Source organism: Idiomarina sp. 28-8 (assembly GCF_000320945.2).
Taxonomy (GTDB): domain Bacteria; phylum Pseudomonadota; class Gammaproteobacteria; order Enterobacterales; family Alteromonadaceae; genus Idiomarina; species Idiomarina loihiensis.
Genome location: NZ_DF266790.1, coordinates 1 through 57671, shown reverse-complemented (window position 1 = coordinate 57671; position 57671 = coordinate 1). Strand labels below are relative to the sequence as shown.

Here is a 57671-nt window from a genome sequence, read left to right as displayed (position 1 = left end):
AACAAAGGTTATACCTTTTAAATAATCAGGATCGTTGAGTACATTAACAATATTATAAGAGTTTTTATGTTGCTCTACTTCGGCATGAAAGTCGGGCTGTATCCCGTTTGCCCATAAAGCTTTCAATGTTGTACCACACGACATGACGAGTACTTGGTCGCGAACTTGCTTAATCGCTTCAATATCATTATCTAGGGATGGACCATTACCAATAATAAATAAGGGCACATCCAAACCATTGTCTAGACAGCTATTGCGTTTTTCTTCAGTTAATATGCGAACACCGTTTTTAAGGTTCTGACGGAAGTGCGAGAGACCAAATAACGCATGGTCATAATTTTCACTGAGACTCAATATCCGTTGTATATCCTCAAGTACCCGCGCTACTGCCTTCTTAACATTTGACGAAAGGAAAGGCGTATAGTAGTAGCCATTAATTGCGTAATTACCCGCTGTACTATTTACCCGATCCATTAGATCGTTAGCTAGTTTTTTTCCGTCATCACCGATATGTAAGAAAAAAAAGCTTCCATCCTCTTCAAGCTTTGTCAAAACTCTCGCCCAATCCATTGTATGAAGTGACCAGTAAAAGAAGTCAATATTCGGTTCTACCCAGAATCCCGATCGCACATTTCTATTCAGTAGTATTTTTTCAACACTTAAACCTAGTGTCGGACAAAATGTCATTAGGGCAGGAATTTTCTGTGGCAACACCATATTTTTAAAACCAAGTTCCTTGCGCAATGCCACAAATTTTCTTACAAACTGATAGTGGATATAATCTTTTAGTATCCCACCATGACTACCCAAAGCAGGTTTAATATTTCCTGGATTATTTTCAAACTGCTCTAAATACGCCTGCTCGTCTTGTTCGGCTGACTCGTTGTACCAAAATGCCTGGCGTTCCTTATGATATAGGTTTACGCCTCCACAAGAGGTTTTTACTAGCTCCCACTTGCTCGGTTGGTAATCTTTTATCTCTTCATAAAGGTTGCCATAGCGCGTGCTTAGCGCCTTCAGGTTTTTCTTAAATCGCTTGTTATCACTGGGGGCGTTACCTTCGTCAACAATTTGTGCTTTCCACAAGGAAAATAACGGAACTTGATCAACAGCATTCGAGTATGCATCTGGCAAGATTTTTACATCTGAAAATGGTGTTTTATCAACGATTAATTGTTTATAAATCCCATCCAGGAACGAGTAACTTAGGTGCCGATATATATAAAAGGTTTGTTCCCCAGTCGCGTCTAATAAACCATTAACGTCGTCGCTAAAGTGCTCACATTCATCTCCTACTTGTAGGTACAGTTGAATACCTTGCTCAGCGCAATAATCAAGAATAGCGACCCAGTCCACAGTAATAAACGAACTAAAAAGTATGTCTTTTTCTGGTTCACAGACTACTACATGCTTGAAGTTTGACTTTTGCAATAATGGTAATAGCCAGTCGCCAAGCCCCAGTCCAAAAGTGACCAAAATACTAGAGCTTTGTTCAGATAAGTGTTCATCTCGAGACGCTAAAAAATCAGATTTATTCCTCAAAAAGTAATCGACATGCCCAAGCTGCTGTTGTTTAGCATTTAGACCATAAAGCGTAGTAGCATCGGCGAAATTGAGGATATTAACTTCGTCAGATCGGTTAATAAACACCGAATACTTTTCGAGTGTATAGCCGAAAAAAAGTTGGTACAAATCAGGGTAGTTTCGCCGTAGCGCTTCGGCATTTTTTGCTTTCTGTTTTATAATATGCGTACTGAGCTTTTCGTCTTTCTTACCTTGGGTGTTCTCATCGGAGTGAAATTGAAACGCTATGTTCTTCTGCATGATTGTAAGCCGTCAAATTTTCGTTATTTACGGCTACGTTAGCACAAACTATGCCAAGGATTGTAGCGTTTAATAAGCGCTTGTTGCCTTTCTCCCTTTCATCAAAGCCAGTAAAGCCTCTTTCCTGTCGGTCTTCAAATCATCCAAAGCTGCGATGACATGCCGAGTAAACAGGAGTTCTTTTTGCAGATTATCTTCCACATCCTGCGGCGACAGGTGATGACGGAGTTCGTCACTGTAATCCGGTAATAAAGAGCAGTAAATCTTTATCGTTTTTTCCAGAACTTCGACATCAACCTCACTTGAAGTTAGCTGTTCTGTGAGCTCTTCCCTAAACTTTATCAACTTTGCTTCAAAGACTTTAGTCATCAACCACCAGCCAATGCTGCGGGCGTTGAGTTTAATGTTGACTCTCTCACATCTCTTGGAATTGCATCCCAGCCTTCTTTAATTGTAACCAATATCTGTTGACAGTCATTCACTTTGTTTGACGAATTCTCAACGGACGCCTCTGACAAGCTTTCAATAATGAAGTCATACAGACTGCCCAAGTTATTGGTAATCTCCTCACCATTTTCAACAGGCCTTAGAGAGTCACTTAAAGCATTCACTATCGCTATGGCCCGACTAATATGCTCTGATTTTGCCGAATAGTCCTGATGCTCTATCGCACTCTTTGCCATGACCATACGATCAATACCACCTTGCATCAGCATTTGAATCACTTCATAAGGGTCAGCTGTTCCTAATTGATCGCGAATGCCGACCTGTTTATACGCGTTTAAGCCTTTTTTTCTCATTAACTATTCCCCCCAAATCCAGGCAGACTTCCGAGCTGTCCCTGCAATGATGACATTGTCTGATTCATACGAGCTATCATCGAATCTAACGCTTGATATTCTTCGCGCAAGTTTTGTTCATAACCTTCCATATACTGGTTAAAATCCTCAAGCTCATTCTTTATATCTTTCTTCTGTGTATCAAACACATCGGTTTTCGTCTCAAAAAGCCCGCCCGTTTGTGTGTATTGTTTGATATAAGAATCTAATTTCGCCCCAAGACCATCGTCGTTAGAAAATAACTTAGATACTTTGTCAAAGTCTTCCTCTAATGCTTGATCGAGCTTTTCTTCACCGCCACTCACAAAACCTATTTTTCCGTCTTCTTCAAAAGTTAACCCGATAGAATACATTGTATTCGCCCCAACTTCTGCCGATGCTACAGAGCCCCCTAAAATATTATTCAGGCCTGAACGCAGCCCACGCAGCATGGAGTCGCCTACTAACGCCCCATTCTGCCCTTCGACATTAACGTTGGTCAATGCATTAGCCACATCCATAAATCCATTATATGACTCAACAAAGCTATTAATTGTATCTTTTACGCCTTGTTTATCCGTTGTCACCTCAACCTTTTGCGTATCTCCTGCTGACACTTCTTTTGCTGTCAATTCAACCCCGCCAATAGCATCCGAAAACGTATTGGTTGAACTGAATACTTCAATCCCGTCAACAATCAACTTAGCATCAGAAGCTTGGTCCTCCGCCGCAATCGTCATCCCCGCCGTGCCACCACTGGCAACCGTGGATAAAGCATCTAATTCCGCGTTATCGTTGGTAACTACCAGCTCGTTATCCGCCCCGGTGATGCTAGAACTAAATACAAGTCGACTTTCTGGATTAGTGCCACCTGTATTAACGATAGAAGCACTGACACCATAGTTATCATTGTTCGAGTTAATTGTATTCGCGATGTCTTGCAAGGTCGCTCCCGCTTCAACGGCTACATCAAAACTGTTTTCACCATTTTCTGTCGCAAAGGTGAGTGTTCCCGCTGATGATGAGATCACCTCTGAAGCCGAAGTGAAAGCGCCCGACTTGGCTTTACTCCCCTGAGCGAGAGCTTCTACTGAAATATTATAGCTGGCTGCTGGTGCATTACTGTTAGCCGTTGCTGACAAATAGGCATTGGTAGTCGTCGTTTCACCATCCTCAGTAGTTGATGCACTACCGGGCGCCCCATTAATAAGAGCAGTCCGACTGTTCATTTCTCGAGGGTTACTCAGCAACTCCAGGCTATCTTCAACCTTCGACAATGCTGACTTAAGTTTACTGTATCCTGACAAAGACACATCAACGGTATTTTGTCGTTGTTGTAGAGCCTCTAATTTAGGTGTGCGCTCAGCTTGTACCAGCTGAGTCACTAAATCTTCCAATGCTAAACCGGAACCAACCCCTAACGATGAAATGCCCATGTCTGCCTCCTAGGCTATCAGTAAACTTAAATCTACTGTTCTTAAATAATACTATCAATTAAGTACCCAACAGAGCTTTCTGACTCCTGGGTTTGTTCCTCAATACGCTCCGCTAACTCCAACAGTTCCTCTGATGGTATTTGCCGAATCAGCTCACCAGTTTCAGAGTCCACGACTTTAACAATGGTTCGCCCCAACTCCTCATTAACATTAAATTCCAAATTGTGTTGTCGAATGCTATCGTTCACATTCAGTGCTTCAATCATATTCTGAAATTTCTGGCTGGCACTGCTTATTCCCTTTTTGGAACGCTCAGTGGTTTGAGAGTCTTCGGATGTTACGGTTGTCGAATTCGCTGTTTTATCAGCGTTCTCAACAAAACGTGTCGAGCTACTCTGCTCGGAATCATTGGGAATCCCGGCAAAGGACACTCCCGAATGGATTTCAATACCCATGGTATTTGCCTCGAATTAAAAAACAAGTGCTGCCTGACAATTGTACTATAGCCAAGCAGCACGCAATTTTCTATCCAAGAAGCGACAGCGCTGCCTGAGGACGTTGGTTAGCTTGTGCCAAAATCGTCGTACTAGCTTGCTGTTGGATCTGGAATTTAGTCAGATTCGCTGTTTCTGCAGCAAAATCGGTATCTCTAATACGCGAGCGTGCAGAGGTTACGTTCTCAGAAATGTTGCTGAGGTTACTAATAGTTGACTGGAAGCGGTTCTGTACCGCACCCAAGTCGGCACGCTGAGCATTCACAGTTGACAATGCACCATCAATTACAGAAATCGCACTAGACGCGCCACCTGCACTCGAAACAGCCAATGCATCGATACCTAACCCTGCTGCATCAAACCCTTGAGTAATACTGACACCAATATTTTGACCCGCATTGGCACCAACAAGGAACTGCTCACCAAAGTTGCCATCTAATAGCTTCTTACCCGCAAACTCAGTTGTACTTGCAACACGAGATATCTCAGCTGTCAGTGCATCGACTTCTTTTTGCAGTGCAATTCGATCTTCGTCGCTGTTAACACCGTTCTGAGATTGAATCGCCAATTGACGAATACGTTGCAGAGAGTCAGTTGTTTCCTGCAGTGCACCTTCAGCTGTTTGCGCAACAGAAATACCATCGTTCGCGTTACGAACTGCTTGATCAAGACCTTGAACCTGTGAAGTCATACGACTTGAGATTTGAAGGCCAGCCGCATCATCTGCAGCACTGTTGATACGAAAACCTGAAGATAAACGCTCGAAAGCAGTGTCCAGGCCGTTACCTGAGTTCATCAATTGACGCTGAGCATTCAGTGATGACACGTTTGTATTTACATAAAGTCCCATAGTACATTCTCCAAATTAAAGCGAAAGGTTTGTACGCTCATAAAGGTTATCGGCTGCCATTCAGGGGACTTTAGACTTTCTTGAAAAAAAGTGGCAATTTTTTTCCGGCTCTGTTATTCAACCCTCTAATTTTTGTGCAGCCTCTTGATAGTAGTCATTGATAGAAAGGCACTCTTTCTCTGTCAGGTTCAAGTAGACCACGCCGGGAAAAGGAAAAGTAAAGTCATCTTTTTTTAAATAAATCATATTTTTTTCGCCATCGTCTTCAATCAACCAGGCACCACCGTACTGTTTTATGAAGCACTCACCACAATAAGCCCCCAGTATATTCGACAATGTATACACCACCTTTTCCTGCGCTATATCCGACTGAAATTGATTGCGAAGTTTCTTTATAACGTCATCAACTTGTAAAACACTCTCACGCGAGAAGTCTAAAACCATGCCAAACTCTGATTCCACAAAGGTAACTGCGTCATTAGCCAAGTCTTCCATAAGCGCCTGCTCTTCACTCGCTTTCATTCTAAAACCTTCTTATTTTTTATCATTGCACTATTTAAAGATAGTCAAACAGACTCAAACGGCTGACGCGACTGAAAACTTGCTGTGATGCCGAATAAATAGTTTCATTCTTAATCAGATCTGTTATCGCTGTTGAGTAATCCACGTCAGCGATGTCTGCTCTTGCTTTTTCGTTAACTATTTCTATATCAGTATTACTCAATCGAGAGCTTTCTAACACATTCAAGCGAGCCCCTACTTTTGCCTGCGTATTGGTCAAGCTCGTAATCGCATCATCGAAAGAAGAGAGTGAAGAGTCAATCTCATCAGTGAAGAACCCTTTCCCTTCAGGCCCTGAATTCTCAAGTGCAGATGCTAAATCACCTATCTGAGTCAAAATATTCCGAGATACCGGTTCACCGATGTCGAAGTCTATGGCATCACCATTAGCAACATTCTCGGATGTCTCAATTTCAAGACCTTGATAGGTAATAGTATCGCCTGGATTATACGCATTAGGCCCTTGCACAATATTATTTCCGCCATCACGAATTTGATAGTCTCCGCCAACAAATTCAATAGTTGCCGACTGCGTATCTGCGTTACCCGCATCCCAATAACCTTTTAAAGTTTGACGGTCTGGAGCCTTTAAACCTTTTACTAAGTTATCACCATTCGTAAAATCAATATCCGCACGAGTCGACAAGTTATTAAACACCTTGCTACCCGGGTCGCCTGCTGGTAAATGCAAACTTGGTGACAATTGAATTTCACGCTGACCATCGTCACTTCTATAAGCGTACGATTGAGTTGCCTGATCATACTCCATCGGCTGAATACGATTTTGATAACCCGCGAAAATATACTCGCCCGCTTCATCTTGAGCGTTCGTGAAATCAAATAACGCCTGCTCTATATTTCGAAGCTCAAGCGCTATAGATTCACGGTTCTCTGCGGACAAACTCCCGTTACCCGCATTTACAGCCAAGCTACGTGCTTTTTGTACATAGTCAACCATATTAGAAAGAACGCTCTCTTCTCGGCCGAGATTATTCTCCAACGTGATAGAGTTGCGATCAAATTGAGCATTCTGCGCAAGTTTTTCATCCAACGCCAACACTTGCGAATTACCAATAGGATCATCTGCCGGACTCAAAATCCGGGTCTGCTTTGTCAACATTAACTGAACTTTATCCATTCGAGACTGGGACGTTGTCAGGGTGTCCTGGGCTCGCTGATAAAACAAACTGGTACTTAATCTCATCTTATCTCACCTTCTAACCTAAAGAACGCAGCAGCGTATCGAAAATTGTTTGCGACGTAGTAATAATTCTTGCTGACGCTGTATAAGCCTGCTGGTATTGAATAAGATTAGCAGCCTCCTCTTCTATATTCACACCGGATTGTGATTCATAAAGCGCTTCTGTTTGTGCTTTCACGGCCTCCGCAGAGTCTCTGAGCACACGGTTTTGGCTCACTTTACTGCCCACGTCAGAAACCAAGCGTCCATAACTCTCATTAAACGTCATGGTCGGTTCAGAGTCCTCGGCACCATCTCGGCGAACAAGTTGCTGACGCTGCAAATCAGAGAGCCTTTGTCCGTTGCTATTATCGTCAAAACCATTCAGGTTGTATTCCATATTGTAGCTATCGCCTGCCTGCGGTTCTCCGACAATATTGATATCGTAATCCGCATCAATACCGATGCCATCAGCGTCATATATTTGCTGAATCACATTTTTCAGATCTTGCGTTGTGCGGTTAGTTCCTATCTGATTGCCGTTTTGATCCAACATACGCAATTCATAATTATTTCCCGTTACAGAGACCACTTCTATCTCTGCTGGAGCCGTCCCGATAAGCCCATCACCCGTTGCATTATAAAAGTCATCCGGCGTATTTATTTGGCTTAGCTCTACTTCCGCAGCCCCTTGGTTATCGGGATTATCACTCACGCGAACGGGACTCGCCAACGCTATATCTTCTGGTCGGCGAACTGATAGACTAATTTCAGATGCGGCACTCTCGGATGGTTTAACTAAAAATTTATCACCAGCGTTGGCGGTATTGGCTACATTCAAAGAAACGCCATAGCGCACTATATCGGCATTACCAGCACCGTCCAATGTTCCGGTAACCACATCGGCTCCATCCAGTGGCTTACCCGTTGAGTCAACCGCAACCACTTCGTAATCTGTGGCACTGGTCATAGTCACCTGCAGATTTTCCGAGGGAAACGACTCGCTATTACCTTCAAGAACATTCATGGTAACTGTTGCGTTACCTGTGTTCTCATCGTAGCCAAGCCCTTGGGCTGACGTTTGTGTTAAATCAAATAACTTACGCCCGAGCTGGTTATCTAAATCCATGCCTTTTTGGTTTTGAGCATTCATGCTGTCGGCAATACGAACCGCCAACTGACCTAAGCGGCGCTCTGTTGGCATCAGAATCTCATCACGGTATTCTAAATAACCGCCAACTTCCCCTCCAATCTCTCCCACAGGCACTAAGAACTCACTCTTCTTCCCACCGCCATGTTCTTTTTCTAGCACAAACTCTAAACGCTCGGTGTTCGGATTATTTTTAGCCGCAACCGAGTTAAAGCGGCCATCTTCAAGTACCAGTGGTTGTCCGCTTTGCAAGTTAACACTCAATGCGCCGCTTTCATGTTCAACGACATTAAACTCAACAAGCTCCGCAAGCTGTCTCAGCTCTTCATCTCGTTGATTCATCAGCGCATTGGTATCGCCGTTCGCTTCACTGCCACCTTGCGATGCAAAAATTCGCTCATTCAGACTACCGATATTTTCCGCAATTGAGTTAATACGGTCGGTCGATAGATTAACACGTTCGTTAATAATGCTTTTTTGTTCGTCAAGGTAACCCGAAAAGTCATTAAACTTTGTTACCATAGCGTCCGCCTCGGCCAAAATAAGCTGACGGGCTGTCACTGAACCAGGATCATTATTGGCGTCTTGTAGTGTATTGAAAAAACTTTCAATACTAGAAGAAACATTAGTCGTGCTGTCACCCAGTAAAGTATCTAATTGCTCAGCCTGCTGCAGGTTCGCTTCGTAATAGCTGACTTTTGAAATATCCGTACGTAACTGACGATTGGAGAATTCATCGATCATGCGTTGTACGCGGACACGCTCAAGCCCTCCATAAGAAGACTCAAAGTATTCGGTGCGCTCGCGAACGTAACTGTCCGTGTTCGTATTATTAATGTTCTTACCGGTGGTTTGCAGGCTTTGCTGATGCGCTAATATGCCGTTCTTACCGATATTTAATAAGTCAAAACTCATCAATGACTCTCCAGTTACTCTGTGACCGTTATCGGCACCTAGCGAATATTATTTAGTTTGAACGGCAATTTTTTGCCGCCTGCGGCACCACTAAATTTCTTTATCAACAAAAGCCGGATTGTTTAATACCGACTGAATCTTCTGTGCATACTGAGGATCTGTCGCGTAACCCGCATTTTGCAAAGCTTCCGCGTACTGCGCCGGATCATCAGCTACTTGTAAAGCCTGCTGGTAGCGCGGATGCTCTTTAATAAAGTCCACATAGTCTTGCAAGCTCTGTTCCACATTGGCATAAGAGCGAAACGCTGCACGCTCTTTACGAGCAACTTCCCCGTCAAACTCCAGCGTACTCACATGAGACTTATCGCCGCTCCAACGCGTGTCGGCTTTTATATTGAATAAATTATTGCTGGAACCACCGTGTCGTCCGGGCACTAAGCGTTTCCCCCAGCCGGTTTCCAACGCAGCCTGCGCCATTAAAACATCAGGGTTCAAACCGGCTTCTTTCGCAATTCGTTCGGCATGAGGTTTTAAAGCCGCAATAAAGCTCTGCGGTGAATCAAAAGTTGCGTTCCCGTCGCTTAGTTTCGCGGTATTAACGCGCTGATTCCCATAATATAAACCGGCGTCAATACCTCCTTGATCACTCAGTTGAGTGCTCATATCGGTGCGGTTTTTCATGCGCGGGTCATCAAGATTCGCTCCGCTACGATTCATAGATGACGGAACGTAGCTATCGTCGCCACCCAGTTGTTTTACCATCAACTCAGCCAGCCCAAGGCTTCCCTGATTTGAAAGCTCTGAGGTCAACTGCTGGTCATACATATCGCGATACATATTCGTATAGCGATTATCCAGCATGTTGTCTTCCTCAAACACCGCATTGGCTTTGCGCATACTGCCCATGACCATGTTCAGGAATATGGCTTCAAACTGCTGCGCGGCTTCCATCAGCGCTTCTTTGTCATCGGGTTTAAACGCACGCTTCCGCAGCCCGTCCAGGCTGTGGGTATCCATAGCGTGTTGCGCTTGTTTTAGATGAGAGTCTGAAACCGTCATATTATTAACTGCCGTTAAATAACGATGAGTTCACCGGATAACGCACCGGCCTGTTTCAATGCTTCCAGCACAGCGATCATGTCACCCGGGGCTGCACCAATTTGATTCACCGCTCGCACTAAATCATTCAATGTTGTACCCGGTTGGAATACAAACATCCGTGCATCTTCCTGGTTTACGTCAATAATGCTCTGAGGAGTAATCGCTGTTTCGCCATCGGCGAATGGATTCGGCTGATCGACATTGACATTTTCGGCTATGGTCACCTGCATATTACCGTGCGCTACGGCTGCTGGTCTCAATTCAACATTCTGACCAACAACAATAGTTCCGGTGCGCGAATTCACAATAATTTTCGCGGCCGCAGAAGCCTGCTGCACTTCCAGGTTCTCCAGTGTGGACATATAGCTCACCCGCTGACTTAAGTCGCGGGGAGCCCTTACCCGTACTGAAGTTGCATCTACCGCCTGAGCAGCACCGTCACCAACTAAATTATTGATGGTCTCGGCCATGCGCTTAGCAGTTGTAAAGTCGGACTGATGCAAATTAAAAGTGAAATAATCGGACGAACCAAAACCAGAGCGAACTTCGCGCTCAACCACACCGCCGCCGGGAATACGGCCTACCGTCGGCGTATTAATAACAATACGAGAGCCGTCGTTACCCTCCGCCCCCAGACCACCTACAATTAAACTGCCCTGTGCAACCGCGTAAACTTCACCATTAGCCCCTTTCAAAAAAGTTTGCAGTAAAGTACCGCCGGTCAGGCTGTCGGCACTACCGACGGAAGACACCGTCACATCAATTTTCTGTCCGGGTTTCGCAAAGGCTGGTAAATCGGCGTGTACAGCAACCGCTGCAACGTTATCAATTTTAGGACGCTCATTCGCCGGAATATTAATGCCGAAGTTGCCCAACATGGTGCGGAAGGTCTGATCAGTAAATGGCGTTTGTTCACCCGTGCCGGGCAAACCAACCACTAAACCATAACCAATTAATTGGTTGGAGCGAATACCCTGCACCGAGGCAATGTCTTTTATCCGTGAAGCCTGAACAGGAGCCGCCAGCATAGAAATTAAACTTACCGCCAGCGCAAATATTTTAAGCGTTCTCATGCCTTACTCCTCAGAATGGCCATATTGGGCTGTTAAAGAAGCGGGTTAACCAACCCTGCTCCTGCACCTGCGCCAGGCTGCCGGTACCCGAGTACTCAATGCGCGCATTGGCGACACGAGTTGACGGGATTTGGTTAGCGGCAGTGATATCCTGCGGGCGGATCATACCGGTTAAACGAATGTATTCATCACCGGTATTAATGCGCATCCACTTTTCACCGCGAACAATCAAGTTGCCGTTCGGCAGCACTTTTATAACCGTTACAGTAATTTCACCGTTTAACTGATTACTTTGATCAGAGCTGCCATCGCCATTAAACTCACGAGTTCCGTTTATACCCGCAGACAGCGGATTGCCGCCTACGGTAATGTCACGTCCAAACGCCGTCGGCGCTGCTAATTCTGCAGTGCTCTCTTTTGACGTTTCCGTCGTAGCCGTTTTACTGGCGGTAGTCTGCTCCTGCAACGTCACGGTAATAATGTCGCCCAGTCTGCGGGCTTTAATATCCGAATACAGATTATCCGCGTAAGCATCCTGAAATAAAGAGCCTGTTGGCACGACCGGCTGCGCACGCTCTTCCGGCAATACGGGTGCGTAATATGGGTCATCCGGCATAGGTTTATGCGGCGTTTGTACACAACCGGCTAAAACCACTGCGGCTAAAGAAAAAAGTAAAAAACGCATAGACTCACCCGCTATTATTTAATGACGACAACAATTAAAGCTGCTGGTTAATGTAACTCAACATCTGATCCACAGACGAAATCACTTTAGAGTTCATCTCGTAACCACGCTGACTCTCAATTAAGTTCACCAGCTCCTCGGTCACGTTCACGTTTGAGGTTTCCAATGCGCCCTGAATCGTATTACCCATTCCGTCAACGCCCGGAACCGCTTCTAAGGGAGCACCACTTACTGCGGTTTCTTTGTATAGGTTCTGACCCATAGGCTGTAGGCCGGCCGGGTTAATAAAGTTAACCAAATTAAGCTGCCCAACCACTACGTTATCGGGGTTGCCCGGCTGCGTGACAGTAACCTCACCTTCTTGTGAAATACTGACCGACATCGCGTCTTCCGGTATCTGAATAGCAGGCTCAATGGTGTAGCCATTACCCGACGTCACCATTTCGCCTTCTTCATTTAAAGAAAACTGACCGTTACGGGTGTAAGAAATGTTGCCATCCGGCATCAACACCTGAAAGAAACCTTTACCGTCAATCATCACGTCAAGTGAGTTATCGGTTGTCTGCACGTTACCCTGAGTGTGGGACTTCTGCGTTGCGACAACTTTGGTACCGGCACCCAGCATTAAACCGTTAGGTAGCTCGGTGTCCTGCGCAGACTGACCGCCCGGCTGGTTAATGTTCTGGTACAACAAGTCCTCGAATACCGCCCGGCTCTTTTTAAAGCCAACCGTACTAGAGTTAGCCAGGTTGTTAGAAATAACTGAAATATCGCGCTGCTGCGCGTCCAATCCGGTTTTACTTATCCATAATGCTGGGTTCATGGTCTTTCTCCTGGGCTACGCTTAGCTGATTCTCATCAGCGACTCAGAACGCTGGGCGTTCTCATCGGCCGTTTTCATTAATTTGACGTTCATTTCGTACTGACGCTGCAGAGCGATCATGTGCGTCATTTCTTCGACGCTATTCACATTACTGCCTTCCAAAGCGCCAATTTCCAGTTTTACGTTGGCATCGGCAATGGCCTGTTGATCGTCTTTTAACTTGAACAGACCATCGTTACCTTTTTTCATATTACCGTTTGGCGGGTTGACTAGTTTAATACGGTCAATGACTTCCATCGCATTGGCCGGAGCCCCCATAGGTCGTATAGAGATATTCCCGTTGGCACCAATAGCCAAGTTATCTATCGGCATTGGCACAAATATCGGTCCATTGTCTCCCAGCACTGTTTTTCCAGTGGAGTTTTTCAACAGGCCATCGGTACCCACTTCCAGGCTACCATTTCGGGTATAACGCTCATTGCCATTGCCGTCATCGACAGCAATCCAGCCTTGATCCTGAATGGCAACATCAAGATTCCGTCCGGTGGTCTGCATTGCTCCACTGGCAAAGTTTTGCCCGGGGCTTTCTGTCATAGAGAAAACGCGCGTTGGCATACCTTCACCAAAGGCCTGCATTGCCCGAGCTTGTTGCAGGTCGCCTTTAAAGCCTGTGGTGTTGGCATTTGCTAAATTATTGGCACGGACAGCGACAGCGTTCATGTTCTCTTTCGCGCCGCTCATCGCTACCCAAAGCATCTTGTCCATAGCTGACCTCCAGCCAAAATTTTGTCGTCTGCGGTTTATTATTAAGACAATGCAGATTTCGTGCCAAAAACAAAAAAGACGCCCGAAGGCGTCTTTTGTTAGTCAGTAACCAGAAGTTATTATCGAATCTGAAGAATAGTCTGGTTAATGGTGTTATTCACTTCGAGTGAACGTGAGTTCGCCTGGAAGTTACGCTGAGCTGAAATCAAGTCAACCAGCTCTTTGGTCAAGTTGACGTTTGAGTTTTCAAGTGCAGATGACTCGATTGCACCAAAGGTACCTGAATTGGCTTGGCCTGCCAGCGCCTCGCCTGATGCACTGCTTTGTTTCCATGATGTACCGCCAACCTGAGTCAGACCTTGCTCATTCGCGAAGCGCACTAGTGCAACTTGGCCTAAGTAACGAGTATCACCGTTGGAGTATGTCGCTGAAATAAGCCCATCCTCTGCCGTTTCCACCTTAGTTAATCGGCCTAACGTACTGCCATCTTGCTCAAGAAAGTTAACTTCAAATTCCGAAGCATACTGAGTAGGCAGCCTGTCTCCTTGCGGGTCTTGAAACTTAATAGCCAACTCTTGGTTTGCATTTGCGCCATTGCTATATGTGCTACCCACTGCCACCGTCGCATCACGAAAAGTTTCGTCAGTGAAACCAGGAGAGTCAGAATTCGGTTTCCCGTCGGACCCAAAAGACACACGAATCCCCTGGTAAGGACCGCCACCTGAAAACGCCGCAGTTGGCTCAGCTTCCGTACCCTCAATTACTGTTCCTTCGCTATCTTGCTGTTTAGCGTCAACCCCCTGTCCATCGACAGTAGTATAAATGTCCCAGTAAGTATTATCATCCTCAGGAATTTTTTTACCCGGATCGTTTTCTCCACCCTGTCCTTCGGCTCGACGAACATAGTAGGTTGTCATTACATGAGACTCACCAAGGGAGTCGTATATAGTTGTGGATGTTGAAGTGTTATAACTACCAGTATCCTCAGGATTAAATGGTCGTCCCTCAACATAACCGGTCTTAGTGGGATCGTCTCCTGTCTTCATGGGAACCGCATTACTCCTCGAGTCGACATTAAACGACAGGTTCACGTTTTCAGTTAAGCTTGGCGCCCCAGCCGTGTCAGGAATACGAAGAGGCTGGGCAGTAGCTAAACTGGAGGACTGACTTGTTCCGGTCGTTTCATTAACAGGAAAACCGACCAAGTAATTCCCATTATTGTCAACCATATAGCTCTCGTTATTTAACTTAAACGCACCTGAGCGAGTAAAGTTGTAATCTTGATCGCCTATCTGGGATGCGGTTGCAAAGAAGCCATTTCCGCTAATGGCCATATCCAAAGAGTTTTCAGTAAAATCGAGCGTACCTTGACTAAATTGCTGTGCAACTGATGACGTTAACACGCCATCCCCCACCTTAGCTCGTCCCGAACTAAAGATACTACTGGCATAAACATCCGCGAACTCAGCACGTGATTGCTTGAAGCCGGTTGTTTTGACGTTTGAAATGTTATTTGCGGTTACATCTAAGTCTTTTTGTGATGCATTGATACCGCCGAGTGCAATATTAAATGACATAAGTCACCTCACTTGTTAGCTAATTTCAGTCACATCAGAAAGCTTGATGCCACCTAATCCTTTAAGATTCAAAACCACACCGCGGTCACCGCCGGTGCTGACACTTTGCACACGAGCGTGCATTTGCAATGGAAGCTCTTCAGTCTGACCACCTACTTGGGCATTCACAGAGAACGAATAATTTCCGGCGGGCGCTTCTTCGCCGTTAGACATAACGCCGTCCCACTCAAACTCTTTTGTTCCCTGCTCCACATCACCTAAATCAATGGTTTTAACCGTTGCACCCGTGGAGTCTTTAATACTAATTTTTACATTCTGAGCCGTCTGCGGTGTCGCAATCATGCCCGTTACGCCAGCCCCTGATTCCAGGTTAGCCTGATCAGTCGGCACCAGAACTTTACGCCCAACCATAGTTGAAGCCTGAAGTGCCTGATTCGAGGTCATGTCTGTCGCAAATTGGTCAAATCGGTCTGACAGACCGCTAATACCTTCCGCCATTGTGAAACTGGTCATTTGAGCGATCATCTGATCGTTCTCGACCGGCTTAGACGGGTCCTGCATACTGAGTTGCTCTGTTAACAGCTTGAAGAAGTCTTCTTGCTCCAGCTTTCCCTGCTCATCTGGATCAGCATATCTGGCATCGTCTTCTTTCTTCCATTTCAAGTCGTCAATGTAGGAATTATTGCTTACGCCTTCCATTACTTATCTCCTGCTTACCCTTGACCCAGACGCAATAAACGTTGTGTCATTGTTTTGGCAGTGTCCGCTACCTGAACGTTTGTCTGGTAGGAACGCGAAGCCGAAATCATATTGGCCATTTCTTCCATGGTGTTGACGTTTGGACGGTAGATATAACCGCTTTCGTCAGCCATAGGATGATTTGGAGCATATTCAATTTGCAGCGGATCCTGACTTTCCACAATACCCAGTACTTTGACGCCGGCTTCCTGACCCGCCTGAGTCTGATTCGTCAGACTATTACCGCGATAGTCACCTTTAGCGTCGGCTAAAGCGGTCGCAAAAACCGGGTTTCTGGCCCGATAGGTTTCATCAATACTGCTGCTAATTGAGTTAGCGTTTGCGAGGTTACTGGCTGTTGTATTCAGTCGTACTGACTGAGCACTCATGGCCGAACCCGACACATTAAAAATGTTAAAAAGACTCATGACTTATTATCTCCCTTGTCCGCCCAGGGCTTTCTTCACACCGCTGATACGGCCGTCAAGAAAGTTCATGGTCATTTCATACTCCAACGCATTTTGTGCATACAAGTTTTGTTCCAACTGCACATCAACGGTGTTGCCATCGCCGGTATCCGGTTGCGTGGGTACGCGGAACTTTTCAGTTCCCTGAGGTTTAATTTCAACGCTGAAATGTTTTTCGTGAGTACGCGCCATTTTATGATTTTCCATACCGCGCTGCGCTTGCTGCAACGCCTGCTGAAAATCCAGGCCTTTCGCTTTGTAGCCGGGGGTATCAGCATTGGCAATGTTATTGGCAATAAGCTCCGCGCGCTGAGTTCGTACCCCCAGCGTGTGTTGCTGTATTCCCAAAAGCTTGTCCATGGAAAGTGCCATATTTTTGTCTCCACAGTGTTCGATGGTGGAGACGATGCAGGAAGTGTGCCAGTTCAGACAGGGTGATTAGTTTTTCAGGCGAGCATTTTCTGCAGGCACTATTTTCTTCTGTAGATAATGCCCGGCTGGCAGCGGATCATCTCAAAATCCTCAGTAAGTCCTGAAATTGATTCGGATGCACCGAGAAAAAGATAACCGCCGGGGTTCAGCGATTGCCGGAATTGGGCAATAATTTTCCGCTTTACTTCAGGGGCAAAGTAAATAAGAACATTGCGGCAAAAAATAACATCGAATTTGCCCAACAAAGAATAGCTGTCCAGCAAGTTTAAGTGACGGAAATGAATAAACTGCTTAAGCTCGTCTTTTACTCTCATGGAGCCGGCTTTACTTTCGGCGTCAGTAAAAAACTTCTTTCTACGCTCAGCCGACAAACCACGCGCAAGAGCCAGGCTATCGTACTCACCAATTGCACACTGCTCGAGCACCTTATTAGAAATATCGGTCGCCGTAACTTTTATACCGGCTCTTAACCCACCCGGATTCTTCGCCTTATACTCTAAGTAGGTCATGGCAATGGAATAAGGTTCCTGCCCCGAGGAACAGGCTGCAGACCAAATTTTTAAAGGCCCGGTGTGATTTTTATATTCCGGAAGAATACGGTCATTCAGAATTTCAAACGGGTAAGTGTCACGAAACCACAAGGTTTCGTTGGTTGTCATGGCATCAATAACCGCTGCCCGCAGCGCGCGCTCACTTAGCTTCATTGAGCGTTTGACAAGCTCTGCGAGCGAATCGACATTAAACCGGCCCATTAAAGGGCTCAGCCGACTCTTCACCAGATACAGTTTACTCTCACCCAATACGATACCGCATTGATGTTCAAGGAACTGACGAAATTCCTGATATTCCGATAAACTTAATTCGCGATCTATCACGTTATATAAACAACTTCCGTTTCAGTTTCATTCGTTTCGTAGCCTGACGTTTAACGTCAGGTTCAATATTCTTACCCGGCACCTAAGTTTGCTACGAGACCGCAGCCTGACGTTCAACGGCAGGTCGAATATCGCACCTGATGCAATAGCATCAGGCTACGCAATAACTTCTGTGTTCAGCCATTTTTGTACGGCGGTCGCCAGCTCATCCGGATGAAATTTTGCAATAAAATCATCGGCACCGACTTTCTTCACCATAGCCTGATTAAACACACCACTCAATGATGTATGTAAAATAACATGAATATCGCGTAAATTTGGATCAGCCTTCAATTCAGCGGTAAGCGTGTAACCGTCCATAACTGGCATTTCTACATCGGAAACCAAAACGGGCACATGAGGATGAACTAAGCCCCCCACTTCCTTAGCTTTATCTTTTAAGTAATCTAAAGCTTCTTTACCGTTCTTTTTAACTTCGAGCGTAATACCCAAAGACTGCAATGCACGTTTTATCTGGTTACGGGCAACCGAAGAGTCATCCGTAATCAAAATGGTTAAATCTTCTTTTGCAACATTGATAGGTGCATTCGCGACTTCTTCGCTGACATCCATATTAGCCGGCATAATATCAGCTAAAATGCGTTCCACATCAATAATTTCAATTAATTCATCTTCCACTTTGGTCACCGCGGTAAGATACGCATCTCTTCCGGTACCTTTGGGCGGCGGCATCACATCTTCCCAGTTGATGTTAATGATGCGATCAACCCCTTCAACCAAAAAGCCCTGAATGGTTCGGTTGTACTCAGCAATAATGACGAAACGATTCTGAATATCGGTTAGCGCCCGACCACCGGTCGCCATACTCAAGTCAATAATGGATATAGCCTGACCACGGATATGCGCAACGCCACGAACCAGAGGGTTACGATTAGGCATTGCGGTAAGTTTAGGGCATGGCAATACTTCGCGTACTTTAAATACGTTGATGCCAAAGCGCTGCCTACCGTTTAGATGAAACATTAATAGTTCCAGTCGGTTTTGACCGACCATTTGTGTGCGTTGATTCACTGAATCGAGAATGCTAGCCATTGTTCACTCCTGTTATGTGGCAGGCTACTTCTACTTCGGCACGGTATTTGCTTGTATCCACATTAACCATACTGAAACCATCGAACTGCCGATCTTTTGACGTTATACCGTTTTTTTCGGCACTCGACCAGATAACCTTAACGGATAACATCAGGAATTTTTATGATAGTACGTAAATCGCTGCTGATCAGTTCGATTTTTTTTATAGCTTGTAGCTTTAATTCCGTTAACGCAGAAACCAGAGGCTCGGAAGACAGTCAGCGTTTTAATTACAAAGCGTTACAGGAGCTGGCTCATAATTATGTAGAACAGCGGGTTTCAGCGCCGGATAATGGTCGTGTGGAAGTGGTTGCCAATAACCTCGACCCACGCATGGCTCCCAAAATTTGCTCGCAGCCACCAAAAGTTGGCCTGGCCACTAACGCCAACCTCGACAGCTACACCACCATTGAAATTGAGTGTGTGGCCTCAGCCAACTGGCGAACTTATGTACCCGTACGCATCTACCGCTACAAAAATGTTGTTACCGCGGCCTCACCTATGGCTCCGGGGCAAATGATAAGCGAAAGTGATTTAGTTTTTTCCGAAGTCGACCTTAACCGGGTTCGCTCCAATGTATTTACTGACATGACGGCTTTGGTTGGAGCGCGTATTAAAAAGCGCGTTGCCGCAGGTCAGGCAATAAGTGCCAGCGAGACATGTCTTGTATGTGAGGGGCAAAGCGTTACAATAGTTGCGCAAGATAAAACTTTGCGAATTACTGCAGCCGGAAGAGCCCTGGCTGATGGTCTCAAAGGTGAATCGGTTGTTGTTGAGAACGCGCGTTCGAACAAATCAATACAAGCGGTTGTCACAGGACTAAATGAAGTGACTGTTAATTTATAAAATGCTTAACAAGAACCTGACGTGAACGTCAGGCTACGTGCTAAAATTTTTATTAAAGTATTTTTAAGTGTGGTCGATAAGTAACCGAGACATATTATCTAGCGAGGCTAAAAACCATGTCAATTAACATTAACAATGCCGGGCTGAAAAATGCCAACATTGATAGCAAATCCAGCAGTCGTCAAATACAGAGCGATGCTCCGGCGAAGCCTGCTGCGGTTTCGCAAAAAGGTGGTGAGGCCGTTTCGTTAACCAGCGAAGCGCAGCAACTGAATGGCTTACAGGAAAAAGCAATGAACAGCAGCGGCATTGACCAGGCCAAAGTTGATAAAATTAAAGCCGACATTGAAAGCGGCTCATACAAAATTAACGTTGAACAGCTGGCCAATAAACTGGCTCAGTTTGAGTCTGACCTGTTCAGTAACGGCAGCAACGAATAATGACCGTGTTGGCGCCTGTTAACGAGATATTACAGGATATGGCAGACTCGCTGGAAAACCTTGCGTTGTTACAACAACGTGAGCTTAATGCCATTGTCGAGCGCCAACACGCTGATGTTAATGCTATTGCCGACGCCAAAGAAAAAACGCTTATCCATATTAGCGAACTCGACCAGCAATTGGCTCAACACCCTGACAACGAACAGTTAAAAGACGACGCGGACTTAGCTGAAGCGGTTGCTGCTATTAAGGCCACCCTCTCTGACGTTCAGCATCAAAGTCAGGTTAATGAACGCGTGGTGCAGTCAACGCTAAACAGTATTGAGCAGTTAAAACAGTCCATTTTACAGTCCGCACGAAAAGATACCCTTACCTACAATAGTAAAGGTAAAATCCGTTAAAGATTTTGCCAGTCCAGCCGTTATAACCATAAGTACTTTGTTCAATCAGAGGTCGTTATGGCTAAGCATTTACTCTCTTTAGCTCTACTTGCATCTGCGCTGTTATTAAGCGGCTGTAGTGCTTACAACAAAATTGTGTACGATCAAAAGCACGTTGAATGGGAAACCCAAACCCCAAGTGAATTTCCGGTGCTGAATGCGGTTGGCTACGCCCCTATTGAAACTCAGCAAGGCGAAAATGCACAGCTAAAAGACTTAAACGCCATGCGCGCCTCTAAGTTAGCCGCTTACCGCGAGCTTGCTGAACAAGTCTATGGCCAACGCATCGCCGGTAGTAGCTCGGTGGAAGACTGGGCCTTAAACCGCGACAGTTTTCAGGCCTCTGTAGACGGAGTGATTCGTGGTGCAGAAGTGGTTAAGACCTATACTGTTGGAGACTACTACGCGACTGAGTTGCGTCTTGATTTCGAAAAGGTTCACCGCCTGTATCAAAGCACCAACCGTCAGCAGAAAGTGAAACGCGTTGTCTATTATTAAGCGCCACTTTTATTGAGTTAAACATGGCAGGGTTTTTGCAGTTAATTCCGATAGTAAAGTAACGACTAAAAACTGACACTTGGGATGCATTAACACCATGAACTGGAAAACCCTGCTACTTATCATCTCTGTTTTCTTTATTGCTATGCCAAGCGAAGCGCGTTGGGTGGAAGCTCAGGGCACTGCCCGCATTATTAATGGTGACACCAATGCCGCACGCGAAAAAGCCATCGAAAACGCCCTTCAGCAGGCATTGTTAACCTCTGGTGGTAACATCTCCAGTATTCAGCAAGTGGTTGACGGCGTTTTACAAAACACCGAAACCCAGTGGAATAGCCAGGGCAATGTTGACCAGGTGACCATAGTTCGCGAAGAAGTTCGCGACGACCGCGTTATTGTTCTGCTTCGTGCGGACATCTGGAACCGCGAAGGCGACTGCACCCGCAGCAGCTACAAAAACTCCGTGACCGTTGTTCCTTTTGAACTACGCGACCGCGCCCATGGTACCTGGGGACAAATTTGGGAAATAGGCAAAGTAGCGGCCGAGCGTTTAGCCCGTGAATTAGGCGGTGTTGGCAGCCAGTTGCAGATTGCCCACACCCTGCACCGTCACGCCGGTTTAGACCGGGCTCTCAGCGGCCTGAACCTGGAAGAATTAGGTCGTATGTCCCGCAGCATTGGTTTAGCCAACGACAGTCAGTTTGTTATTTTCGGCATGTTCGACGACCTGGCCATGATGGATACTAAATCTAGCTGGTTTTGGTCCAGCGACCCCGATCGCCATTACGCATTAACACTTTACCTTCTCGATGCCACCACCGGGCAGCTAGTAACCCGTGCACGAGTTGAGAACACCCAACCCTGGACCTTTGATCGCACCACCAATGTGGATGTTGCTACTGCACAATTCTGGAATGAACCTTTTGGTGCAGCACTGGATAGCGGCCTGCGCGACTTAGCTTCCGGCGTAAAAGAACAGGTGGTTTGTAAGCCGGTGCGCGCCAGAATTATTGCCGTTGATGAAAACACCGTTCAATTCAACTTAGGTGAAAAGCACGGCGTACACACCGGCGATAAGCTAAAAATTGTGCAACCCAGCCATTTTACCGATGATCAGGGACGTTATCGTCAGAAGTGGCAGGTGAGTGAATTTGAAGTTGAGGTGTCCCAGGTGCAGCAGTCCACCGCCGTCGCTAAGTTGACGAAAGGGAACATGCTGCACAACGTTCAGGTGAACGACTGGGTGGTGCCGGTTAACTGAGGGTGAAACCCGCGACAGCTTCTGGCATAATTCGCGGCACGTCCCCGTAGCTCAGCAGGATAGAGCAGCCGCCTCCTAAGCGGCAGGTCGCAGGTTCGACTCCTGCCGGGGACGCCATGTCTATTAATTCCGGGTAAAGGGGATCTTCAATAACCCCCAAAGTTTAGTGGTGAGTTTTGCGTCGCGGTATTCTTGCAGACCAATATCTACATTGTCGGAACCGGCCTTTGGCTTTGCGGTGAAGCTGCGAAAGAGGTGATCCCACCAACTGACACTAAAGCCGTAGTTACTGTTGGTTTCTTCTTTTTCCGTACTGTGGTGAATGCGATGCAGCTCCTGGGTAATGAGCACTTTGCGCACGAGCTTTTCCACAGGTTTGGGCAGTGCCACATTGCCATGATTAAACAAGGAGCAGGCGTTAAGAATAATCTCAAATACAATAACGGCTAACGCCGGAGCGCCCAGAGCAAGAATGGCGGCCGCCTTTATGAAAAAACTCAGCACTATTTCGGCCGGGTGAAAGCGCAACCCGGTGGTGACGTCAAAATCCGGATCGGCATGGTGCACCCGGTGCATTCGCCATAATAAAGGGATACGGTGGAATAGCCTATGCTGCCAGTAAATAACGATATCCAGTGCGACAATGCTGACTACCATAACCAACCAAAAGGGTATTTCCGTACCCGCCTTGCTTAAGTAATTAAGAAGCCCCCAGCCATTTTCTGATGCAACAAGCGCCACTCCGGTCAGGCCAACGGGCGCAATAATTCTCAGCAATACCGTATCGACGGCTACTATGGCGAGGTTTGCCGGCCAGCGCTGTTTACGTCTATAGCGGGGCTTGCGCTTAGGCGAGGCAACTTCCCACAACACCATAATAAGCAATACGCCAAGAAAAATGCTTAAGCGCCAGGCAGTTTCAGACATCGGTGCCCTCCGGCTTTGCCCCTGGCTGTTTCAGTGTGCGGTAACCGGCAACAATGCGGGTTATTGCGGTAAGCCAGCAGGCAGCGGCGAATATATAGGCCAGTACCGGAAAGTGCTGTGGCCACAAGCAAAACGCCACAAAAGCTACAATGGTTTCAAAGCCTTCGGTTAGACCGCCCATATAATGCAGTGACTTATTCGGATATTCCGGGTTTTCAATACCACGCTTTCCGGCAACGCTGGCAAAGGCCAGAAAAGTAGAGCCAGTACCCATAAAAGTGACTAACAACAAGCCTGCGGCAATGGCGTTCTGTTCGGGCGAGGCCAATAAAAAACCAAATACCACAGCACTGTAAAAAATGAAATCCAGCACAATATCAAGAAAGCCACCGGCGTCGGTTAGTTGAGTGCGCCTTGCTACTGCCCCGTCCAGACCGTCGCACAGGCGGTTGAGTAGAATTGCCACTAACGCGAATTCATAAAGCTCAAAGGCTAAAAATGGCACAGCCAGCAAACCGATAATAAAACCTGTTATGGTGACCTGATCAGCACTGACACCAACACGGACGAGTATGCGCGCAGGGAGGTCGAGAATTTTTCGGGTTGCCGGAAGTAGCTTAGGGTCAAACATTAGCGACGTCTCCTTTTACCTCAGTTCCTTGTATTTCAAGCACACGGCCACAGGCATCTGCGCTGTCATGAGTAACTAATAAGGTCGGCATTTGTTTGTCTTTGAGTTGTGCAAAAGTCCACTGTCTGACCTCTTCACGCAGGCTGGCGTCTAATGCCGAAAACGGTTCGTCCAGTAACATGGCCTGCGGCTCTGCTAATAACGAACAGATTAAAGCGATGCGAGCGTATTGCCCGCCGCTTAAGCTGTCAGGGTAAACCGTCCGTTTATCCGTTAGCCCCAGATTATTCAGCATGGCCAGAGCTTTGTCTTTTTGCTGCTGGTGGGTTAGTGCTGAACGAGGCTTTTGCGCAAAATAGCAGTTCTCTTCAACCGTTAAGTGCGGAAACAAACCGCCCTTTTGAAACATCATGCCAAGTTGGCGCGCGGCAATTGAGCGCTCGCCGATATCTTCGCCGTTTAACCTTAATTCGCCCTGAATATGAAAGTTAGGCAAGTGCTCACCAAGCACCCAGCGCAGCAAGGTCGACTTCCCTACGCCACTCGGACCCATCAGCGTGACAATTTCACCTTTTTCAACCGTCAGTTCATTCAGGCTGAATAAAGGCTCAGAGCCATTTTTTGTGCGCCTTTTTATTTCAAGGTTACGAATGTTCAGCATAACTTTTTGTCCTGATGAGTCCGACAGCAATAAACACCACCAGTGGCAGTAGCATTTGTAACAGCGCATAAAGGCTGCCAATACGCCAGTCCCCGCCGCTGGCAACGCTAACGGCTTCGGTGGTTAAAGTGGGCGTTAAGCCTTTCCCCAGCCATTGCGTTGGCAGGTACTGAGCAATACTAACCGAAAAGGCGACCGCAAAAGCAACGGCTATGGGCTGCTTTAGCATGGGTAGCATAATTCGCCACCAGGCGGCCCGATAGCTATAACCCAAACTTTGAGTCCGGGTTAGCCACTGCTCGTTAAAGCGGGTGTAAGCCCCATGCAAAACCAGGTAGGCGTAAGGCAGAGTATATACGGCATGAGACCAGAGCACCCACCAGGCTTGCCAGCCACTACTCAGTTGCCCACCAACTAGCCGTTGCCAACCAAGTACCAAAGGCACCTGCGGAATAAACAACGCTACAAGCACAGGCCAGTAAAACGATGCGACGGCTTTCTGTCGTTGCCGTTGTAGCAGAGCAATTGCGGCTACAGTACCAAATAACGCACTGAGCAGCGCCAGCCATAGGCTATTCACTGTTGGCTCAGCTAAGTAAGCCCACTCGGTTTGCCAGCGTTCAAGGTTTAAGTCCGCAGGCCATAACTCAGGATAAAACCAATGTGTCGCTAAGCTCTGCAAGGCTAAAACAACAATAACCCCCAACGACAGTACCCCCAGAAGAATCCAGGCATAACGGCTAGCTTTATGTGTGTTGAGTTTTACGGGTTGGGTTACTTTTTTACCGAGCACTAAGCGGCGATACAAAGCATAATGCCGGGCATTTATTAATAGCAGTATTAAAGCCATAGCCAGTAAAACCCATGCTCCAGTTATTGCCTTAATCTGGCTGCTGGAAGAGAACTGAAAGCTCCATTCATACACGCGCTGCGCCAGCACACCCGGCGTGTTACTGCCCACTAACAGCGGAATATCGACCACTGACAGCGAGTAAATAATGACAGCCGCCATAGGCAGCGTTAAACGTCTTAAAAGTTCCGGCGTAACAATGCGCCACCAGGCTTGCCGTTCGCTGTAACCATAGCTCTGTGCCTGGGTCATCCACGAATTGACGGGCAATTGTTTTAACTGAGCCGATATCATTAGTAGTAAAAATGGCAGCTCTTTTAAAACCAGAACCACTATAACCGTCACTAACGACTTTTCGGATAATGGCCAGCTTGCCGGTGGTGCCGGGAACACTCCGCTGACGCTTTCCACTAAACGTATCAGCCAGCCGGACGGGCTCATTAACAACATAAGGCCGACCGCAAAGGCCACATGCGGAATGGACAAAAGTGGAGACAGGAGTTGCAGCAGGCGAGCGTTTTTTAATAATACCGGAGCCATCCACAGCGCTAAATAGCAAGCAACTAGTGGCGCGGCTACGGCGAGTATAAGGCTTGAAGCTATTGAATCGTAATCTGCCAGCAGCTCAGTTAAGGCTACTAAGTTGACGCCGGTTTCAGGGTCAAATGACCTAATCAGCAGAAAAAGCACACCACTGCCAACCGGCAGAATAATGAGCAATAACCAGACAACTACTGATAACGTGCGGACCATTCCCGCTCCAGATACTCCTGCCAACTGGCATGAAAGTCGTCGGTGGGTTCCAGCAGCGAAGAGCCTTGCGCACTTTTAAGAACGGAAGGATCACCCCAGCGATTGATATCGGCTTTTCGTTGCTGCGCTTTTTCAGACAATAAAAACTCGATAACCGCTTTCGCAGCTTCAGTGCTCTTAGAGCTTTTCGACACCGCCAAATAATGGTTATTGGTTATGGCTTTGTCTGACAACGTGTGACGCTCAACGCCCGCAGGCAACTGCCCCTGATTCACCAGGGTTTTATAATCATTGGGATTAAAGCTGACCGCCATCAGTAGCTGCCCATTTGCCAGGTATGAAATCTGCTCACCAGCCGAGGAAGGGAAATTTTTGCCCTGCTGCCATAACAGCGGGTGCAGTTTGTCTAAATAGCTCCATAAAGGCTCTGTCAGCTCATTTGCATTAACACTGTTTGCGGGCTGCTGAAATACCTCGCGTTGTTGCGGATGTATCGATAACAACAGCGACTTTAAAAAAGTGGTGCCATGAAAGTCCGGTGGTTTAGGGTAGCTGATGCGACCTTTATTTTCCCGGGCGGCGTTGAGCAGGCTTTCTGCAGTCACTGTTTTTTGAGTGAAAAGCCCGGGTCGGCTAATCAGGTTAAATTGCCCTACTCCCCAGGGCACTTCCAGCCCATCCACCGATTCACCGAAATCGGTTTGCCAGTTAAGGTCCTGGTTAATGTTGTTCATTGCCTTAATTTCATCGGCAATGGAACGCAGAGCACCAGCCTCTTTCAGTGCATGGAAGTTTTCACCGTTTATCCAGATAATATCCGCATTGGAATGACCGTCTATAATTTGCTTAACCACCTCGGAGGCATCCGCCACTTTATTATGGCGAAACTGAATGCCCTGCCCTTGCAGTTCCTTTTGCGCCCAGCGTAAGTAACTGTTTACTTCCGGCGAGCCACCCCAGGCATAAAAGTTAACCACTTCGGCCTTTAAAGGTAAGGCGGCAAAAAGTGTCACTAGCAATAAACTGATGGCAGCAGTAAAACGCATTTTAACTCCGGCGCCAGCGATGAAATTTCTCAACCCATGTTAGCAGCTTCTGCGGCGCATTGGCTCGTTTCCATTCACCGGCCACGTATTTATTCGCCTCTGCCAGAGTCGGATAACTGTGTATGGTGCCCAGTATTTTATTCAGGCCAATGCCGTGTTTCATGGCCAGCACATATTCTGCCAGTAGTTCGCCGGCCTGCGGGCCAACAATATTCACACCCAGCAATTCGTCTTTACCCGGTTTGGTCAGCACTTTCACCCTCCCATAGGCGCTGTCATCGGCAATGGCACGATCCAGTTCACCAATGTCGTACTCGGTTACTTCGTACGGTTTATCGGCTTTTTTCGCCTGCTGCTCGGTTAAACCCACATTTGCTACCTGCGGCGAGGTATAAGTGACCCAGGGAATAACAGAGTAGTCCGCCCGGAAGGTTTTGAAAGGATCAAACAAGGCATTCACCGAGGCATACCAGGCCTGATGCGAGGCCACATGAGTCAACTGATAAGGCCCGGCAGCATCACCACAGGCGTAAATGTTCGGAAAGTTGGTTTGCAAAAACTCATTGGTACTTACCGTTTTGTTGGTTTGCACGCCAAGCTCTTCCAGACCAAAGCCCGATATATTGGGTTGCCGCCCCAGCGCAATTAACACCTTGTCGAAGGGTATCTCAACTTCTTTGCTTTGGTCGACATTCTGGTTATCAACACTTTCGTTATCAACCGTCTGCTCAGCAATAAGCACGGACTCGCCATTGTGTTGCTCGAAGCGCAAGGCCTTGTGGCTCAGTTTAATATCAATGCCTTCTGCCGTTAAACGCTGCGTTAGCAGTTCTACTGTGTCGGCGTCTTCCGGGCCCATAAGCCGCTCGGCCATTTCCACCTGAGTAACTTGTGAACCTAAACGCTGAAACGCCTGAGATAACTCACAACCAATAGGCCCGCCGCCCAATACCAATAAGCGTTTAGGCAGCTCTTCTAACTCCCAGAGGGTGTCTGAGGTTACGTAGTCGACCTTATCCAGCCCTTCAAAGTCTGGCACTAACGGCTTCGCCCCGGTCGCGATAATAATACTGCGAGTGGTTATGCGTTTGGTTTCGCTCTTACCTTCAACATTGCTGGTCACTTCAACTTCCCAGGGTGAAACAATGCGCGCATCGCCTTGCTCAACGTCTACTCCCAATTTGGTGTAGCGCTCAACCGAGTCGTGCGGCTCAATGTCTTTTATAACTGACTTCACCTGTTGCATAACCTGCTTGAAATCAACCGAGACCTCACCAACGTGAACCCCCGCACTTGAGGCGTTACGCGCATTATGAGCAAGTTCGGCCACATGAAGTAAAGCTTTTGAAGGTACACAACCGGTATTCAGGCAGTCACCACCCATTTTGTGCTTTTCAATTAAGGTAACCTTTGCTTTTACTGTGGCCGCTATGTAAGCACTGACTAACCCTGCTGAACCGGCGCCAATAACCACCAAATTATTGTCAAAAGACTTAGGCTTTTTATAGCCTTTAAAGGCTTTACGACGTTTCACAAAGGCCAGTACCGCTTTGGCAATTAACGGGAATATGCCCAGTAAAACAAAAGCACCAATTAAATCTGCTGAAACCACATCACCTAAGCTGGATATCTGTGCTAACTGGGTTCCTGCGTTAACGTATACAGCGGTGCCCAGCAGCATGCCTAGCTGGCTTACCCAGTAAAAGGTCCAGACCTTTATTTTAGTCAGACCCATAACCAGGTTAATAACAAAGAACGGGAACAGCGGAACCAACCGTAGGCTGAGCAAGTAAAACGCGCCGTCACGCTCCATTCCGCGATTAATGGCGGTTAAGCGCTCACCGAACTTTTCCTGCACCCAGTCGTGCAGAATAAAACGGGCACTTAAAAAAGCGAGGAATGCGCCAAATGAGCTGGCAAAACTGGCCAGCAGCAAGCCCCAGCCCAGCCCGAATATAGCGCCGGTGCCCAGCGTCAGAATCGTTGCACCGGGTAGTGACAACGCCGTGCTCGCCACATAAACAACAGAATAGATGGCGAAGACCTGAAATGGGTAATCAATAAAAAGCTGGTTAAGCTGTTGCTGCTTTTCTTTTAGTACATCCAGAGACAGATACTGCGTTAAATCAAACACAAAAGCGCTGATAAATAACGCGACAATAACCAACAGCAACAACAGCTTTTTTAATGACATAAAGATTAATCCAATCTCTTGTGAGCGCTAATATACACTCTGTTTTTGTCTCGTTTCCCCACAGCTACAACAGTAACCACAAGCTCTGAATCTCTTACTTGATAAACCAATCTATAACCCAGTTTTCGCAATTTCACTTTGTAACAGTTATCCATTCCCTTTAAGCGAGACGCCGGGACATGAGGTGATTCAAGCCTTTGCTTGAGCCTGGCTTTAAATTGCGCCTGAACATCCTTGTTCAACTTTTTCCATTCTTTATAAGCTGAACGTTTAAACGTCAGCTTATAAATCATCGATGTTCACCTCGACTTCATCTTCATGCTGGCGTTTTTTAACTAGCTCCAGTAAATCCCTGTCTTCCAGCTCTTCCATCAACGCTTCATAGGTTGCTGCCGGAATGCAATAAAATGCGGGCTGATTCCGGTTCAATACAGCCACCGGCTCACCGTGACTCTCTTCAACAACCGCCATTGGATTCTTTTTCAACTCACTAATGCTAGTTGAGTTGCGTGCATAAATGGGTCTAACTGATTTCACATGACCTCCAAAAAGACTTTTAACAGGTCTTATTATAGGTCATTTAATCTGCTTTTCCAGTTTTAAAACTTGTAATCAACACTCAAACGCGCGTGTCTTGGCTGCGACGGAAAGGCCAGGGTTGCACCAAAGTAACCGCCTTCAAATACCGGTGACCAGTTGTCCTGATCGGTAGCATTGAACACATCAATACGGGCACTTAACTGCTCGTCAAAGCGATAACGTGCGTTCAGGTTTAGCGTGTGCTGGTCACGTATAAACACCGTTTGCAGATAATCTAGCGGGTAGTGCTTGGTATAACTTAAATCACCACCGACCGACCATTCAGGGGTTATCTGCCAACCAGCAACCGCTGACGCCTGTACTTCGGGAATGCCCTGTAATTGTTGGTTTGACGTAGGAAACGCGGTGAAATTCGGCGAGCCAATACCTGTACCTTCAATAATATCGGGGCTTGAATCATCAAACACATCGGCCACCTGACCTGTACCCTGCGACGCTGTTGAGTTGTCATAGTGCGCATCAATATAGCTGGCTGCAAGAGTTAGCCAGTAACCGGCTTCATGGCTGTAGTGCCACTGAGTTTCAAAACCCTCGGTGCGAATACCGCTGTTAGAGCCATCACGGTTGCGTAAGCTTCGCTTCTGGTCAAAGACCACAGCGTCTGCATACCAGCGGGCATCACTTGGCGCGTATTTCACGCCCAGTTCATAAAGCGAGTTCTCTGTGGCAAAGTTTTGCGAATCAATTTCACCGGCGGCATTTAATACCGTACCACCCGCCATCGCGTTCGACGTAGAGTCGCTCTCATAGGCGGTTGCATAGAATGTCAGATCGGGCGTCCAGTTGTACTGAGTTGATAAACTTACCGCGGTTAGCCAGTCACTGTAGGTATCACTCGCTGCTTGAACATCTTGAGGTGGAATAGGGTCTTTTGCGTCCACGTCGTAATAGTCGGCTCTTACGCCACCGGTGACTCGCCATTTGTCCGTAATATCCAGCTCGTGTTGAGCGAAAACACCCCACTGATAACTTTTTGAGTCGGTGGTGTCTGACGTAATAAAATCGCCCGCGCCATCGCCGTCAATGTCGTACTGGCTACCCGGCGAGACCCAGAGATCAGGACGCAACTCAATTAAGCTGGCTTTCTGATCATTAGTTAATGGAATGCGGCGGTTACTGAGTGGACCCGTCAAGTCAATAGGATTATCCGCCTCGGTTGAGAACTGGCTGTAACCCAGTACATCGTTAATTCGTAAGTTAACTCCTACGACCGTTTTCTTGTTTATGTGCAGTTCGGTGCGGTTTTCAAAGGTGTGAGCGCCATCAATAATTTCAACAAAACTGTTCTGGTTAATGCCTTCGCGGGTTAAATACTGATAATACGTGCGGTTAACCAACACCATGTCATCGTTCAGCCAATGCTGAAGTTTTGCGTGCAACAAAGTGGTTTCAGCGGTATTGGTGTCGAGCGGGTCAGTTAACGTGGTACTGCGGTCAATTCGAACCTCTCCGGTTGGGCTAACAACAGCCCCAGCCCCCGGAACCCTCGAACCATTTGGCTGAACACCCTGACCGGTAATGTACAAATTATGGTCTATCAGGTTTTGCGTTGGCCGGTTAATGCCTGCGTTGTCTGTCCAGTCAACGTCATAATACTCTAAGGAAATATCCAACAGCGTGTCGTCGTTAGGCGCAAACTTATACGCCAGCAAAAGGTCATTACTCCGGTGCTGATGAAAGTCGTAAAAGCTATCTTCATCCACATATTCGGCGCTTACCCGCAGGCCTTGCTCATTCTCTTTTAACACCCAGTTATGATCAAGCTGCAAACGATACTGCTCCCACTCGCCAAATTGGGCTTTTAAGGTGGAGTCCGATTCACTCAGACGGGCGGTTTTGGGCTGCAAATTGACAAAACCACCCACGCGTTGTGTGGTGCCCAGCATGACCGGCGGCGCGCCTTTAACAACAGCGATACCTTCAATGGCGTTAAACGACATGGGAATACCAAGCCCATTGTTACCGGCCTGACGGCGCATGCCCGCTTCAAATAACTCGCCCAGTTGGCCGCGAATGGTAGGTAATGATGGGTTACCAAACCCCGCCGCGGCAAAGCTGTTAGGCGCAAAACGCGCAATGTCATGTAAGTCATTAATGGCGGCTTCTTCCATTAACGACGAACTAATAGCTGTGGCGGCGCGGGGAATTTCCTGCAAGCTTTCCGCTAAACCAAACAGACCTTCGGTTGTTTCTTCCGATGGCAGTACAACACTTCCGTCGTCGCGACCAATAACCTCAATAACTTCCATTGGTTTTTCTTGTGCCATCGCCGTTAACGGCAAGAACCCTAGCCACCACCACTTTTTCATTCTTATTTTCCCTTTGCTTTTTATTGACTGTGGTTATACGCAGTTTTTGTATTTTTCGATTACGCAGAATCGCTTCAAGATTGATGATCTGTTTTTAAATTAATGCCCTACAATCAAAGAGTAGAAAACATAGTAACCCGAAGACAGGAACATGTAATGCGAGCGATACTCTTTATTTTAGGCTTAGTTTTTCAGATGGCGGCATCCGCACAGTCATTTGACCCGTCTCATACCGCTTTTACAAATGTTCTGAACGATCATGTTGAGGTCTATGATGAAGGTTTAAAGTCTGCGGTTAATTACCCTGAGTTAGCTCAAAACAGAAAGCCTCTGGACAAGTATCTCGCATCGCTGTCTGCAGTTGAGCCCCGACAGTATGAAAGCTGGACGCATGAGCAGCAACTGGCTTTTTTAATCAATGCATACAACGGTTTTACCCTGCAGCTTATTATCGACAATATCGATAAATTTGAGTCCGGCGAGGCTGATTCGATTCGCGACTTAGGCGGGCTATTTTCCAGCCCATGGGAGAAGTCGTTTTTTACGCTACTAGGTGAAAAACGTACTTTGGATTGGGTTGAGCACGAAAAAATTCGGGGCGACTTTGACGAGCCCCGCATACATGCCGCTTTAGTCTGCGCAGCAGCAAGCTGCCCTAAGCTGCGCGCGGAAGCCTTTACCGGTAAACTCCTGGAAACTCAATTAGAAAACCAGATGATCACTTTTTTGAGCGACCGCGATAGGAATGGTATTGATGATAAAGGCATTTATCTGTCAAAGATTTTTGACTGGTACCGGGAGGATTTTGACGGGCTTCGAGACTATCTGAGAACCTATTCTGGAGCTCTTTCCGATGGTTCAGGTAACGGTGATAATAAGAACTTCCAGTCTTTAGATATTCGTTTTGTTGACTATAACTGGAAGTTAAATAACTTAGAAAACCGCTAAAGCTGACAAGAGCTCAAAGTTCACCGGTGACTGAGAACAAACACTTTGTTTTGCCTTTGTATTTTACAAAGCTTTTATAATTCTGTAATGGCCTGATTAAAAATGTTTTTTAGAAGAGTAAGATCCAGATTAACCCCCGCTATATTAGCCTCAATCCATTCCTGTCGAGAGATAAGGGGCCAAGTCACGTCATATCCCAATGCAAACAACATTTCTTCAAAAAAGAATCTCTGTACGCGACCATTTCCTTCTCTAAAGGGGTGCAATAGATTTATCTCACAAAATAAATCCGCAATTTGCTCGATAAATAATTCGTGGCTTTGGGCATTTTCTAATTGAGAAATATTTTTGAATAGCTTTTTAGCCTCAGGTTCTATGCGCGTACAAGTGCAAAATCGTGTTTCACCTTTGGATATATCAACATCTCTAACTTCACCCGCCCATTCGTATACATCCTGAAATAAATGGTGGTGGAGCGTTTTTAAGTGTTCAAACGTGAACTGTTGAATAGTCGCTTGAGGGGATTGATAGAGCCGGTAACGCTCTGCAGTAAACTCAATTTCGGCTTCGGCCAGTTTATCCGCATTCCGGATATCCAGCAGATTAATGAGAACATCCGTTCCAGGGTAGCAATACTTATCTTGTGCTACCCCGTATTTATCGCGCATACTTGCGTTTTAGTGCCGCAATAGACTGATTTTCGTCTATATTTTTCAACGTTAGCCCTTCGTACATTAGGCTGGTTCTAAAGTTTTCCATTTTGGGGATAAACTTTGCTTTCTTTTTTTCTGCCGTAGCCGTAGAAGAAATTGTATTAGTCATAATGCCTCCTATATAAGCCAAATTATACCGTAAAAGCGGTTATATGTCATGGCGCCGTTTGACCAAATAATCCACATAAAACACGGTTAAAGCATTCAAACTTCACAGCTAATATTATGAATTGCCGGAAATATAACGACACTACAAACCTGCCGCTTTAAATTTCAAATCTATGATGCTGGCCGTCTGGTAGCTCAATATCCAAACGCACTTTACCGCCGCCAGCTTCAATATAACGCTTTAGACTTGAGAGCTTTACGTCACGGCCCGACTTTTCCATTTTAGCTATAGTGGGCTGTTTAACGCCCAGCGCTTTAGCCATATCATTTTGCGTTTTTTTCATAAGCATACGAACTTCAGCTAAATGGATATCAAGCAGCATAGCCTCTGCTTTAGCTTCTGCATTGACTACAATATCCTCATTTTCTGTTTCAAGTATTTGCTCTAATGTTCTCGCCATTTCAATTACCTCTCATTAAATCGTCCAGGTGCTTTGAAAACTCTTTGTCAGCTACCGGTATCATTTCTTTATAAAATCGTTTTTCGTTACCTGTCTTTTCACCTGCACATAGCAAAACGGCATCTCGGACAGGATCAAATGCAAAAAACACTCTTATCGGATTACCTTTGCTCTGAACTCGAAGCTCTTTCATATTATGGTGGCAAGAGCCTTTCACCTTATCAGCATAAGGGCGGTTAAGCATTGGTCCCTTTGTTCTCAGCAATATCATGTATGCCAGTACATTTTCCCGATCAATACTATCTAAAGCGTCATACCAATTGTCGAACACATCCGTTGTTCTGACTTGCCACATATATTTTCTCATTTAAGCTTCCATGTTTATAGCCTTAAAGGTATATAGCATTTAGGCTATTGTCAAGTTTTCTACGTTATTGTCCTCTAATGTGAGAGTTGATAATAAAATTCCCGTTGACCCAAGCCCAATGTAGTGACGTAATAGCAGGCAACATTACTTTAAGGTGTCTTTATGAAAGCGTTACACGGTTTATTTATTCTTCTGGGTTTATTATCTGTCGTGCTGCTTGCTATATCCGGGCCTTTATACAAAAGCGGCACCGCGGAGCTTGGCACGGCATTTTTACTACTACGCTGGGCCGCCTATATTGGCGCGGCCACCTTTGTTCTGAATATTATCTGGTACTTTATTAGTCGGCCGAAAGGTCTTGTTGCGGGGCTTAGTGGTTTAGCCATTATTGCCGGAGGTTTTGCTTTTTACATGCCTTTCAGTCAGTACCTGAAAGCGCAGAATGTGCCTGCCATTCACGACATAACAACAGATACCCAGAACCCACCCGAGTTCGTTGCCATTGCTCCGCTACGCGCAGATGCCCCTAACCCGGCTGAATACGCCGGAGAAGAGACAGCGAAACAACAGCAGGAAGCGTATGCTGAGCTGAAAACCTACCAGTCGCTGGAGTCACCCAGTGAGCTTTTTTCGGCTGCATTATTAGCCGTTGATAAGATGCGCTGGGAGCTAGTGGAAAGTTCAGAAGCCGAAGGCCGGATAGAAGCGACAGCCACCACTACCTGGTTCGGTTTTAAAGACGACGTTGTTATACGCATACGCGAAACTGCTGGTGGCAGTGAGCTGGATATTCGCAGTAAGTCACGCGTGGGTCGTAGCGATGTGGGAAAAAATGCTGAACGTATTCGTGAGTTTATGAGTGAATTGACAGTACAGTTTAAATAACACTTTTATGCGCACAAAAGCGTACAATATCTCACTTTTATGCGCATAAAAAAGTTAAAACTTGCACTTTTACGCGCAATGAAGTGTAATGGCGGCTGTTAATGTCTACATCAAGGGTCGCTATATGCAACGAGTACTTCTTGAGAAACTACTTGCATGGAAGAACAAGCCGCAACGAAAGCCTTTACTTATAGACGGCGCTCGCCAGACAGGTAAAACCTATTTGCTGAAAGAGCTTTTGGGGCAACACTTTAAAAATGTCGTCCGTATCGACTTTTTAGAAACCCCTGAACTGGCTGATGCATTTGAGGACTCTTTAACGCCAGAAGATGTTCTATCAAACATCGAACTCATTACTGGCAAAGAGTTTAACGCTCATTCCGATTTGCTTATTTTAGACGAAATTGGTGAGTGCCCCCGAGCGGTCACTTCGCTAAAGTACTTTGCTGAAAAAGCCCCCAACATGTTCGTCACTGCCAGCGGATCAAATATCGGGTTATTAACTTCCTTTCCTGTAGGTAAAGTCGAACAGCACAACCTGCAATCTTTGACCTTCCAGGAGTTTCTCTGGGCATCAGGGGAGGCCCCCTTAATTAAAGCCTTTGAAAAACAATTAGACTCAACAGCCGCGCACAAACAGCTGTTTCACAAGTTAACTGACTATTACTTCACAGGCGGTATGCCCGAAGCCGTGTCTCGCTGGTTTGCAAACTCAGAAGAAAGCATCATTAGTAAAACAGAAGCGATTTCTGAGCTACATGAAAACCTCATTAATGGTTACTTACGCGATTTTGGCAAATATTCAGGAAAAACCAATGCTCAACTTATTGAGTCTGTGTTTAGTAGCATTCCGGCACAACTTTCAGCCGTTCGGGATGATTCGGTAAAGCGATTTAAATTTAAAGACGTTTTCGACAAAAAATCTCGTTACTCTGACTTTGAGAGTGCTATAAGCTGGTTGCACAAATGCCGGTTGGTATTAAAAAATTTTCCGATAGAAGGACAAGCCAAGTCACCGCTAGCAGCTTATCAGAAAGAGAACCGGGTAAAACTGTTCTTGTTCGATGTTGGTTTACTCAACCACATGCTAAATACAGGCTACAAAGAGATAAAGCAACAAAGCTACCAATACAAGGGGTATATCGCTGAAAACTTTGTTGCACAGGAACTTTCAGCTTTAGGTATTGAGCCGAGCTTTTCGTGGAACGACGCTCGCTCAGAAATTGAGTTTTTGCTGAGCGACAGCCTTGGCAACATCATTCCTGTCGAAGTTAAAAGCGGCCGCCGAACAAAAGCACGCTCTCTTCAGTCATACATTAACAAGTGCCAACCAGAAAAAACGATAAAGCTGACAGGAACTCAAGGTTCACCCGCTACTGAAAAAAAGCACTTTGTTCTGCCTTTATATTTTACTCAATATGTTACAAAGCTTTTATAATTTCATTAGCCTAACTCGGGAGTCTAATTACTTACGGAGCTTTGCGCAGTATCGGCTCCCCGTAACTTTCGTCTAACTGTCGAGCCACTGCTTCCGGAATAAAAATCTGGGCCACACTCACCACCACCTTCGTATTGATATCAACTAACCGAGTGTTAACCATTACACCGTCACGATGATGCGACAATGTACCGACTAATACATGAGTTATTGGCATAACTTCGTCCAGCTCCAGATAATCGCGAGTCAACGCAAAGTCACCTTTCGGCGTTACACGAATGAAATCAGTTGCTTTGAAATCCAGCACGCTAAGTTCGCGACGATGCAGCTCAAGCAGCAGTTGTTCAGACAATACCTGACTTAACGCTGAACTTTCATCATACTGACTGGTTACGCCAACCAAGTTAGTGATGCCGACCTTCGCTGTATTCAAGCGAATACTTGCATTATCCACTAACTGCTCAGCCAGTTGCGCGCTAAATTTAGCACTATCAGGCTGTGCGTAGTCCGCTTCTTCGCTCACTGGAGTTTTCGCGACTTCTTGTTTAGCAGGTAACACCGTGCAGGCACTTAATGAAAAAGCTGCAATTACTGTAAAAACGAATAACTTCATGACAGTGCCTCTTTTAATGACGTTGTAAACGGCCATTGACCAACTCAGCTTGCTTATTTGGCCAGTACAGGTGTTTAGGGACATAGCGATTAGCCGCTGCCAAAACTTCCTGATTGCGACGATCAATAATACGCAAATTAACCATAGTACCGGCGTCTTTGCGGGAGAGAGTTCCTACCAAGACCCAGTCAACTTCAGGGTGTTGCTCAAGGGTTTCGACATCACGAGAAAGTATGGTTGAACCTTCTTCTCCAATAGAAATATAGTTCTGGGCTCGAAACTCTACTAAGCTTAAGTTGCGCTCTTTAAAGTGCGCATAAATGCTTTCGCTCAACTGATGGCTTAGTTTGTTTAACGAGTCACCTTGTTCCGGCTGTTTTAGCGTTTCCGATAGCACCCAACGAGTTATGCCAATATTCGACTGATTGTCTGACTGACTTGATTGCGCAAGTTGCGCAGCTAATTGCTCTGCCAGATCATCGGCGATAGCTTCGTGCGGGTTATTACTGCTTGCCGCTGCCTCAACTGAAAGCAAGAAAAGTGGAAGAGAAAAAAACAGAAATAGTATTCGATAAAACATAGATTAACCTTATACGAATAGTAGCTTATGTTTTGTTATCGGCTGGGCGGGAGGAAGGTTTAGGGAAATTTGGAAAGTCGACTACGCAACGGCTCGATGAGCCATAAAAAAATCCGTAGTCAAAAAGCTTCGACTACGGATTTAAGACCTTTAAAAGATAGAACAACCGATCAACTAACTTTCTTAACTAACCGGAATAGCCTATAAATAAAGGAAATTCAATTATTTAACTCTAATTGATTACATTTCTAACGTTCCAGAAAAAATATATAAATTAGAAATTAAATGACGCACGCAAGTATGCAAAACGACCTATATTGTCGTAAATCGCAGAACCAGCTCCAGTGCCGGTTGTTGTCCCTGGCAAACCACGGTTGAAGAAGTTATCTATCCCCAAAGTCAAGCCCAGACCATTGTCAAACTCATAACCAGCCGTTACATCAGTTACGGCATAGCTTCCATACTCCATATAGTTACTTGGGTTTGGATTGTTTTCTAAAGATGTTGGCGTATAAAGGTCAACCCCATCTAAGAAACGAGTACGAGTACCAAAAGCCCAGTCATCGATCATATAGTTGACACTCAACTGCATTTGTAGCTCTTGATCACCTGTCACACCAGCATAGTCCGTATAGTTTTCCGGTTCATCTGCAAAAGGATAATCTTTTGCTTCAATAACATAAGTACCAATTAAATTAGTACGAAATTGGCCACCTAATGCATCAAAATCATAACCCAATTCAAAGTCAACACCTGAGTTTAATGAGCGTGCAATGTTAAGAGCAAAACCGCGCATCAATGTGATTTCACCTGTTGCAGAATCACGATCTACCAAATCACAAAATTGATTATTGATAGATCCAGCATCCACACAGCGGTTCAGAACAGTCTGAAATCCTATACTACTAATTGTATCTTCTATATCGATTTCCCAGTAATCAACGGTTGCACTGAACCCCTTAAACCAAGATGGCGAATAAACGATACCTGCCGTTATCGATTCTGATGTTTCTTCCAGTAAATCCGGGTTACCGCCAACTAATGTTTCTAAAGTTGCACTATCATAATTAGAGTCAAAATCAGCAGGAACACCTAATGCAGCACAGTTCGCTTCACGTTGAGCTCTACTTTCTTCGGTTTGATTAGCCAAGTTTGACACTTTACACGGATCGGCGACTCCGGCGAACGATTGGCTTTGGCCTGAGAACAGTTCATCAATATTAGGAGCACGAATGGCCTCTGAATATGTGAACCGAGAACGTAACTCATCATTGATAGTCCAGTCTAAGCCTAATTTCCAGGCTGTTGCACCGCCTATGGTGGAATAGTCTGCATAACGGACTGCAGCATCTAGATTCAATTGTTGCACTAATGGTGCGTCAGCCAATAAAGGTACTGTCACCTCTCCAAATACTTCTGAAACATCGTACGAACCGTCAGTTTCCCCCAAGGCATTAAAGAAGGTTGCACCTGTTTTTGTAAATTCATCCTCAATCGTTACACTCGATTCATCACGGTACTCGACACCACCGGCAAAACCAATAAAACCAGCAGGCAATTCATACAAAAAAGAATTACTGAATGTCGCATTGAAAACCACTTGTTCAATTTCTGAGGTACCTACTGATGTTGTTGTTACATAGTCAACTGCATCTTGGCTCGGCTGACCATCCCCAAACAGATTAATTGGAACACACCCATCAGCTTGTGCTTCTTCACTACGACAAACAATATTCCCACTACCGTCATCAACAGCATCTCTTGCCCAATCCATATTCTGCAAGATAACATTAGCACCGTTCACACGTTCAATCTCTGATTTCCCCCAAACCACTGACACGTCATAAGACCAGTCTTGATTTAACATACCCTCGAGCCCAGCTACGGCACGAGTTGTTTCACGAGTATTTTGCTCAATACGGCGACCAACGTCGTTATACATTCTGCTCATCGCAAGGGTAGATACGCCACGCTCATCCATTGTCTGTGCCAAACCTTCAGGTAAGAAGGCATTATCCCGGGAAAAATAATGAGAGCCAAAATACGGTTGACCAATATTTTCACCCTCACTCTTCACGTACTTAGCGTCATAATAGAAATTCATGTCATTCGTAATCTCGTAATTACCTTTTAAATTGTAATTAGCACGAGAAAATTCCGGCTGCACTTCCAGATACTGATTAAGGTTTATAAAATCACAGTCTTGGCAATATTCCCCACTGGGATTGACAACGTTGCCAGTATAAATATCGCGATAACTGCCATTCGGATTAAATGTACCCATTACCTCGTAAATTCCAGACTCACTACCGTCGTCCCAAACCGTACCCGGATTAGAAATCCAATAATACCCGGCATTCGGCAACGTAAAATTATCCGGATACGCAGGATCATTCATCTGCGCTTGCGTGCGAGGCTCATAAAGATCATCATGACGGAAAGTTCCGTATGAAGTTGCCGTCCAAGGATTGTCTAACGCATTCAGGGATTCCTGAGCGTTATATTCTGCTGAAAACGCAATGTTTCCTCGCCCATCAGCAAAGTTTGTGCCATACGAAAATGTGTACTTTTCATTACTGTAATCACTGTTCTCTGCGTAGCCTCGAGTTGCAGTTACATCAAGGCCTTCAACATTTTTCTTAAGAATAAAGTTTACAACACCGGTTACCGCATCCGCACCGTAAACAGCTGACGCACCACCGGTAATAATCTCAACACGTTCAACCCACGCACTTGGAATCGTATTAGTATCCACAGCACTTGAACCTGGCGTAGAGGCTACATGTCGCTTGCCATCGACTAAGACCAAAGTGCGGTCGGTCCCCATATTTCTAAGGTTCAGTGAACTTATACCTGCCGTACCAATAAAACGACCAGAGTTCGCAAGGGTGTAAGTAGTAGCTAATGCCGGTAAACGACTCAGCACTTCGCCAATGTTCATAGCCCCCGTTTGAACCAAATCATCCCCGCTAATAACAGTAACCGGTGATGGCGCACTTGCACCAATACGCGCAATGCGCGAACCTGTTACCTGGATTTTTTCAACATCCTGATTTTCGGCTTGACGTTGCTCTGATACAGAGTTAACAACTTCTTCTTCTGAACTCGAGGTTACATCTGCTTGCTGAGCGATGGCAGGCGCTGCCAAACCCATAGCAGCAGTTACTGCCGCTGCTGTAAGCGTACGTTTAAAAAGTGTATTCTTCATGAGTAAAACTCCCTGGAACATTTTTATTATGTTGCTTCTTATATGAAGTATAAAAGAATCTAGCAGGAAGTTAAAAGATTGTAAACTTTTAGTATTTATTTTGTTTCAAATAGAATGAGTCTACGAGATAGCTTCTCTCCGAGTTCCCTCTAATTTTCAAGTTTTAGTAGACCTTGATAGTGGTTTCGCGAGTATAACCGGGAAACGAAGTCCAAGTGACTGTATATGAGAGCGGCTCTAACATAGGTTATCACAGTTTTCCTGTGACCGATCTCTTAAAGCCCCAAGATGGTCATTCAGGCCGGTATTTGCAGGTTCTGAAAATAATTCTGCAAACGGGTTATCGTTACTGACTCTTGGTCTGCTGTACGATGTGGTGACACCAAGTTCATACGCTTTAATCCTCATTGTTTGTGACTTCTCGGCGCACAGTTATCAGAGTACAATACAACGCCGGTATGTAAGCTATTTTCTCTTACCAAGGTACGCTGCAGTAATTGCGCCGCAAGCTCCCCTACTCCTGCTTGTAGACTTCACTGCCAACAATTTTTCGGCTGAAGATATCTTCGATCATGTATAAGTAATAAAACTGACCACGCACATTACTCGATAAATAGGTGATGTCCCAACAGAAAACCTGACAGAAGCCATCAGATGTAAACGTGGCCGGGCGTGTTACTGCCTTTGGGAGCAACATTGCTGCCTCGATGGTGGAGCTGACCATGGTGCTTCAGTAAACGATAAAACGTCGATTCTGAAGCATAATACACACCGTTACCCAGCAGGGCCGGTACGATTTTTGTCAGCAGTAAACTGGCAAACCACTTTTCATTACACACTGCAAGTATCGTTTCCTGCTCAGTGTTTGACAACCTGTTCACTGGTTGAGGCCATATTGCCTCTGGGCATTTATCGGCAGTGATCTCGCCGTTTTTATACCAGCGTTTGCAAGTACGCAAGCTGATACCAACTTCACTGCAGGCCATACGCAACCGAGGTTAATTGTCCTCGTCGTCGTTTTCCCAAAGCGCATTTAATTTTTTTCGCAGCACCAATAATGCCGCAGTCTCCTCCAGTGCTTTTTCTTTTTCACGAAGCTCGCGCTTTAATTTTTTTATTTCCTAATGATCAGCTTTACGCTGCTGCCTGGTTTCCTGCTCTCGATTTTTTAAGCTGACAAATCCTTTCAGTGATTCCGTTTTCCAGGCTTTCACCTGATCAATGTAAAGCCCCTTAGTGCCGCAATATTCACTAAGCTCAGCTTCGCTCATTGAGCCGTTTTCTATCACAATAGCGAGCTTGGTTTCGGCTCGGGTGTTGGTTTCTTTCCTTGCACGGGACGACCTCGCTGTTTGGCTTTATCCCGCCAATTATACAGAGTCTGGACACCAATACCTTCCCGACGGGAAATTTCTGCAATCGTTAAATTCAATGGCGGCAGCATCCTACTCAGCACTGCCTCTTTCCATTCTTCAGAAGAACGAGGCACAATCAAGCCTTACCGGCCTCAAACTAGTTAAATTTTAAGGGGGGGTCAACTATCCTACCAGAGGAGGTTAGGTGGTGGAATTTAGTTTAGCCACTACGCCTTCTATATTTCATCTACCTAACAGCATGTTAATAAAAATGCTAGCGAAAAGAGCTATAAGGGGAAGTATGAAAAAATATACTGCTGTCAAAGGCGCTTCTGAAACAATTCCTTTGCTAGCCACCATCCAAAATAAAGTGCCTAAAATACTAAAGTATGATAGCCATTTTTTAATAGAATGGACGCTTATAGAGGAATTATAGTGACACGCTATATACATAAAAATATATACAAGACCAAAACTCAGAAGCATAGGCGAACCAAGCCCCCCTTGGGTCAACATAATAACTCCCCAAAGCACGCCCGCAAAATATATTCTCGCATAGTTTTCATCTTTATAATTAAACGCTGGAATAAGGAGGGGTGTGGTGGTCAACAAAACCAGTCTGATGCATCAACAATGACATGAGAGCGGACATTCATTAGTGCCACACACCGTAACATCGGGAACAGCGTTTGCCGTCTGTTGATGGTATTGCCGGAGCCAAAATGCTCTCTGAGCTGAGTCGACTCAGGGGTTCTGAACAGTGCGCCATCAACCGCAAACACCTGCAGACCCTGCCATTCATCCTGCGGATAGCGCTCCTTTCCCCATTTTTCTGCGCTGTGCTGAAATATCCATTGCATCGGCTGACTGCCCAGACGCTACCGGGCCTGAGTGACCGCACTTTTTGCCAGCATTTGCTCGTTCGCGAGACCATCTGCTGAGATATTTAAACTTCGGGCCACTTCAGCAATCGGTTTGTTGCGAAAAAACGCCATACCCAGCACCAGCCACATCACCTGCTCAGAAGGCAGTCTCCGGCGCCGAATAGCGGCTTTGTTTGATAAGTCTGCCGCTTCCTTCAACCACGCCTCCGGAATATGCTGTAAAAAGCTTTCCGTGCTTGCCGGCAGAATTAGATGTGTCAAGTAAAGATTGATTCAAAGGCATAAAAAAACTCCAGTGATAATTCTATCACTGGAGTTTCGCAGCCTCACTTGATCGGTCAACTGATCTGAGAAATTTTTCTTAACCGATCAGCATTGCGGCGAAGCCGGGCTTCTATTACATCATCGCATGATAACCCAAGCTTTAGAACTTAACCCCAAAACGAGCATATAAGTATTGACCCGCTGTATCATAAGAAGAGTTCAAAGTATTCATATCGTTATTATTAGTAACGTATGGAGGCTTCTTATCAAACAAGTTACGAGCACCTAAAGTAAAGGTTGTGTTTTCAGTCACGAAGTAATTCACTTGCGCGTCATGATAGAAGTAGCTGCCCACTTCGCTTGACAAATCATCTTCAGAGTAGTTGATATCCTCTACACTACCTTGATAACGAGTGATCCAGTTAAGATCCCAATTACCAACTTGGTAACCGAAAGTGAAGTTAGTACGTACTTCTGGGAACGCTGCAACACGACCACCGAAGTTAGTATCAGCACCATACATACCAGCCAATTCCAGTACGTCCCCACCCTCTTGCGCTAGGTAAGTATATTCATCAAGGAATGTGCCATCAACACGCATGTTAAACATGCCGTCACCTAAATCAGTTGACCAATTGATATCGTAGTCAAAGCCTGAAGTAGTGAAGGTTGAAATATTAGCCGTACCAGCCAGAATACCTGCCATGTAACCTTGTGAATCGCGGTAATCTGAGCCTGAATAGCCTGGACGACCTACCGCTTCCGGACCTAAGATAAGACCACATGAAGCTGATGAGAAGTCGGGGCTGTTATAACATTGAGCTATAATTGCAGAAGTACTTGGCGCACCTAACCCATCTTCGATTTCAATATCGTAGTAGTCGACCGCAATACTGAAGTTTTCGATAAACTCAGGCTGATAAACCATACCGACAGTAAAGCTTTCAGACGTTTCTGGTTCCAAGTCCGGATTACCACCAACCAAAGTTGAAGACTGGTTATTATCTAAACTGAAATCTCCTGGTAAACCTTCCGATGCACAATTATCTTTAACAGTCTGACTTTGACTACCTGAACCATAATTAATACAAGGATCAGTATAGCTGATATTTGATTCAACTTGTGGCGAATACAGGTTACCGATGCCTGGTGCACGGAAGCCTTCAGCAAAAGTTGCACGAAGCAACATACCATCGGCTGGTACATACTCTAAACCAAACTTAGTCGTCGTTTGTGCTGATAAGAAATCGTAATCTGAACGGCGTACTGCAGCAGATAAATCTAACCGCTCTACGCCTGGCAATCCTGCCAGTAATGGCGCATTAATTTCTAGATATGCTTCCTGCACGTCATAAGAACCTTCAGTTGGTTCTGCAGCAACACTGTAGATTTGCCCCAGAATTGCGCCACCATCTGGCTGGTTCTGGTACTCTTCCCAACGCTTTTCAAAACCAACTGCCCACGAAATCGGGCCTGCAGGCAAAGAGAAAGAACCGGTGTCACCTGTCAAGTTAGCCATTAACTGTTTTGTTGTTGCACGGTCAACCGGTGAGTTTGGCACTAATACGTAATCCATCAACTCTTGGCTTAATGTACCTGCTTCAAATGGGTTCCACAGACCAGGACATCCCTCGTTTACTCCTTCGTTGTTACAAAGAGCCGGGTCAAGGATGTGGCCGAAGCGCTCAGGGTTTGCACGACCGTACTCCACACGTGTATCAACATAACGTGCGTAGTTATAAGATACATCCCAGGACCAGCCATTATCTAAATACCCCTCAAGCCCGAAAACCATACGGTAATCAGAGAAGTCCTGAGTAAACGAACGTCCACCAGTTTCTTCTAGGCGACGGTAGATATAAGTGTCTTCGCCAATTGGGTTATCAGGATGATCTGCTGCTACGGTAGGTCCCCAAAATGTTCCTTCGGCAGCCATTAGCTGATCGGATTGACGGTTAGTGAACCCACCTTCCATAAACGCGTTTAAGTCACGAGTCAACTCATAATTAGCTGATGCATTAATTGAGAACACGTCTTGTGGAGTTACCATATAACTTGCTGGCGCAAAGTTATATGCATCTTGTTGCCCGTCATAAGGACGAACTTCGCCGGTTTGCGGATCAACGACAAAACTCGTGCCTGCATTACCTGAGTTATACTGAGAATCTGGATCGGCGGCTGACCAACTACCGTATGGAATTGTTGAGGAGCCACCAGAAACGAGCTCACCGCCTGACTCAGATAAAGGAACACGAGAAAAATCCCGGTCGCCTTGCCAAATAGTGTTACGGTTTTGGTACTCAAGCGCTAAAGTGACATTACCTTTATCGCTGGTTGCGCCGATAACAGCCGAAACTTTTGTGGTTTCACCGTCACCTTCACCTGTTAAATCGTATTGAGCTGAGAATTCAGCACCTTCGAAATCTTTCTTCGTAATGAAGTTGATTACACCGGCAATGGCATCTGAACCATAAATTGTTGAGGCACCGTCACGTAAAACTTCAACGCGCTCAATATAAGCCATTGGAATTGAGTTCAAGTCGCCAGACGCAAAACGGCGACCGTTGATTAAAAGCAAAGTACGTGATGAACCAAGTCCGCGTAAGTTTGCTGAGGCATAACCGACTGAGCCATTATTGGTGTTAGAGCCGTTATAACCACCGTTCATTGATGGAATGTTATGGATGAACTTTTCCATACTGGTAAAGCCTGAATTTTCGATTGCTTCAGCATCAAAAACCGTAATAGGGCTGGCGGTTTCTGTATCAGTGCGCTTAATGCGCGAACCAGTAACCTGGATACGTTCAACGTCATCAGCCCCGTTCTCTTGAGCGGCAACTAATGCCGGAAAGCCCAATGTTGCGGTAACAGCTAAGGCTGTTACGCTTTTACGAAATGTCATATTTTTCATGAGTAAAAACTCCCTGGAACGTTTTTATTATATCGCTTCATTGAGTTGAAGCTGCTTAGAATTTAACAGGAAGTTATATATCTGTAAACTTTTAGTGCAAATTTTGTTAAGATTATTTTGTTTATGTAAAACCGCAAAAAGTGGCTCTCCGCGTTCTATTTAAATGCCTGTATGCAGTAACCAACCTCCCCACTTTCAGGGAACTGCACTTCTTGCACACTGACTTTCTTAAAGCACGCACCTTCGAGGGATGCTTTTAAGTTATTTTCACTCCCAATTTGCTCAGTTGCTTTTAGTAACGTTTGTGTCCTCGCCTTATGCGCAGTTAACGATTCTAAGTATCCGTTATAAACTTGGTGTGACTCAGTTTCTTTTCCCTCGGCAGCAGCTTTTAGAAGATGCTTGGTAGCCGGCACAAAGTTCATGGCATGAAAAGCCCGGTTACGTTCATGTTTTCGCGCAAACTGATTTAATAGTTGCTGTGCTTGCAACGCAGATGAAGGTAAGTTGTTGGGCCCTTGCTTTAATAGCAGGTGTTGCAAAGGTGCAACCGATTTCTTTAAATGTTTAAGAGCAGAGGGTAGCAGGTCATAAATAGCCTGGCTTTGTTGGTATATTGTAGACTCTTTGGAGTGTACTAGGGCAATAAGCGCTCCACCCCGCTTCAACTGTCGGTGCAGGTTTTTTAAGCCAGTGCTCATATCGCCATATTCAAGACCGTAATGCGAGACAAAAGTACCCACTTTTTTATTCGACGGTAATGAAAACGTTTCATACGGTGTTTCCCCGGTAAGCTTTAACTGCTTGTTCGGCGGATTAATTTGCGCCGAATCAATGCCAAGAATTTCGAGCTTTTTATTTTTCGCTTCGGCGTATTCATTCAACCATTCGACGGCAATACCGTTACCTGTACCAATATCGACAACAGGCTGTTTAATAGACAATTCATCCATCCGCTCAAACCAAAACTTGCGCATTTGGTAAATTTGTAAACGAGAGCGCTCATCTAAGAAACTTGCTTTGGCGCCTTTTTGCCAAAAGTAAGTCCATGGATTTTTTTGTGTCATTTTTCTTCCTTTTATTCTTCTGGGTAAATATCAAATGCAACGGTTAAGCGATTTCCGTCTCTTTGAAAGGGGGTGGTTCCATGCCAAAAATAAGAAGGGAATAGAACTAATAAGCCCTCTTCAGGACGAATTAAGTAATCGGCACTATCGTCTTCCAGCAATTCACTTTCACCAAGCTTTAACCAGCCCTGACCATCTGCGGTTAGCTCCTTATTCGCCGAAACGTAATAACAACCACTTATCCAACCCGCATTGTGATAGTGGTTTTTGTGGTAGCCGTCCTTTTTTAATTTAACCGACCAGGAGCCGCTAAAGTCAAAACGTTTTCCGCTATGTCGCAAAAAGGGGTGATCAGAGTCGTTTTTCAGTTGATTGACCCATTGCGCAACATGTTGCTTAATTCCCGCCGCTAAATGCTGAATAGTCCCCTCAGAGGTGGCGAATAAATGTCCGTCTGTTTGCGTTCCGTTACGTAAAGATTGTTCTAACGGGTGCTGCAAGCTCCCATGCAATGCTTCAAGAGACGAAACAAGTTCCTCGTGAAAGATACTTCGCGACGAAAAACCGGCCGGCACCGCTAAAAAGCGAGCCGTCACCAAACGATCAAAATCGTATAAGTTTCTATAGGAGTCGTAAAGTCCGGCACGTTTAAAAATGGACGCCAATAATGCCCAGTCACCTTGTTCTGGACTCTGCGATAAAGCGATAAGCTTGCGCCCACTTTCCAGTGCTTCTTCATACTGCGCTAACGCCAGTTCACATTTCGCTTTTGTTCTTAAAGCCGCTGGAGTTGCATCACCACGAGCCATGAGCTTATCAATGCTCTGTAACGCTCTTGTATAACACCTCGTTTTAAAAAAAACATGAGCACGCATAACTTCAAATTCATTAACTTGCTCATTGGGGTCAAACTGTCCCAGTAAACTTATAACGCCAGAGAAATCTTCACTTTGCATAAGTAAATAAGCATAGTCATAAACTAAAGGCAAAGGAAAGTTTTCTGTCTTCAATGCTTTTTTATAGAAAAAATCCCAGTCGGAACTTGCTAAACGCCACTTCACTTCAGCCCAGATTCGCTGAGCACGTCGATGATTCAAATTGCGCTTTAAAAAATGTCCGACCATCTCCGAAGCCTTCCGCATTGAGTCTTGTTCACCCATACTAGCCAAGCACTGGGCTCTTAACAGGTAAGCTTTCTCAGAACTAGGTGAATACTTTAACGCAAGGGCAAGGTGATGCTCAGCTTGAGCAAACCGGTTAGCCTTCACCAGCTTGATCGCAGAATTGTAGTGTTTAATATAAAGAGAATGAGACACAATAATTACCTTCAGTCAAAAAAAACCCAGCCGAAGCTGGGTTTTATCAAAACTAGCGTTGGTAAACCTTAGAACTTCATACCAATACGAGCATACCAGTATTGGCCTGCTGTGTCATAAGATGAGTTTAAGGTATTCATATCGTTGTTGTTTGTTACATATGGAGGCTGTTTATCAAACAAGTTACGAATACCTAAAGAGAACGTAGTGTGTTCACCATAGTAATAGTTTGCTTGCATATCATGATAAACGTAAGAACCAGTTGAGCTACTCAAGTCGCTTGAATCATAGTTGATGTCATCAGTGCCTGACTGATAACGAGCTGTCCAGCTAATGTCAGTGTCACCAATTTTATAACCTGCAGTTAAGTTGGTACGTAATTCAGGGAATGCCGCAACACGACCACCGAAGTTTGTATCCGCACCAAATTTACCTGCTAATTCAAGTGGCTCTGAACCTGCCTGGGCTACATAAGTGTAATCACTCAGGTAAGTACCATCTAGACGCATAGTCAGTTGACCGCCCGCTAAATCGCGACTCCAATTAATGTCAAAATCTACCCCTGAAGTCTCAAATACTGAGATATTCTGAGTATATGCCAGAACACCGGCTATATAACCGTTTGAATCACGGTAGTCAGAGCCTGACCAAGAAGGTCTGTCTACTGCTTCAGCACCTAAAATTAACCCACAAGAGTCGGCCGAAAAGTTTTCACTACCATAACACTGAGAAACGATAGCACTTGTGCTTGGTGCACCAAGACCATTTTCAATTTCAATGTCATAATAGTCGACAGCAACGCTTAAGTTATCAATAAATTCAGGCTGGTAGACAATACCCATAGTGAAACTGTCGGAAGTTTCTGGTTCCAAATCTTCGTTACCACCAATCAAGGTTGAAGACTGATTGTTGTCCAATGTGAAGTCTGGTGCAAAACCTTCGCCAGCACAATTATCAATAACATTCTGGTTACTGCTGTCGCCATATTCTACACAAGGGTCTGTGTAAGAAATATTCGATTCTTCTTGCGGAGAATAAAGATCACCAATGCCTGGTGCTCTGAAGCCTTCTGCAACAGTTGCACGTACCAATAAACCGTCCATTGGAACGTATTCTAAACCAAATTTTGTTGTGGTTTCACCGTCAAGAAAATCATATTCAGAGTAACGGACTGCAGCAGACAAGTCTAGTGACTGGACGCCAGGCAGATCGCGTAGCAATGGAACATCAAGTTCAAGGTAAGCTTCTTCAACGTCGTAAGAACCTTCGGTTGGCTCTGCTGCAACACTGTAGATTTGTCCAAGAATTGCACCGCCATCAGGTTGGTTTTGGTATTCTTCCCAGCGTTTTTCAACACCAACAGCCCAAGATACTGGCCCGGCTGGTAAAGTGAAGCTACCGGTGTCACCTGTTAAGTTAGCCATTAATTGTTTCGTGGTACCGCGCTCTACCGGCGAATTAGGCACTAAAGCGTAATCCATCATCTCTTGGCTTAATGTACCCGCTTCGAATGGGTTCCACAAACCTGGGCAAGCTTCTTGTGCGTCACAAAGAGTGGGATCAAGCATGTTCTGGAAACGCTCTGGGTTTGCACGACCATAGTCTATACTTGAGTCGACAAAGCGCGAATAATTGTAAGATACGTCCCAGGACCAGCCATTGCTCAGATAACCTTCAAAACCGAATACCATGCGGTAATCAGAGAAATCCTGAGTAAATGAACGACCACCTGTCTCTGTCAAACGACGATAAGCATAAACCTCTTCGCCAATTGGGTTATTAGGGTGATCAGCAGCTACCGTTGGTCCCCAAAATGTGCCTTCTGACGCCATTAACTGATCGGATTGGCGGTTAGTGTAACCCGCTTCCATAAAAGCATTTAAATCACGAGTCAACTCGTAGTTTGCAGAGGCGTTAATGGTAAATATATCTTGCGGAGTAACCATGTAGCTCGCTGGAGCAAAGTTATACGCGTCTTGCTGTCCGTTATACGGGCGAACTTCACCGGTTTCAGGATCAACCACAAAACTTGTACCGGCATTCGCTGAATTATACGGTGAATTCTCGTTAGCTGCAGACCAAGAACTATAAGGGGTTGTTGAAGAACCACCTTGAACTAGCTGGCCACCCTCTTCACTTAGCGGGATACGAGAAAAGTCACGATCGCCCTGCCAAATTGGATTACGGTTTTGATATTCAAGCGCTAAAACTACGTTGCCTTTGCCACTGGATGCGCCGATAACACCAGATAGTTTAGTCGTTTCACCATCACCTTCACCGGTAAGATCGTATTGCGCTGAGAATTCTGCACCTTCAAAATCCTTTTTCGTGATGAAGTTAATAACACCGGCAATGGCATCTGAACCATAAATGGTTGAAGCACCGTCGCGTAATACTTCGACGCGCTCAATATAAGCCATTGGAATAGAGTTCAAATCCCCTGAAGCGTAACGGCGGCCGTTAATCAGGATTAAAGTACGTGATGAACCAAGGCCACGTAGGTTAGCAGACGCATAACCGCCCGAGCCATTGTTTGTGTTTGAACCGTTGTAACCACCGTTCATCGATGGAATATTGTGCACAAACTTTTCCATCGTCGTGAAGCCTGATGATTCTATTGCTTCAGAGTCAAATACAGTGATTGGGCTTGCGGTTTCCATATCAGTACGTTTGATACGAGACCCCGTCACCTGGATGCGTTCTACGTTGTCAGCGCCACTGTCTTGGGCTGCGACTAACGCAGGAAAGCCTAACGTCGCAGTAACAGCTAAAGCCGTTACGCTTTTACGGAAGGTATTACTATTCATTGAAATTACTCCCTGGAACATTATTTTTGAGTTGCTTGATTGGCGAAAGCAACCTGAAACCGATGGCAGCCTGACTACTTATTGTTCGACCACCCGTTTTCGGTAACAACCTTTTAACGCTGTAAGGACTTCATTTCAATAGGCGTTTAAGGCTTTTCTTATCCCCTTTGAACCGACAGGTCAAAAAACAACCTATTAGGTTATTTTGAGATCAGATTTATTAATAAAAATAACCTATGTATCACAACTTAAAACATATGTTTCCCAGCTGTAACAAGCTTAATTTAAGCGATTTAGCTAAAGTTTTTTAGTAACGAATTTAGCGGTTCTTTAAACAGTTTTGAAGCATAACACTGCGCCAAAAAAAGCTCCGCGCAGGCAACGGTATCCGTCAGTGCATGGTGGTAATGATAATTGGGTAAGTTATAGCGTTTTCGACAAGCACTCAGAGTAAGTTGACCGCCTTGAATAGGCTGTTGGGGGTTACGCTCCAGTTTATTTTTCTCGAACGCTAGAGTGTCGAAAATTGCCAGAGGTTTGAAAGGGATTCCGTACTGAGCCTCTATATGTTTCAGAAAACGCCAGTCCATGCCTTTATGATGGCAAACAAGTACGGCATGATTCAAAGCTCGACTTAACATGGCGAAGGTTTGTTTCGGTTCGGAACTGTGTAGAAAATCCTGCTCAGTTAGACCATGAATGGTCGGGCTTTGACCCAGATCCAGCTCCTGTCCATGGGAAAAAACATGATACTGCGCATTACCATAATGCATTACTGGCGGGTGTATGGTCATCCAGGCAATCGACAAAACTTGGTGCTTTTTAGGATCCAGCCCGGTACTTTCAATATCCAACGCCACATATCGCAAACTTTGCCAGGGTTGCTTTAGTTTCTGCCGTCTGTCGTACCAGTGAGCAAGCTTCTGAAGCCATTGAGACATAATTAGTAGCCCTGTCGGCTGAACTTCAAACCAACCCCTTGTTGCGCTTCTTTGATGATCTTAAATGCCGTTTTAAGTTGCCGCCTCGACAGGGTACTGAGTTCGTCTGGCTCAATTGCGTTCCTGGGCTTATCGCTACCCCATACTTTTAACTGATGGTTTAATCGAAGTTGTGTCAAAAACTCCCAAGCTTCTAATAGTGACTGGTTGTCGCGTCGGTTTAACAAGCTACTGCCCTTTAACGTGGTCAAGCGCGCCGGAGTGCTCGGAGACGTAATGCCAGCCTGCAAAGAATAAATTCGCGCAATATCGTTTATTAAAGCAATACCGTAACGTTTAATATCAATAGTATCTCCGTCATTGCTATCCTCTGTACGCAGTCGATTAAACAAGCCAAGCGGTACGGAAATACGGTTAACCAAAATCGCTAAATTGCCGAGGAACATCTCGTTCTTAGCCAGTTTCGCTATTTCTTCACGGTATTCTTGATAGAACTTACCGGAACCTACAACTGGCCTGCTGTCAAAAAATATTTGGCAATACATTAGCGCCTTGGGGGTTGGACTCTCAATCCACCCGCTGAAACGGGTTTTCCATTCATCGATAGTGCCACGACACTCAGGGTTAGAGGCCATAATATTGCCCGGACACGAAGGAATGCCGCATTCATTTAACCCCTCACAAACGTAGTTCCCCAAACCCGCAAACCAGTCCTTTTGCTTTTCGGTTAAACCATTACTGAGCAACAGTCCGTTGTCCTGGTCTGAGCTTAAAGTTTGATCTTCCCGCCCCTGCGAGCCAAACGCCAGCCAGCTGTATGCGGCAGGTGCGGCACCGTTTTCCTGCTCATATAACTGTATAAGCTGACGTGTCATGCCGTCAGTAACTGACGCCATAAGACGTCCTAACACCGATGTTTGCTTTACGCGGCTGGCAAAAGTCTGTAAATACTCCGGAAGCTTTTGCGCCTCCTCAATCAACTTTTCTTTACTTCCGGCCTTGCGGATTGCGCTAATAAGAAAGACCGGATCGCTGCGCTGCTGACGAATTAAGTCTGTCGCAGTCACCATACCCACCGGCTGATTTTTATCATTCACCACAGGTAAATGATGAATATTGCTGGACGTCATGGTGGTTAATGCATCCATTAACGACCGATTCTCATAAACCGATTCCGGCAATTGTGTCATTACAGCAGAAACTCGAATATGTAGAGGGAGTCCTTCAGCCACAACTCGGTTTCTCAAGTCTCTGTCAGTCAAAATTCCGACCAGCTGGCTATCATCAACCACTAGAACAGAAGATATACCGTGACTAGCCATAAGCTTAGCGGCCTCCTGTACAGAGGTGTCGCTGGATAAGCTGACCGGAGGCATAGAAACAACGCTCCCCACCGTTTGCGCGCTCCAGTCGCTATCTGTGCCATCCTCGTTTTTCTGCTCAGCTAACAGGCGCTGACCATGTGCTCTTATAAAGTATTGTTCGAAAGGTTTAGATGCATTACGCAACCTGTCAAAAGCTGACTGTGGTAAAACGTAAACAATCCCGTCCTCTATGGCTTTGAGTTTATTGACTATTTCCCGACCCGATAATAAAGACGGATAACCAAACAAGTCGCCGCTTTCCAGTCGTTCTATTAATCGCCCGTCGGCTCCCCTTAAATCAAGAACACCTGAGCGGACGATAAAAAGTGCCGGTCGCATATCTCTTAAGACTTCATTGCAGTTCTGCTCGTTCATATAGACCGATTGCAACTGCGACACTGCCCAGCTTCGTTGTTCTTCAGGCAACGAGTCAAAAGGAGGGCAGTCTTGTAGAAATGAATTAACTTCCATGGCTAATCCTAATTTATAGAGAAGCTGATTTCAGTTTTGTGTACTAACCTGAGTTAGTCAATAAAAAGCCCAGCACGAGGGCTGGGCTTTTATCAACTTATATCCCGTTAGTGAGACTGAGCTTCACCGGATCCTTTTGGATACCGTATAGACTCAACCAGTTCCTGAATTTCTTCCGGAGCATCACCGGTAAACTTATGCACAATAACAGCAACAACGAAGTTGATGATCATGCCTAAGGTACCAATACCTTCAGGAGAAATACCAAACAACCAGTTTTCTTGAGTATTCAGCTCGGGAGCGACGAACTTGAAGTACACAATATAACTGAAGGTAAATAGTATACCCACAACCATACCAGCTATCGCACCTGTGCTGTTCATACGTTTATGGAACACGCCCATGATTATCGCAGGGAAGAAGCTTGCTGCGGCTAAGCCGAAGGCAAAGGCGACCACCTGCGCCACGAAGCCGGGCGGGTATATACCAAAGTAGACTGAGATGACAATTGCTGTCGCAGCTGCAATCCTGGCGTATAACAACTCCTGTTTATCCGTTATATTCGGTGCCAAATTTCGTTTCAGTAAATCGTGCGAAACGGAGGTTGATATAACGAGTAACAGACCTGCTGAAGTGGAAAGTGCTGCGGCAACACCACCTGCGGCAACCAAAGCGACAACCCAGGCCGGCAGTTCACCAATTTCTGGATTCGCCAATACCATGATGTCACGGTCAATGGTCATTTCATTGCGTTCATCACCTGAATAGAACATTTTGCCGTCGTTGTTGTTGTCTTCCCACGTGATTAGGCCAGTTTTTTCCCAGTTTTTAATCCAGCTTGGCGCGTTATCGTATTCAACACCTTGCAGGTCTGGGCCGTTAATTGTGTTGAAAATATTTACTTTAGCAAACGAAGCAATAGTCGGTGCTGTTAAGTAAACCACTGAAATAAATGTCAGAGCCCAGAAAGCTGAACGGCGTGCATCACGTACTTTCGGTACTGTAAAGAAACGCACGATAACGTGAGGCAGACCAGCGGTACCTACCATCAATGCTGCAGTAATGAAGAACACATCAACTTTACTTCGCACACCTTCAGTGTATTCGGCAAAACCGAGTTCTGTCGACAGCCCATCCAGTCGTTCAAGTAAGAACTGTCCGGAGCCGGGAACGCCATCGGCTATGGTGGCACCAAAACCCGTTTGAGGCAGTACATGACCGGTCATCATTAATGACAAGAATACCGCAGGCACAATGTAAGCGAACATCAATACAATATATTGTGCTACCTGAGTGTAGGTTATGCCTTTCATACCACCCAATACGGTATAAAAGAAAACAATTATTGCACCAATGATAACACCTGTTGCGATGTCAACTTCCAGGAAGCGGGAGAATACGACACCAACACCTCGCATTTGACCTGCAATGTAGGTAAAACAGATCAGGATCGCGCAGATAACTGCAATAGTACGTGCCGTTTGAGAATAGTAGCGATCGCCGATGAAGTCAGGCACAGTGAATTTACCGAACTTACGTAAGTAAGGAGCAAGACACATAGCCAGCAGTACATAGCCACCAGTCCAACCCATTAGGTAAACAGAACCATCATAACCGGCAAAGGCGACGATACCCGCCATTGAAATAAAAGAAGCAGCTGACATCCAGTCTGCGGCCGTTGCCATACCATTGGCAATAGGGTTAACCCCGCCGCTTGCTACATAAAAGTCATTAGTTGAGCCGGCACGTGACCAAATCGCAATACCTATGTATAGGGCGAAAGTCAGGCCGACGATTATAAAGGTGAGCGTTTGAATATCCATAGCGCCTTAGTCCTCGTGTACATTGTATTTGTTATCTAACGCGGCCATGCCTCTCACATAAATGAAGATAAGCACGATGAAAGTCAGAATGGAACCTTGCTGTGCGAACCAGAATCCCAGCTTGAAGCCGAAGAAAGTGATTTCGTTAAGCACGTCCACCAATATAATTCCAAAGCCATAGGAAACGACAAACCATACAATTAGCAGCTTGAGCATCAAGCTGAGGTTTTCTTTCCAATACGCTTTGGCATGGGATTCGCTTTCGAATGCCATAACGTCCCCTCCAGTTGTTCAACATTATTGTTTTTGATCGCTAACAAATGTAAATGCAATTGTTAACAAGGGGAATAGGACTTTGGTCGTAGCTGATTGAAAGGAGAATTCAGACATAAAAAAAGCCCCCAGCGTGAGCTGAGGGCTGTTTTATTTGTAGTCTGGACAAGGTTTCGCAGAGCTCAACCTGTTCAGCGGGGTAAAGCCAAATGGTTGGCTTTACCGGGAACCCGCTTCACCCTACTCTCGTCGTAGGTCACCACCAGAAATAAAAAACCCCAGCCGATTGGGCTGGGGTTATTTATTTGTAGTCTGGCGGTGACCTACTCTCGCATGGGGAGACCCCACACTACCATCGGCGCTGGTGTGTTTCACTTCTGAGTTCGGAATGGATTCAGGTGGTGCCACACCGCTATGGCCGCCAGACATAAACTGTCACAACATGTAAAAACTGACTGCTTTTTTAAGTAAAAGCCACTCTGTTGAATTCACTATCTCACCTGATGTGAACATCAGGCTACTT

General features: G+C 45.7%; 56 protein-coding genes, 1 tRNA gene, 1 rRNA gene and 2 pseudogenes (1 of these 60 running past the window's edge). 10 read left to right on the top strand and 50 right to left on the bottom strand.

What is annotated here, in order from left to right; all coding sequences use genetic code 11:
• The 20 genes from RJ32_RS05035 to RJ32_RS04940 form a co-directional block, all read right to left on the bottom strand.
• Positions 1-1824, bottom strand: the 5' portion of a protein-coding gene (locus RJ32_RS05035) for a 6-hydroxymethylpterin diphosphokinase MptE-like protein (protein WP_034819660.1). It extends 945 nt beyond the left edge of the window; only the first 1824 of its 2769 coding nucleotides appear in the window; its start codon is at positions 1822-1824; its stop codon lies off the left edge, out of view.
• A 69-nt stretch (positions 1825-1893) separates the two neighbouring features.
• Positions 1894-2193: a hypothetical protein gene (locus RJ32_RS05030; protein ID WP_034819658.1), complete on the bottom strand. Its 300-nt coding sequence runs from the start codon at positions 2191-2193 to the stop codon at positions 1894-1896.
• Positions 2193-2624, bottom strand: a complete 432-nt coding sequence (gene fliS, locus RJ32_RS05025) for a flagellar export chaperone FliS (RefSeq protein WP_034819656.1) — start codon at positions 2622-2624, stop codon at positions 2193-2195. The genes RJ32_RS05030 and fliS overlap by 1 nt, the downstream gene beginning before the upstream one ends.
• The gene (gene fliD, locus RJ32_RS05020) at positions 2624-4078 is read right to left on the bottom strand and encodes a flagellar filament capping protein FliD (RefSeq protein WP_034819651.1); all 1455 of its coding nucleotides are present in this window, start codon (positions 4076-4078) and stop codon (positions 2624-2626) included. Before fliD ends, fliS begins: the two co-directional genes overlap by 1 nt.
• Before the next feature lie 41 nt (positions 4079-4119).
• On the bottom strand, positions 4120-4533 hold the full coding sequence (locus tag RJ32_RS05015; protein WP_051018731.1) for a flagellar protein FlaG: 414 nt from the start codon (positions 4531-4533) through the stop codon (positions 4120-4122).
• Between the two features lie 70 nt (positions 4534-4603).
• Positions 4604-5422 carry a flagellin domain-containing protein gene (locus RJ32_RS05010; protein ID WP_034819648.1) on the bottom strand — a complete coding sequence of 273 codons (819 nt, stop codon included), beginning with the start codon at positions 5420-5422 and terminating at the stop codon, positions 4604-4606.
• 117 nt (positions 5423-5539) lie between these two features.
• On the bottom strand, positions 5540-5944 hold the full coding sequence (locus RJ32_RS05005; RefSeq protein ID WP_034819645.1) for a hypothetical protein: 405 nt from the start codon (positions 5942-5944) through the stop codon (positions 5540-5542).
• A gap of 34 nt (positions 5945-5978) precedes the next feature.
• Entirely contained in the window at positions 5979-7187 is a 1209-nt protein-coding gene (gene flgL / locus RJ32_RS05000) for a flagellar hook-associated protein FlgL (protein ID WP_034819642.1), read from the bottom strand.
• A 13-nt stretch (positions 7188-7200) separates the two neighbouring features.
• On the bottom strand, positions 7201-9228 hold the full coding sequence (gene flgK / locus RJ32_RS04995; protein ID WP_034819639.1) for a flagellar hook-associated protein FlgK: 2028 nt from the start codon (positions 9226-9228) through the stop codon (positions 7201-7203).
• Positions 9229-9318: 90 nt separating this feature from the next.
• Positions 9319-10287, bottom strand: coding sequence for a flagellar assembly peptidoglycan hydrolase FlgJ (flgJ, locus tag RJ32_RS04990; RefSeq protein ID WP_034819636.1), 969 nt, complete (start codon positions 10285-10287; stop codon positions 9319-9321).
• 14 nt (positions 10288-10301) lie between these two features.
• Positions 10302-11402 (bottom strand): flagellar basal body P-ring protein FlgI, encoded by a 1101-nt coding sequence (locus RJ32_RS04985; protein WP_034819633.1) that lies wholly within the window; start codon positions 11400-11402, stop codon positions 10302-10304.
• A 10-nt stretch (positions 11403-11412) separates the two neighbouring features.
• Complete coding sequence (gene flgH / locus RJ32_RS04980; protein ID WP_034819631.1) at positions 11413-12087, bottom strand: flagellar basal body L-ring protein FlgH; 675 nt, start codon at positions 12085-12087, stop codon at positions 11413-11415.
• Between the two features lie 34 nt (positions 12088-12121).
• Positions 12122-12910: a flagellar basal-body rod protein FlgG gene (gene flgG / locus RJ32_RS04975; protein ID WP_034819627.1), complete on the bottom strand. Its 789-nt coding sequence runs from the start codon at positions 12908-12910 to the stop codon at positions 12122-12124.
• Between the two features lie 21 nt (positions 12911-12931).
• Positions 12932-13675: a flagellar basal-body rod protein FlgF gene (gene flgF, locus RJ32_RS04970; protein WP_034819624.1), complete on the bottom strand. Its 744-nt coding sequence runs from the start codon at positions 13673-13675 to the stop codon at positions 12932-12934.
• A 119-nt stretch (positions 13676-13794) separates the two neighbouring features.
• A complete protein-coding gene (gene flgE, locus RJ32_RS04965; RefSeq protein ID WP_034819620.1) occupies positions 13795-15252 on the bottom strand; it encodes a flagellar hook protein FlgE in 1458 nt (485 codons plus the stop codon).
• A 15-nt stretch (positions 15253-15267) separates the two neighbouring features.
• Positions 15268-15951: a flagellar hook assembly protein FlgD gene (gene flgD, locus RJ32_RS04960; RefSeq protein WP_034819617.1), complete on the bottom strand. Its 684-nt coding sequence runs from the start codon at positions 15949-15951 to the stop codon at positions 15268-15270.
• A 14-nt stretch (positions 15952-15965) separates the two neighbouring features.
• Positions 15966-16418, bottom strand: coding sequence for a flagellar basal body rod protein FlgC (gene flgC / locus RJ32_RS04955; protein WP_034819615.1), 453 nt, complete (start codon positions 16416-16418; stop codon positions 15966-15968).
• A gap of 6 nt (positions 16419-16424) precedes the next feature.
• Positions 16425-16829 carry a flagellar basal body rod protein FlgB gene (gene flgB / locus RJ32_RS04950; protein ID WP_034819613.1) on the bottom strand — a complete coding sequence of 135 codons (405 nt, stop codon included), beginning with the start codon at positions 16827-16829 and terminating at the stop codon, positions 16425-16427.
• A 98-nt stretch (positions 16830-16927) separates the two neighbouring features.
• Complete coding sequence (locus RJ32_RS04945) at positions 16928-17764, bottom strand: protein-glutamate O-methyltransferase CheR (RefSeq protein ID WP_034819611.1); 837 nt, start codon at positions 17762-17764, stop codon at positions 16928-16930.
• 156 nt (positions 17765-17920) lie between these two features.
• Positions 17921-18856, bottom strand: coding sequence for a chemotaxis protein CheV (locus RJ32_RS04940; protein ID WP_034819609.1), 936 nt, complete (start codon positions 18854-18856; stop codon positions 17921-17923).
• Positions 18857-19018: 162 nt separating this feature from the next.
• Here RJ32_RS04940 and flgA point away from each other — a divergent pair, with 162 nt between their 5' ends.
• The 6 genes from flgA to RJ32_RS04910 all read left to right on the top strand — a co-directional run bounded on the left by flgA (position 19019) and on the right by RJ32_RS04910 (position 22497).
• The gene (gene flgA, locus RJ32_RS04935; RefSeq protein WP_034819608.1) at positions 19019-19741 is read left to right on the top strand and encodes a flagellar basal body P-ring formation chaperone FlgA; all 723 of its coding nucleotides are present in this window, start codon (positions 19019-19021) and stop codon (positions 19739-19741) included.
• Between the two features lie 116 nt (positions 19742-19857).
• A complete protein-coding gene (gene flgM / locus RJ32_RS04930) occupies positions 19858-20181 on the top strand; it encodes a flagellar biosynthesis anti-sigma factor FlgM (protein ID WP_034819605.1) in 324 nt (107 codons plus the stop codon).
• Positions 20181-20582, top strand: coding sequence for a flagellar export chaperone FlgN (flgN, locus tag RJ32_RS04925; RefSeq protein WP_034819602.1), 402 nt, complete (start codon positions 20181-20183; stop codon positions 20580-20582). The genes flgM and flgN overlap by 1 nt, the downstream gene beginning before the upstream one ends.
• Before the next feature lie 57 nt (positions 20583-20639).
• The gene (locus RJ32_RS04920) at positions 20640-21119 is read left to right on the top strand and encodes an LPP20 family lipoprotein (RefSeq protein WP_011234404.1); all 480 of its coding nucleotides are present in this window, start codon (positions 20640-20642) and stop codon (positions 21117-21119) included.
• 97 nt (positions 21120-21216) lie between these two features.
• Positions 21217-22380, top strand: a complete 1164-nt coding sequence (locus RJ32_RS04915) for a flagellar assembly protein FlgT (protein WP_011234405.1) — start codon at positions 21217-21219, stop codon at positions 22378-22380.
• 40 nt (positions 22381-22420) lie between these two features.
• A tRNA-Arg gene (locus tag RJ32_RS04910) sits at positions 22421-22497 on the top strand.
• A gap of 6 nt (positions 22498-22503) precedes the next feature.
• On the opposite strand, the gene RJ32_RS04905 is transcribed toward RJ32_RS04910, so the two are convergent.
• The 9 genes from RJ32_RS04905 to RJ32_RS04865 all read right to left on the bottom strand — a co-directional run bounded on the left by RJ32_RS04905 (position 22504) and on the right by RJ32_RS04865 (position 32351).
• Entirely contained in the window at positions 22504-23307 is an 804-nt protein-coding gene (locus tag RJ32_RS04905) for a sterol desaturase family protein (protein ID WP_034819599.1), read from the bottom strand.
• A complete protein-coding gene (locus RJ32_RS04900; protein ID WP_034819597.1) occupies positions 23300-23938 on the bottom strand; it encodes a CDP-alcohol phosphatidyltransferase family protein in 639 nt (212 codons plus the stop codon). The genes RJ32_RS04905 and RJ32_RS04900 overlap by 8 nt, the downstream gene beginning before the upstream one ends.
• Positions 23931-24599 (bottom strand): ATP-binding cassette domain-containing protein, encoded by a 669-nt coding sequence (locus RJ32_RS04895; protein WP_034819595.1) that lies wholly within the window; start codon positions 24597-24599, stop codon positions 23931-23933. The genes RJ32_RS04900 and RJ32_RS04895 overlap by 8 nt, the downstream gene beginning before the upstream one ends.
• Entirely contained in the window at positions 24583-26202 is a 1620-nt protein-coding gene (locus RJ32_RS04890; RefSeq protein ID WP_034819592.1) for an ABC transporter permease subunit, read from the bottom strand. The genes RJ32_RS04895 and RJ32_RS04890 overlap by 17 nt, the downstream gene beginning before the upstream one ends.
• Complete coding sequence (locus tag RJ32_RS04885; RefSeq protein WP_034819589.1) at positions 26181-27248, bottom strand: ABC transporter substrate-binding protein; 1068 nt, start codon at positions 27246-27248, stop codon at positions 26181-26183. The genes RJ32_RS04890 and RJ32_RS04885 overlap by 22 nt, the downstream gene beginning before the upstream one ends.
• Before the next feature lies 1 nt (position 27249).
• Entirely contained in the window at positions 27250-29442 is a 2193-nt protein-coding gene (locus RJ32_RS04880; RefSeq protein ID WP_034819587.1) for an FAD-dependent oxidoreductase, read from the bottom strand.
• A 5-nt stretch (positions 29443-29447) separates the two neighbouring features.
• A complete protein-coding gene (locus RJ32_RS04875; protein ID WP_034819583.1) occupies positions 29448-29735 on the bottom strand; it encodes a type II toxin-antitoxin system RelE/ParE family toxin in 288 nt (95 codons plus the stop codon).
• Positions 29725-29979 (bottom strand): type II toxin-antitoxin system Phd/YefM family antitoxin, encoded by a 255-nt coding sequence (locus RJ32_RS04870; RefSeq protein ID WP_082815442.1) that lies wholly within the window; start codon positions 29977-29979, stop codon positions 29725-29727. The genes RJ32_RS04875 and RJ32_RS04870 overlap by 11 nt, the downstream gene beginning before the upstream one ends.
• A 62-nt stretch (positions 29980-30041) precedes the next feature.
• Positions 30042-32351 carry a TonB-dependent siderophore receptor gene (locus tag RJ32_RS04865; RefSeq protein WP_034819580.1) on the bottom strand — a complete coding sequence of 770 codons (2310 nt, stop codon included), beginning with the start codon at positions 32349-32351 and terminating at the stop codon, positions 30042-30044.
• 156 nt (positions 32352-32507) lie between these two features.
• On the opposite strand from RJ32_RS04865, the gene RJ32_RS04860 reads away from it, so the two are divergent.
• Positions 32508-33299, top strand: coding sequence for a DUF547 domain-containing protein (locus tag RJ32_RS04860; RefSeq protein ID WP_034819577.1), 792 nt, complete (start codon positions 32508-32510; stop codon positions 33297-33299).
• 74 nt (positions 33300-33373) lie between these two features.
• On the opposite strand, the gene RJ32_RS04855 is transcribed toward RJ32_RS04860, so the two are convergent.
• From RJ32_RS04855 to RJ32_RS04845, 4 genes are all read right to left on the bottom strand, one after another.
• Positions 33374-33967 carry a Fic family protein gene (locus RJ32_RS04855; RefSeq protein WP_034819574.1) on the bottom strand — a complete coding sequence of 198 codons (594 nt, stop codon included), beginning with the start codon at positions 33965-33967 and terminating at the stop codon, positions 33374-33376.
• Entirely contained in the window at positions 33957-34121 is a 165-nt protein-coding gene (locus RJ32_RS15055; protein WP_162839780.1) for a hypothetical protein, read from the bottom strand. Before RJ32_RS15055 ends, RJ32_RS04855 begins: the two co-directional genes overlap by 11 nt.
• Before the next feature lie 157 nt (positions 34122-34278).
• Positions 34279-34581 carry a helix-turn-helix transcriptional regulator gene (locus RJ32_RS04850; protein ID WP_034819570.1) on the bottom strand — a complete coding sequence of 101 codons (303 nt, stop codon included), beginning with the start codon at positions 34579-34581 and terminating at the stop codon, positions 34279-34281.
• Position 34582: 1 nt separating this feature from the next.
• The gene (locus RJ32_RS04845; protein WP_370543291.1) at positions 34583-34948 is read right to left on the bottom strand and encodes a type II toxin-antitoxin system RelE/ParE family toxin; all 366 of its coding nucleotides are present in this window, start codon (positions 34946-34948) and stop codon (positions 34583-34585) included.
• A gap of 162 nt (positions 34949-35110) precedes the next feature.
• On the opposite strand from RJ32_RS04845, the gene RJ32_RS04840 reads away from it, so the two are divergent.
• Together RJ32_RS04840 and RJ32_RS04835 are read left to right on the top strand one after the other, a co-directional pair.
• Positions 35111-35833 (top strand): DUF1499 domain-containing protein, encoded by a 723-nt coding sequence (locus RJ32_RS04840; RefSeq protein ID WP_034819568.1) that lies wholly within the window; start codon positions 35111-35113, stop codon positions 35831-35833.
• A 124-nt stretch (positions 35834-35957) separates the two neighbouring features.
• A complete protein-coding gene (locus RJ32_RS04835; RefSeq protein WP_034819722.1) occupies positions 35958-37271 on the top strand; it encodes an ATP-binding protein in 1314 nt (437 codons plus the stop codon).
• A 31-nt stretch (positions 37272-37302) separates the two neighbouring features.
• Here the strand turns inward: RJ32_RS04835 and RJ32_RS04830 are convergent, their stop codons facing one another.
• From RJ32_RS04830 to RJ32_RS14725, 6 genes are all read right to left on the bottom strand, one after another.
• A complete protein-coding gene (locus RJ32_RS04830; protein ID WP_034819565.1) occupies positions 37303-37884 on the bottom strand; it encodes a FlgO family outer membrane protein in 582 nt (193 codons plus the stop codon).
• Between the two features lie 13 nt (positions 37885-37897).
• Positions 37898-38464, bottom strand: coding sequence for a FlgO family outer membrane protein (locus RJ32_RS04825; RefSeq protein ID WP_034819560.1), 567 nt, complete (start codon positions 38462-38464; stop codon positions 37898-37900).
• Positions 38465-38738: 274 nt separating this feature from the next.
• Positions 38739-41672 carry a TonB-dependent siderophore receptor gene (locus RJ32_RS04820; RefSeq protein WP_235598918.1) on the bottom strand — a complete coding sequence of 978 codons (2934 nt, stop codon included), beginning with the start codon at positions 41670-41672 and terminating at the stop codon, positions 38739-38741.
• Between the two features lie 650 nt (positions 41673-42322).
• On the bottom strand, positions 42323-42658 hold the full coding sequence (locus RJ32_RS14490) for a hypothetical protein (RefSeq protein ID WP_082815440.1): 336 nt from the start codon (positions 42656-42658) through the stop codon (positions 42323-42325).
• Positions 42659-42793: 135 nt separating this feature from the next.
• Positions 42794-42943, bottom strand: coding sequence for a hypothetical protein (locus RJ32_RS14870; RefSeq protein ID WP_158511973.1), 150 nt, complete (start codon positions 42941-42943; stop codon positions 42794-42796).
• 14 nt (positions 42944-42957) lie between these two features.
• Positions 42958-43161 (bottom strand): transposase, encoded by a 204-nt coding sequence (locus RJ32_RS14725; protein ID WP_145914816.1) that lies wholly within the window; start codon positions 43159-43161, stop codon positions 42958-42960.
• A gap of 74 nt (positions 43162-43235) precedes the next feature.
• Here RJ32_RS14725 and RJ32_RS04805 point away from each other — a divergent pair, with 74 nt between their 5' ends.
• Positions 43236-43463 carry a hypothetical protein gene (locus tag RJ32_RS04805; protein WP_145914815.1) on the top strand — a complete coding sequence of 76 codons (228 nt, stop codon included), beginning with the start codon at positions 43236-43238 and terminating at the stop codon, positions 43461-43463.
• A 184-nt stretch (positions 43464-43647) separates the two neighbouring features.
• On the opposite strand, the pseudogene RJ32_RS15200 reads toward RJ32_RS04805, so the two are convergent.
• From RJ32_RS15200 to rrf, 11 genes and pseudogenes are all read right to left on the bottom strand, one after another.
• Positions 43648-44184 (bottom strand): annotated as a pseudogene (locus RJ32_RS15200) (transposase domain-containing protein); the annotation flags it as partial.
• A 151-nt stretch (positions 44185-44335) separates the two neighbouring features.
• The gene (locus tag RJ32_RS04790) at positions 44336-47086 is read right to left on the bottom strand and encodes a TonB-dependent siderophore receptor (RefSeq protein ID WP_034819558.1); all 2751 of its coding nucleotides are present in this window, start codon (positions 47084-47086) and stop codon (positions 44336-44338) included.
• 155 nt (positions 47087-47241) lie between these two features.
• On the bottom strand, positions 47242-48153 hold the full coding sequence (locus RJ32_RS04785; protein WP_034819557.1) for a class I SAM-dependent methyltransferase: 912 nt from the start codon (positions 48151-48153) through the stop codon (positions 47242-47244).
• A gap of 11 nt (positions 48154-48164) precedes the next feature.
• On the bottom strand, positions 48165-49277 hold the full coding sequence (locus RJ32_RS04780; protein WP_158511971.1) for a putative 2OG-Fe(II) oxygenase: 1113 nt from the start codon (positions 49275-49277) through the stop codon (positions 48165-48167).
• 48 nt (positions 49278-49325) lie between these two features.
• Positions 49326-49421, bottom strand: a pseudogene (locus RJ32_RS15515) (hypothetical protein); the annotation flags it as partial.
• Between the two features lie 116 nt (positions 49422-49537).
• Positions 49538-52276: a TonB-dependent receptor domain-containing protein gene (locus tag RJ32_RS04775; RefSeq protein ID WP_034819555.1), complete on the bottom strand. Its 2739-nt coding sequence runs from the start codon at positions 52274-52276 to the stop codon at positions 49538-49540.
• Positions 52277-52569: 293 nt separating this feature from the next.
• Positions 52570-53217, bottom strand: coding sequence for a 3'-5' exonuclease (locus RJ32_RS04770; protein WP_034819548.1), 648 nt, complete (start codon positions 53215-53217; stop codon positions 52570-52572).
• 2 nt (positions 53218-53219) lie between these two features.
• Positions 53220-55052, bottom strand: a complete 1833-nt coding sequence (locus RJ32_RS04765) for a DUF294 nucleotidyltransferase-like domain-containing protein (RefSeq protein ID WP_034819547.1) — start codon at positions 55050-55052, stop codon at positions 53220-53222.
• Positions 55053-55159: 107 nt separating this feature from the next.
• A complete protein-coding gene (locus tag RJ32_RS04760) occupies positions 55160-56875 on the bottom strand; it encodes a sodium:solute symporter family protein (protein ID WP_034819546.1) in 1716 nt (571 codons plus the stop codon).
• Positions 56876-56881: 6 nt separating this feature from the next.
• Positions 56882-57148 (bottom strand): DUF4212 domain-containing protein, encoded by a 267-nt coding sequence (locus RJ32_RS04755; protein ID WP_011234430.1) that lies wholly within the window; start codon positions 57146-57148, stop codon positions 56882-56884.
• A gap of 310 nt (positions 57149-57458) precedes the next feature.
• Positions 57459-57574, bottom strand: a 5S ribosomal RNA gene (gene rrf / locus RJ32_RS04750).
• Positions 57575-57671 lie beyond the last annotated feature (97 nt).

Excerpts from the sequence above, each read along its gene's own strand:
- RJ32_RS04770 (WP_034819548.1), bottom strand. The coding sequence starts at position 53,217 with ATGTCTCAATGGCTTCAGAAGCTTGCTCACTGGTACGACAGACGGCAG.
- RJ32_RS04920 (WP_011234404.1), top strand. The coding sequence starts at position 20,640 with ATGGCTAAGCATTTACTCTCTTTAGCTCTACTTGCATCTGCGCTGTTA.
- RJ32_RS04940 (WP_034819609.1), bottom strand. The coding sequence starts at position 18,856 with ATGGCTAGCATTCTCGATTCAGTGAATCAACGCACACAAATGGTCGGT.
- RJ32_RS04790 (WP_034819558.1), bottom strand. The coding sequence starts at position 47,086 with ATGAAAAATATGACATTTCGTAAAAGCGTAACAGCCTTAGCTGTTACC.
- RJ32_RS05015 (WP_051018731.1), bottom strand. The coding sequence starts at position 4,533 with ATGGGTATTGAAATCCATTCGGGAGTGTCCTTTGCCGGGATTCCCAAT.
- RJ32_RS04915 (WP_011234405.1), top strand. The coding sequence starts at position 21,217 with ATGAACTGGAAAACCCTGCTACTTATCATCTCTGTTTTCTTTATTGCT.
- RJ32_RS04785 (WP_034819557.1), bottom strand. The coding sequence starts at position 48,153 with ATGACACAAAAAAATCCATGGACTTACTTTTGGCAAAAAGGCGCCAAA.
- RJ32_RS04780 (WP_158511971.1), bottom strand. The coding sequence starts at position 49,277 with ATGGTCGGACATTTTTTAAAGCGCAATTTGAATCATCGACGTGCTCAG.
- flgJ (WP_034819636.1), bottom strand. The coding sequence starts at position 10,287 with ATGACGGTTTCAGACTCTCATCTAAAACAAGCGCAACACGCTATGGAT.
- RJ32_RS04895 (WP_034819595.1), bottom strand. The coding sequence starts at position 24,599 with ATGCTGAACATTCGTAACCTTGAAATAAAAAGGCGCACAAAAAATGGC.
- flgC (WP_034819615.1), bottom strand. The coding sequence starts at position 16,418 with ATGAGTCTTTTTAACATTTTTAATGTGTCGGGTTCGGCCATGAGTGCT.
- RJ32_RS04765 (WP_034819547.1), bottom strand. The coding sequence starts at position 55,052 with ATGGAAGTTAATTCATTTCTACAAGACTGCCCTCCTTTTGACTCGTTG.
- flgB (WP_034819613.1), bottom strand. The coding sequence starts at position 16,829 with ATGGCACTTTCCATGGACAAGCTTTTGGGAATACAGCAACACACGCTG.
- RJ32_RS04840 (WP_034819568.1), top strand. The coding sequence starts at position 35,111 with ATGAAAGCGTTACACGGTTTATTTATTCTTCTGGGTTTATTATCTGTC.
- flgE (WP_034819620.1), bottom strand. The coding sequence starts at position 15,252 with ATGTCATTTAATATTGCACTCGGCGGTATCAATGCATCACAAAAAGAC.
- flgK (WP_034819639.1), bottom strand. The coding sequence starts at position 9,228 with ATGAGTTTTGACTTATTAAATATCGGTAAGAACGGCATATTAGCGCAT.
- RJ32_RS05010 (WP_034819648.1), bottom strand. The coding sequence starts at position 5,422 with ATGGGACTTTATGTAAATACAAACGTGTCATCACTGAATGCTCAGCGT.
- RJ32_RS04890 (WP_034819592.1), bottom strand. The coding sequence starts at position 26,202 with ATGGTCCGCACGTTATCAGTAGTTGTCTGGTTATTGCTCATTATTCTG.
- RJ32_RS14490 (WP_082815440.1), bottom strand. The coding sequence starts at position 42,658 with ATGGCCTGCAGTGAAGTTGGTATCAGCTTGCGTACTTGCAAACGCTGG.
- flgM (WP_034819605.1), top strand. The coding sequence starts at position 19,858 with ATGTCAATTAACATTAACAATGCCGGGCTGAAAAATGCCAACATTGAT.
- fliS (WP_034819656.1), bottom strand. The coding sequence starts at position 2,624 with ATGAGAAAAAAAGGCTTAAACGCGTATAAACAGGTCGGCATTCGCGAT.
- RJ32_RS04855 (WP_034819574.1), bottom strand. The coding sequence starts at position 33,967 with ATGCGCGATAAATACGGGGTAGCACAAGATAAGTATTGCTACCCTGGA.
- RJ32_RS04760 (WP_034819546.1), bottom strand. The coding sequence starts at position 56,875 with ATGGATATTCAAACGCTCACCTTTATAATCGTCGGCCTGACTTTCGCC.
- flgD (WP_034819617.1), bottom strand. The coding sequence starts at position 15,951 with ATGGAAGGCGTAAGCAATAATTCCTACATTGACGACTTGAAATGGAAG.
- RJ32_RS04830 (WP_034819565.1), bottom strand. The coding sequence starts at position 37,884 with ATGAAGTTATTCGTTTTTACAGTAATTGCAGCTTTTTCATTAAGTGCC.
- RJ32_RS04905 (WP_034819599.1), bottom strand. The coding sequence starts at position 23,307 with ATGTCTGAAACTGCCTGGCGCTTAAGCATTTTTCTTGGCGTATTGCTT.
- RJ32_RS04835 (WP_034819722.1), top strand. The coding sequence starts at position 35,958 with ATGCAACGAGTACTTCTTGAGAAACTACTTGCATGGAAGAACAAGCCG.
- flgH (WP_034819631.1), bottom strand. The coding sequence starts at position 12,087 with ATGCGTTTTTTACTTTTTTCTTTAGCCGCAGTGGTTTTAGCCGGTTGT.
- RJ32_RS15055 (WP_162839780.1), bottom strand. The coding sequence starts at position 34,121 with ATGACTAATACAATTTCTTCTACGGCTACGGCAGAAAAAAAGAAAGCA.
- RJ32_RS04875 (WP_034819583.1), bottom strand. The coding sequence starts at position 29,735 with ATGATTTATAAGCTGACGTTTAAACGTTCAGCTTATAAAGAATGGAAA.
- RJ32_RS04900 (WP_034819597.1), bottom strand. The coding sequence starts at position 23,938 with ATGTTTGACCCTAAGCTACTTCCGGCAACCCGAAAAATTCTCGACCTC.
- RJ32_RS04985 (WP_034819633.1), bottom strand. The coding sequence starts at position 11,402 with ATGAGAACGCTTAAAATATTTGCGCTGGCGGTAAGTTTAATTTCTATG.
- RJ32_RS04865 (WP_034819580.1), bottom strand. The coding sequence starts at position 32,351 with ATGAAAAAGTGGTGGTGGCTAGGGTTCTTGCCGTTAACGGCGATGGCA.
- flgF (WP_034819624.1), bottom strand. The coding sequence starts at position 13,675 with ATGGACAAGATGCTTTGGGTAGCGATGAGCGGCGCGAAAGAGAACATG.
- RJ32_RS05005 (WP_034819645.1), bottom strand. The coding sequence starts at position 5,944 with ATGAAAGCGAGTGAAGAGCAGGCGCTTATGGAAGACTTGGCTAATGAC.
- flgA (WP_034819608.1), top strand. The coding sequence starts at position 19,019 with ATGATAGTACGTAAATCGCTGCTGATCAGTTCGATTTTTTTTATAGCT.
- flgG (WP_034819627.1), bottom strand. The coding sequence starts at position 12,910 with ATGAACCCAGCATTATGGATAAGTAAAACCGGATTGGACGCGCAGCAG.
- RJ32_RS04825 (WP_034819560.1), bottom strand. The coding sequence starts at position 38,464 with ATGTTTTATCGAATACTATTTCTGTTTTTTTCTCTTCCACTTTTCTTG.
- RJ32_RS04820 (WP_235598918.1), bottom strand. The coding sequence starts at position 41,672 with ATGAAGAATACACTTTTTAAACGTACGCTTACAGCAGCGGCAGTAACT.
- RJ32_RS04885 (WP_034819589.1), bottom strand. The coding sequence starts at position 27,248 with ATGCGTTTTACTGCTGCCATCAGTTTATTGCTAGTGACACTTTTTGCC.
- RJ32_RS04850 (WP_034819570.1), bottom strand. The coding sequence starts at position 34,581 with ATGGCGAGAACATTAGAGCAAATACTTGAAACAGAAAATGAGGATATT.
- flgL (WP_034819642.1), bottom strand. The coding sequence starts at position 7,187 with ATGAGATTAAGTACCAGTTTGTTTTATCAGCGAGCCCAGGACACCCTG.
- RJ32_RS14870 (WP_158511973.1), bottom strand. The coding sequence starts at position 42,943 with ATGAGCGAAGCTGAGCTTAGTGAATATTGCGGCACTAAGGGGCTTTAC.
- RJ32_RS04845 (WP_370543291.1), bottom strand. The coding sequence starts at position 34,948 with ATGAGAAAATATATGTGGCAAGTCAGAACAACGGATGTGTTCGACAAT.
- flgN (WP_034819602.1), top strand. The coding sequence starts at position 20,181 with ATGACCGTGTTGGCGCCTGTTAACGAGATATTACAGGATATGGCAGAC.
- RJ32_RS04755 (WP_011234430.1), bottom strand. The coding sequence starts at position 57,148 with ATGGCATTCGAAAGCGAATCCCATGCCAAAGCGTATTGGAAAGAAAAC.
- fliD (WP_034819651.1), bottom strand. The coding sequence starts at position 4,078 with ATGGGCATTTCATCGTTAGGGGTTGGTTCCGGTTTAGCATTGGAAGAT.
- RJ32_RS05030 (WP_034819658.1), bottom strand. The coding sequence starts at position 2,193 with ATGACTAAAGTCTTTGAAGCAAAGTTGATAAAGTTTAGGGAAGAGCTC.
- RJ32_RS04860 (WP_034819577.1), top strand. The coding sequence starts at position 32,508 with ATGCGAGCGATACTCTTTATTTTAGGCTTAGTTTTTCAGATGGCGGCA.
- RJ32_RS04880 (WP_034819587.1), bottom strand. The coding sequence starts at position 29,442 with ATGTCATTAAAAAAGCTGTTGTTGCTGTTGGTTATTGTCGCGTTATTT.
- RJ32_RS04775 (WP_034819555.1), bottom strand. The coding sequence starts at position 52,276 with ATGAATAGTAATACCTTCCGTAAAAGCGTAACGGCTTTAGCTGTTACT.